Genomic DNA, 51,587 nt, shown 5'->3' with positions numbered 1-51,587 from the left:
GATGGAGCGCCTTGCCAGCGAGCTGCACATGCTGGCCTCTGACATGCGCGAGCCATCGCGTTCGCACGATCGGGTCGAGCGGATCATCGATGATGGCGAGCGGATAGCAGCGCAGGTCCGGGCGTTGGTGCGTGGGCGCTGATGGCTAGGACCCGACCGAAGTTATGCTCACGGCGTCGTGCAGCAATGATACAACAGATTATATCTTATGGCCGACTTCCAGATGAAATTCGTTCATCTCGGTATCAAGTGTCATTACAATGACAGGCTTCTTCGTATAGGCATGGTCAAATAAGAATGAGGTAAGATAGGAGGCGATCTTTACTGCATCAGGGTTCTGTTTCATGCCCGGGTTGATCGAAATCTGTAGACCAAGCTGCGGTTTCGTCCACATTGCTTGACTACAATTGTCATGGTTTGTCCAACCCGCGGCCTTGAATACCGAATTGAAATCGAGAGCTAAGCGATGAGCCTCTGGATCGTTCATGGCGCTAGTAATTCTCCCTTGCCTTGGCCCGATCTTATGTAAGAGAGCAATTAGTTCAGCCGCTTGAGCCTGGGAGAGTCTCCTCGGCTTCATTTCACGCTCTATGCGAAGGCGCTCGAGGCGTTCCCGCTCAAGTTCGAGTTGGAGCTTGGTATTGTTGGTCTTCAGCTCTTGCGTGCGTTCGGCAGCATCAGCCTTGTAACGATCAAGTGCATCATCCTTGATCTTACCTACGGTCGATTGAAGCCGAATTTGCGCCCAACCTGCACCCATGGCTAGGACGGCGCAGACGGCTGATCCTACCATCGCCCAAATGCGGATCTCATTCACCCATCGCAGGGCATCTGATGGAGATAGGCCAAACATGCAAATTACCCTTTCTCGGCTTGTTTCCACGGCCCTCTGCGCATTCGCTACCGGAGCCATCTCGATGCTAGCGCTGGTTAACATCGTCATCGAATCGAGTTGCTGATGACGGCCACGCTGCCACGATCGTGATCAAATGCCCAGCCGTCCGCCTTCCCTCAAGCAGAAGCCCCGCGCCAAGCCCAAAGCGTGGGCCAGCACACGCAAGAGTCGGCAGGAGCGTGGCTATGGCCGCGAGCATGGCCTGATGCGAGCCGTGGTTTTGAGGGAAGAGCCGCTGTGTCGACCGTGCCAGGCGCGCGGACGCATCACGCCATCGACCATTGCCGATCACATCAAGCCGCTGAGTGAAGGTGGCACCGGCGATCGAGAGAACTATCAGGGCATATGCAAGCCCTGCCATGATGCCAAGACGGCACAGGAAGCGGCGCGGGCCAGAGGTGTAAAGGCACCTCGCCATCGCCGTACAATCGGGCCGGACGGCTGGCCCAAAGACTGAAGGATTTCGACCCGATCGCAGCGTTGGCGCGCGCGACCGGGTCTCACCCCAGACGATCATGGAAGGATCGCTATGGCTTCATCCGCTATAGCCGATGCCACTTGCGTATGCGAGTGCTGCGGCCAATCGTTCAAGCCTCGCCGCGCCGGCAACAAGGATAGCAATCGGTGCTGCTCCCGTGCCTGCGGTTTCGACGTGCTGCGCAGGGATCGGAAGGCGGCTAGCGACAAGCGGGCTGCTTTGCTCCAGGCCCAGCGCCACGCCGCACGGCAACATGTGTGCTTGAACTGCAGCGTGGCATTCGAGGCTCAGCCTTCGGCGAAGTATTGCAGCCCGTCCTGTGCAAGCCAGCACCACAACAAGATGAAGGTGGGACGAAAGGTTGAGAGGGCGTGCGGCGAGTGCCAGCGTTGCTTCGTGCCCACCTATGGAGACAAGCGACGGGCCTTCTGTTCTGATACCTGTGCGGCTCGCAACAATCACAGGATCAGCAAAGGCAAGGCGCGAGCCGCTCGGTTCGGTGCTGAATCTGAGGCGATCAACCCGATGAAGATCATGGAGCGGGATGGCTGGCGTTGTCATATCTGCGGCGGCCACGCACCGAGGGAGCTACGTGGCACGTTCGCGGCAGACGCGCCGGAGGTCGACCACATCATCCCACTGGCGCGCGGCGGTCATCACATCGAGAGCAACGTGGCCTGCGCTCACAGGCGTTGCAACATCGAAAAGGGCGACGGATTGGCCCGCGACGATGATGAGCCTGCCCGACGTTGGGTCCATGGGTAGGGGGTATCCCAAAGTTGGGGCGTTTCAGCCCAAGGACCGATGCCCCCCAAAACTTCACGCAAAACCACATTGATTGTCTGAGAGGGCCAATATGGCGACCCGAGGGGCGAAGCCCAAACCGGTGAAGCTACGGCTTGTTGATGGCACTCATCGCGGCACGCGGCACGGCGACAACGAGAAAGCGAAGGAGGCTGTTGAAGCAGCCGCCGCGACTTTCGGCAAGCTGAAAAAGCCGACCAGCCTGAAGGGCGAGGCGGCGGCGGCCTGGAAAAAATATATCGATCCGGCCGGCTGGCTCGACGCATCGCGCGAGCCTGCGGCCATCGCCTTCTGCGAACTGTGGAAGGAATTTATGTTCAACCCGACCGGATTCCCGGCGTCGAAGCACGGCCAGTTGCGCGCCTACATGAGCGAGCTTGGCTTGACCGACGAGCGCAATCGCGGGGACGTCGATGACGGCAAGGACAAGGACGAGTTCTTCGGGGACTGACCGGGCCACCGCATACGCCAAGTCCGTCGTCGCCGGCAAAGTCGTTGCTGGCCCGCACGTCCGCAATGCCTGCCGCCGCCATCTGGACGATCTCAAAAAGGGCAAGCAGCGCGGCATCTATTATGATCCGGCAGACGCGGCCAAGGCGATCCGGTTCTTCGAAGAGCGACTGAAGCTCAGCGACGGCCAATTTGAAGGCACACCGTTCAAGCTGCATCCCAGCCAGGCGTTCAAGACGGGCAGCATCTTCGGCTGGAAGCGCGCAGACGGCACGCGCAGATTCCGCCGCGCCTATATCGAGGAAGGCAAGGGAAACGGCAAATCGCCCTGGGTGGCTGGTGTCGGCCTCTACGGGCTGACCGCCGACAAAGAGCCGGGCGCGGAAATCTACGCAGCGGCATCGAAGAAGGATCAGGCGCAAGTCCTGTTCCGCGATGCCATTAAGATGTTCAAGAGCTCGCCCACGCTCAAGGCCCGGCTGACGGCCAGCGGCGGCGACGGCAAGGAGCATAATCTAGCTTATCTGGCGAAGTCTCCTTCTTCCGGCCGATCAGCCGGGAGGCAGGCCGCACCGGGTCCGGCCCTCGCCCGCACTTCGCGCTGGGCGACGAGATCCACGAAATGACCGAGCGGTCCACCGTGGAGATGCTGGAGCGCGGTTTCAAATTCCGGCGCCAGCCGCTGCTGGTGATGATCACGAATAGCGGCAGCGATCGGAACAGCTTCTGCTGGGAGCAGCACGAACACGCCATCCGCGTCGCGGCCGGCAACCCTGAAGCGAAGGATGAAGACCCGCATTACCTGGGCGAAGCGCTGGACGATAACACGTTCAGCTTCGTCTGCTCGCTCGATCATGGCGATGATCCTCTCAATGATCCGTCATGCTGGCCCAAGGCCAATCCGCTGCTGGGCGTCACCATCACCGAGGAATATCTCGCTGATGTGGTGAAGCAGGCGAAGCAGATGCCCGGCGCTATGAACGGCATCCTGCGCCTGCACTTCTGCGTCTGGACCGATGCTGAAACGGCATGGATGACGCGGGCCGTGCTGGAGCCTTGCCTTGCCGACTTTGATCCGGCGGAGCATCACGGCAAGCGCGCGTTTGGCGGCATCGACCTGTCGCAGAATAAAGACATCACGGCCAAGGCTATGGTCGTCCAGAGCGGCGTTGTCCAAGACGGCGAACATGCCGGCAAGCCGACATATGACGGCTGGATAGATGCATGGACGCCCGGCGATACGGTGCAGGCCCGCGAGCTGCGCGACAAGCTGCCCTACGCCCGCTGGATCAGGGAAGGTCATTTGCAGGCGCCCAAGGGCGCGAGCATCAGCTTCCGCCATGTTGCCCAGGCGCTGGCGGAAGATGCTCATGACTTCGATCTGGCCTGCGTCGCCTATGACCGATACGCCTTCAAGCGCGGCCTTGAACCCGAGTGCAACGAGCTTGGCCTCGACATTGATTTTGTCGAGCATCCCCAGGGCGGGACAAAAAAGGGCAAGCCTTCAGCATCGATGATCGAGGCGGCAGAGGCCGTCGATCGTGAGCCTGAAGGACTATGGATGCCCGCCAGCGTCCGGCAGTTCGAAGAGTTGCTGCTGGAACGGCGCATCCGCCTCAAGATCAACCCTGTCCTCATTTCCGCCATGATGAGCGCCGTCACCGATGAAGATCGCTGGGGCAACTATTGGCTGGCCAAGGAGCGCGCCGTGAACAAGATCGACGCCGCTGTAGCGATCTGCATGGCCGTAGGTGCCGCCCTCGCCTGTGAGGATATCGCGCCCTTCGCCTCGGTATATGAGGAGCGCGGGCTGCTCGAAATTGATCTGGACGAAATCTGATGGGGCGATTCCGCAACGCCGCCTTGGCGCTATTCGCGCCATCCGCCGGCGACATGGAAAGCCGCTATGGCGAAGGGGGCAGTGTCGGCTCCAGCGACGGCTGGTTCATCCGCATGTTCGGCGGCGGAAAGACCAGCGCCGGCACCGCGGTCAATGAATATTCGGCGCTCTATCTTCCTGTTGTCTATGCCTGCCTCAACCGGATCGGCAACCCGCTCGCCAACTTCCCGCTGGAGATCAGGCAGCGCGATGGCCTGGGCGGGTCGACCAAGGTCACCGAGCATCCGATGTCACAACGCATCGGGCTTCGTCCGAATGATTATATGTCGTCGCGGTCGCTCCGTAAAACCACCCAGGGCCACGCCCTGCTGTGGGGCAACGGCTATCAGGAGATCGAGCGTAATCAGCGCGGCGAGGCAGTAGGCCTCTGGCCTCTCCTGCCCGACCGCACCCGTCCGCACCGGGTTGACGGCGTGCTGGAATATCGCACCAACATCGACGGCCGGACCTTTCGCCTCGACCATGGTGATGTTGCTCACGTCATGGACCTAAGCCATGATGGCTATATCGGCTATTCGCAGGTGGCCATCGCGCGCGAAGCCATGGGCATGGCCAAGGCGCTGGAAGAGTTCGGCGGCAAATTCTTCGCCAACGACATGAAGTCGGGCGGCTTCCTCATGCATCCGGGGCGATTGAGCGGCAACGCGCGGTCCAACATCAAAGGCCCGGACAACAAGGCCAATCCCGAACGTCCAGAAGCCGCGCTGGAAAAGCAGGGCGGCCTGGATAATGCCCACCGCGTCAAAGTCCTCGAAGAGGGGATGAAGTTTATCCAGACGACGATTCCGCCGGAGGATGCGCAGTTCCTGGGAACGCGCGAGTTCCAGATCGCGGAAATCGCCCGCATGTACGATGTCCCGCTCGTGATGCTGCAAAGCCATGAGAAGTCGACCAGTTGGGGCAGCGGCATCGAGCAGTTGATGCTGGGCTTCATTCGCCAAACGGTCCTGCCTTGGGTGGAAGCGACAGAGCAGGAATATAACTGGAAACTGTTCACGGAAGCCCAGCGCGACGCGGGGATGTTCGTCAAGTTCAACATGAATGCCCTGTTGCGCGGCGACATGGCCGCGCGCGCTGTCTTCTATAAGCAGATGTTCGAATTGGGCATGACCATCAATCAGATCCTCGCGCTGGAGGATATGAACGGCATCGGCGCTGACGGCGATGTCAACTTCGTCTCCAACAATGTCCAGACGCTGGAGCGCGCCATCAAGGGCGAGCCATCCACAACCCAGGGCGAGCCGCCGGTCGCCGTGGTGGAAGAGGAAACCCCCGCATGAAATATCCCCACATCCTTGCCGCCTTCGCGTCCGAATATTGGGCGATGGAAGAGGCCAAGCTGATGGCGATCGTCGGCCTTCTCGCTATGCAGGCGGACGGCATCAAGTTCGACGCGGAAGAGATCGAGGCGCGCATTGCCCCGCAGACGGCCGCCGCCGTCGCGCGCAAGGAAGGCGCAGTCGCGATCGTGCCGCTACGCGGCGTTATCTCGCCGCGCGCCAGTGCGGTCGCCAATAGCTCGACGGGTGGCGGCGCGACGGCCGAGGGTTTTGCCAGTTCGATCGAGCGCATGGCGGAAGACGATGGCGTGAAAGCGATCATTGTCGACGCAGACACGCCCGGCGGCAACGTCGTCGGGATCGATGAAGCAGCCGCCGCTGTCTATGCGGTGCGCGGCGTGAAGCCCATTGTGGTGCAGGTCAGTGGAACGCTTGCCAGTGCAGGCTACTGGATCGGCGCGAGTGCAGACGAGATCGTCGCCACGCCGAGTTCCAGCCTTGGCGCGATCGGCGTCCGCACCGCCTATGATGATATTACCGCCGCGCTGGAAAAGCAGGGCATCACCCGCGAGATCATCAGCGCCGGCAAGTTCAAGGGCGAAGGTCTCCTTGGCCCCCTTTCGGACGAAACGCGCGGCTACATGCAGGGGCGGGTTGAAGAATTTTACGGCATGTTCGTTGAGCGTGTCGCGCAAGGGCGTGGCGTGACCGCGGCGACTGTCCGCGATGGCTTTGGCCAGGGTCGGATGCTCAGCGCTGCTGGCGCGGTACGCGAAGGCATGGCCGATCGCGTCGCCACCATGAAAGAAACCCTCGCCCGCTTTGGCGCCGGTCCTGCGCAGCCGCAGGGCCGCAAGCTGGCGCCGGGCCGCGAGCGCCGCGCTTTGGCGCTGATCTAACACCCCTCCCTTTTGGGGCCTCTTCCCGTTCGCGTGCCGGCGCGGACGTCGATCTGCCATATCCGGCTTCATCAGGAGAAATCAGCCATGACGCTGAAGGAACTGCGCGACAAGCGCATCAAGCTGGTCGCGGAGCTTCGCGGCATCATCGACGCGGCCGAAACCGAAGACCGGGATCTGACCGCCGAAGAGCAGACGTCCTATGACGCCCAGAAGGCGGAACTGGACGCGCTCGACAAGCGCATCGAGCGTATGTCGGGCGTGGAAGCGGCGGAAACCGCCGGTGGCCAGGTGGTCCGCGCTGCTGCGCGCGGCGGCAATGTGTCGGTACCGGAAGGCCCTCACGGTCGCACCGAGTTCGAATCGATGGGCGAGTTTCTGAGCGCCGTTCGGTTCAACCCCAACGACCAGCGCCTCAACTTCGTGGAGAATGTCGCGGCCGGTGCAGACGGCCAGATGGATGCCTCGCTGCGCATGGACAATGATACCCAGGGCGGTTTCATGGTTCCTCCGCAGTTGCGCCAGACCATCCTGAGCGTTGAGCCGCAGGATGCGCTGGTGCGTCCGCGCGCCAACGTCATCCCCGCCGGATCACCGCCCGACGCGGCAATCACCATGCCCGCACTCGATCAGAGCGGCGCGAACCCGAAGAATATGTTCGGCGGGGTCGAGTTCAAGTGGATCGCGGAAGGCGAGGAAAAGCCGGAAACGGACGCGAAGCTCAAAAGCATCACCCTGTCGCCGCATGAAATCGCGGGCTTCGTCACCATCACCGACAAGCTGCTGCGCAACTGGCAGGCAAGCGGTGCCTTCATCGAAAACCTTTTCCGCGGCGCCTACTCAGCGGCGGAAGATTATGCCTTCATCCGTGGTACCGGCATCGGCCAGCCGCTGGGCGCGATCAACTCCGGGGCGATGAAGTTCATCAACCGCACGACGGCCAACCATGTCGTCTATGCTGACCTGCTCAACATGGTGTCGCGCTTCCTGATGCGCGGCGGCCAGTCGCCGGTATGGTCCATGCCGCAGTCGTCGCTGGTGGACATCGCCACCATGACCGATCCGGAAGGCCATTACATCTGGAAGCCGGGCGCGGTCGATGGTTTCGCCGGCACCCTGTTGGGCTATCCCGTCCGCTGGAACAACCGCGCGCCGGGCCTGGGCGTCAAGGGCGACATCACCCTTGTCGACTGGTCACAGTATCTGATCAAGGACGGCAGCGGCCCGTTCGTGGCGACGTCGGAGCATGTGAAGTTCACCTCCAACCAGACCGTGATCAAGTTCTTCTCGAACGTCGATGGTGCGCCCTGGCTCACCGCGCCGATCGTGGAAGAGAACGGCTGGGAAGTATCGCCCTTCGTCGGCCTCGACGTCCCCGCCTGATCGTGACCGGCCCGGCGTTCGGCCGGGCTGGCACCCTCCTGAACGAAAGGAACCACGCAGATGCGTGATCTTGCAAATCATTTGGAGGTCCGCCGCGCGATCAGCCCGGCCGCCGCCACCACCGACAACACCGCCTATGTCTCGCAGATCATCGACCTGGCAGGCTTCTCACAGCTCGTGTTCGCAATCCTGCTTGGTTCGTTGGCCGACGCCGATGCAACCTTCGCCGTGCTGGTCGAGCATGGCGATGCCTCCAATCTCAGCGACGCGGTCGCTGTGCCGGACGCCAGCCTGACCGGCAGCGAGGCATCTGCCGGGTTCGATTTCAGCGCCGACAATAAGGTTCGCAAGATCGGCTATGTCGGGTCGAAGCGCTACGTCCGACTGACGGTCACCCCGGCGAATAACACCGGTAACGTCTTCCTGTCGGCCATCGCGATCCTGTCTGGCGGGCGTTACGGCCCGACCTCCGCGCAGTCGGCATAACTCTCCACCTGGGCGGGTTAAGGCCCGCCCAATTTTGAGGAGGATGTCATGTCCTACAAGGTTAAAGCCGAATGCATCGACGTGCGCGACGGCAAGCGCTACTTCGCCGGCGAAGATTTCCCCGATCCGACCGACGATCAGATCAAGAGGCTGACCGGCGCTGGATGCATTGAAGAGGAAAAGGCTAAGGCCGCCGCTCCCCAAGCCAAGCCATCTGCTCCATCGAAGCCTGCCAAGGACGCCTGATGCGCGTCACTGTCATCACTCCTCCCGAACCGGTGGTGACGCCGCAAGAGGCGGCAGTCCATCTGCGCCTCGGCGACAGCTTTGATGAACGCTCCTATCTTGAGGACATCATCGCTGCCGCCACGCAGCATATCGACGGCCCGGCCGGTTGGCTGGGCCGCGCGATCGGCGTGCAGACGCTTGAAACCTATCTGCCTTCGTTCGGCGTCACCAGCATCGTCCTGCCCTATCCGCCCGCCATCGAAATCGTATCGATCGACTATGTCGACAACAGCGGCGCCGCAATCACGCTGGACCCTGCCGATTATGAACTGCGCACCCTCTTGCGCCCCGCCTGGCCGAAGTCGTGGCCCTCGGCTCAGTGGCAGGGTTGCGACGGCGAGACTGTCCGCATCCGCTACCGCGCCGGCTATGAAACGATCCCCGCGCCGATCAGGGCCGCCATCCTGCTGATGGTGGGCGACCTGTTCGAGTTCCGCGAGACGGTGCAGTCCGGCGGCTCGGTCGTGTCGATCCCGATGTCCACCACGGTCGAAAACCTGCTCTCCCCTTTCCGCGTCTGGGGCTGACCCCGCGCATCGAACCAACGGAGTTTCGCTATGTCCCTCGTCGGCCAGATCCTCGTAAACCTGAAGGCGACCCTCGCCGGCACCGTCGACATCGGCAGCGTGTCGCACGACATCGACAAGAAGTTCGTGCAGGCCATCGCTGACGGCGTTGGCGCTGGGCAGGCAAACCAGATGTGGGCGGACAATCGCACCATCGCCGCGTCCGCCTCGGAAAACCTCGATCTTGCCGGATCGCTGGCGAACGCCTTGGGGGCAACCCTGACCTTCACGTCGATCAAGGCAATCCTGATCATCGCGGCGGCGGCCAATGCGAACAACGTCGTGGTGGGCGGCGCGGCCTCGAACGCCTTCGCGCTGTTCGGCGATCCGACCGACACGATTGCCATCCGCCCCGGCGGCTGCCTGCTGATCACTGATTTCAACGCGAACGGTTATGCCGTGACGGCGGCGACCGGGGATATTCTGAAGGTCGCCAACAGCGGGTCGGGCACGACGGTTACCTACGATATCGTCATCATCGGCGAAGTCTGATGTCGGCCTCCCGTCGCAAATGGAAGCTGGCGTTCCAGAAGCGAACGGTGACCGCCAACGATTATAACGAAGAGGTCGAGGTCTGGAAGACGGTGTTCCATGAATATGGGGCGATCTACTATGGCAGCGGCAACGAACAGCGCATCGCGGCGCAGACGCAAGGCGATCAGGCCGCATCGTTCGAGGTTCCGCGCAACAGCTGCACCAGCGCCATAACCGTCGCCGACTTCCGCATCCTCTATGGCGGCGGGGTCTGGGATATTCGTTCCTTCACCGACGTCGATTTCAACAAGGATGTGCGCATCAACGCGGTGCGGGCGGTGGCCTGATGGATGTCGACGTCGCCATGCTGGCGCGGTTCACCGCCAGCTCGCCTCTTCAGGCTCTCATCGCAGGGCGGGCCTATTGGGGCGAGCGCCCGCAAAATGTGCAGGGTGATTGCCTGACCATGCAGCAGATCGACAATGGGCGCCTCTACACCCACGACGGCGCATCCGATCTCAATATCGCGCCGTTCCAGATCAATTGCTGGGGATCGAACTATCAGGCGGCCAGGGCCCTGTCCCGGCTCGTGATAGCCGCGATCGAGCCGCCTGCCACGGTCGGGAATGTCCGCTTCGATCAGTCATTCCTGACGAACGACATCCCGGCGCCTGTCGAAGACCTGCCCGGCGGCGGGAAGGTTCACCGCCGCATCCTTGAATTTTCGATCTACTGGAAGGAGTAAACCATGGCCAAGGGCAATTTTGGCGTCCAGTTCTGGCTCTGGAACGGGACGGCGCTGACGAAGCTTGCCGGGGTGACGTCGGTCAAGCCGGCGGAACCGGAGCGCGGCACCTATCGCACCACGACGCACGACACCACGGGCGGCGCGCATACCTATCAGGGCGAGGCGCTGGTGGAGCCTGGCGCGCTGACGGTCGTGATGGACTATGAGTCTGGATCGCCCACCGACCTGCTGCTGCTCGCAGCGCTGGCGGACCCCGATCCCCGCGCCTACCGGATCATCTATCCGGGCGGCGTGCGCAAGGTCGACGGCTTCACCATCCTGACCCGCTATGGCAGCCCGGAGATGGGGCTTGAGGGCAAGCAGGAATCGACGCTGACCTTCCAGGCGTCGGGCGCCGGGACGCAGGCGGCGAACCCGTAATGGCGGCGAACCCTTTCTTGGGCGAAACCGTCATGGTCGACGGCGAGGCGGAATATACCCTCGTCTTCGACGTGCCCGCCGCCATCTTCGCCGAAGGTGTCTGTCGCAAGACGACCGACGAGATGATCGGCGATATCGAGGCGGGGTGGAGCTTCACGTCCATGCGCGCCGTTCTCTATGGCGCGTTGCAGGCGAAGCACCAGACGCCGCTTCCACAGGTCGACGGCATTATCCAGCGGCAGGGTCCGGCAGCGATCAAGGCCGTGCTGATCCCGCTGCTCGCCAACTGCTTCGGACTGGAGCCGGCAGGCAAGGATGACGACGCGGACCCTCCGAAGGGAGAGGACGGCGATGGGACTGGCTCCGCCTCTTCTCCCTCTGGTGCGAAGCCGGGTTCGAGCCGCAAAGCTTCTGGTCACAAACCCCGCGGCTAGTGCGCGCGGCGCTCGACGGATATGGCGAGCGGATCAAGCGGGACTATGAATATCGGGTAGAGCAGGCCCACCACACTGCGCGCTGGGCATCCTTCACCAAGACGCTGGAACCGCTCGCCAAGGTGCTGGCGCCGATCCCACCGTCAGAAGAGCAGGCGGCCGATAGGGACTGGCACGCCATGAAGGTGTGGGCCATTGCAGCGGGGGCTACGGTGTCCGAGGGTTAGGGCTGACCTTCATCATTGCGCGGTGAGAACGATCCTCTTCGTCTCCCCACCCTCAACCCGAACCCTCTGGATCAGCAGCCCGCCCTCGACCCTCGTAAAATATCGGGTAGGGACGCCCCAGGTAACTTGCGATTGCACGTAATATTCGCCGTCGGCCAGATCGTTAAATTCAAAATCTCCTTGAGCGTCGCACGTCACGCTTTTGGCGATAGCTGAATATTCCGGCCGGGCGGGCGCAACACTTCTGTCGGTTCGTGATGGATGAAATCCGCCAAGTTCCGTTCCGTAAATAATACGGACCCGATCGGCGCCGTAGCGCGTGACGGGAATAAGATTAGCGGTGAAGCCCGCGCAAGTCCGAACATCCCCGCCGACGGTCCTGAGCAACGCATTGCCTGCGATTTTATTGGCGCCAGGGATTGAAGCCCAAGACGCTTCGGCAGGATCGAATGCGACTTGAGAATCGGGCTCCATTGCTGGCTTTTTTGCCACAGCGCCGGTCGCCATCAAGGCAACGGCCAAGGCGGCACAGAAATATTTCATGTTCCCTCCTATCAGTCCGAGGCACCTTCTATGCCAAATGTCACCCGTCGCCAACTGGAGGGCATGGCCGACCTAAAGGCGACACTGGAGGGGCTTGGCACCGAAGTTGCGACAAAGGTTGGCGTCAAAGCCAACCGTGATGCAGCCAAAGAGTTTCAGGATCATCTTGCGCAGACCGCCCCGCACGATGCCATCGAAAGCAAAGGCAATCGCCGTTACGGGACGCTCCGCGAGAACATCAAGCTGCGTCGCCAGAAAGCCCAGAAGCAAGGGCATATCATCCATATCGTCAGCATCGGCCGGGCGTTCTGGGGCTTTTTCCAAGAGTTTGGCACCGTGAACATGGCGGCGCGCCCGTGGATGCGTCCGGCCATAGAAGCGTGGAATGACGCTCTTGTCGACGTGCAACTCAAGCGGTTGCGCGAAGGCATCGAGGCCACGGTGAAGCGTCTGGCCCGTAACCGCAGGAAGGGATAAGCATGGCAAAAGCCGGTAGCCTCTACACCTCGCTGACGCTGGAAAGCAGCCAGTTTGTCGTCGGCCTGAAGAAGTCGGTCGATCAGGCTGCCAAGTCGGGCGCGGCAATTGAGCAGCATTTGAACCGCGCGCGCAGTGCTGCGACTGCCATGGTCGGCTTCTGGACCGGCTCTGAGATTGTCGCGGCGGCAAAGCGGGCACTGGACTACGCTTCGTCCTTGGGTGAGGTGTCGCAGCAGCTTGGCGTCACCGCTACGGAACTGCAAGAATATCGGTATGTTGCGACGCAGGTTGGCATCTCTCAGGAAGAGATGGACAAGAGCCTTGCCAAGCTGACCCGCACGATCGGCGACGCGAAATCTGGCGCAAAGGCTCAGGTTTCTTCCTTTCGTGAACTCGGCGTCGCTATCGAGGATTCGAATGGTCGAGTCTACACGGCCGGTGAGTTAATTCCCAAGATCGCGGACGCCCTCGAAAAGGTCAAAGACCCTGCTACTCGCGCTCGCATAGAAGTGGACCTGTTCGGAAAATCTGGCCAGCGGCTGGATACCATGCTCGCTGGAGGGAGCAACGCCGTCAACGAACTGAGGGATGCAGCCCATAAGCTCGGCGTAGTGCTGTCGGAAGAGCAAATCCAAAAAGCGGATGAGACTGCGGACAAGCTCGCCGAACTGAAGATGGTTCTGGAAAGTCGGGTGGCAGGTGTTGTTACCGACAATGCCAGTGCGATCATCGCCTTGGCGAATGCCGTTGGATATTTAACCGGCAAGCTCGGGGCTGCCGTCCAGGCTTATGTTAGGTTCAAGGCTGAACAGGGCATCCAGCTAGAGCAGGGCAAGCTGGAGGGCATCGCTGGATATTTCACCGATGACAAGGAAAAGGCGGTCGCACGGGGCCGGATCAAGCAGTATCGTGATCTGCTGATCGCCAATGGCGGTAGCGTGACCGATCCGACATATTTGAGGGAGAGGTCGCTTCGCGATGCCCGCAACCTTTTTGGATATACGCCACCCCCGAAAGCAGTCGGCGACGGTGCCCTTCCCACCTCAACCGCGAGCCCTTCCCGCAAAAAGACCGGCGGCGCGTCCGGCCCGTCTGCCGAGGAAATTCAGGAGCAGTATCGCAACCAGCTTCGATCGATCGTCGGCCAGACTCTGTCGGCCAACGCCTCTATGGCGACGACGGCCCAGGAGCGGGCGGAGATCGCGCACCGGCAGTTGAATGACGATCTGCGCGGCCAGCGCGAGGAAATCGACGCGAACAAGAATTTCAGCAAGGCGCAGAAGGATCGGCTGAAGGAAGAGCTGGGCTATCAGGAACAGGCCGAGCGCGCCCGCATCGATGCCGAGATGAATGACCAGCTTATCGATGAAGAGATCGACGCCCGGCGCGAGGCGGTGCAGCGGGAAATCCAGTCGCTCGGCATCAAGGAAGCCATCGCCACTACCGAGGCGGAGCGTCGACGCCTGCAACTCCAGATCCTCGACAAGGAACTGGAACTGGACCGCCTCAGCGCCGATGGCGTTTTGCGCAAGACGCTGACCAATGATGCCGAGAAGGCGCTGGCCCAGGCCAAGCTCGACAATCTCGCAACCGAGAAGGCCCAAGGCACGCTGGCGATCAACCAGCGCACCATGGGTCCGCTCGAAAGCTACATGAAATCGATCCCCAAGACGGCGGATGAGATCAACCAGGCCTATGAGAATATCGCCGTCAACGGCATCCAGCATATGAATGACGCGCTGGCCGAATCGTCGGCCCGCGTGCTGCGGCTCAAGGGCTTTGCCGGGCAGCTATTCAACCAGATGATTTCCGACCTGATCCGGTTCCAGTTGCAGCAGGCCACGGCTGGCAGCGGCGGCTTTTTGGGCGGGCTGATCAAACTCGGCGGCAGCGTTCTGGGGCTTGGCGGCTCATCGCTAGGCGGGGTAAGCGCAAGCTCCCTTTCCTATCTGGATGGCCAAGCCGCTGGGCTGGGCGTTCCACGCAACCTCGCCACTTTCAATCAAGGCGGTAGCTTCCGCATTAAAGGCCGCCCCGGCATCGACCAGAATGTCATGTCCATCAACGGCTCGCGCGTCGCGCGCGTCGGCGATGGTGAGATCGTGAACATTGAGCGGGCTGGGAATGACAATGGCGGTCATATTGCGATGATCGTCCCCTCTCCCCTTTTCAGCGTCGTGATGCAGCGGGAGGCTGCCGGCGTAGCAGGGCCGATGGCTTCGCAAGCGGCGGTGTCGGGTTCGACCGGCGCGCAGGTCGCTATCGCGCGGGCAGGATCGAAGCGTATCCCATGATCATCCTTCCAACCTCGCCCGGCACGATCGATGCCATCCCCCGCGTGCTGGACTTCGGCGCCGTGCTGGAGCCCGGTTCCGGCGCGCGCACCCAGCGCCTCAATCGCATGGGAAATCGATACGGCGTAGCGTTCCAGTTGCCTCCGCTCAAGAATAAGGACGAAGGTCGCGTTTGGGTAAACCGGCTTGTTCGAGGGCAGCAAGAAGGTGCGCGCATCCGCTATCCGCTGCTCGACTTCAATCCGGGAACGCCAGGGGCTTTCGTGGTCAATGGCTCTGGTCAGGCCGGGAAGCTGCTCAACGTCAGGGGTGGCACGCCGGGATACCAGTTCAAGGAGGGTCAGCCCTTCAACGTCATCGTCGGCGGAGAATATTTCCTGGACTTCATTGCGGCGGATGTGACCGCGAACGGGAGCGGCAACGCCACGATAACTCTGTCGCAGATGCTGCGCGTCGAGCCCACGGACGGCGCTGCCCTGGCTATCGCCGAGCCCATGATTGAGGGCTGGGTTATGGGCGAGGCGGTCTCATGGAGGATCGCGGTCGAGCGAACGATAGGCATCTCTTTCGAGATCCACGAAGCCGCATAATCGGGTGATCTGATAATGTTCACGAGCCGGGTCTTAACCTTGGTGGCGCTGATGGAGATCACGCTACCAAGCCGCACCGTGCGCCTGTGCGATGGCGGTTATGTCTATTGGGGCACGGATAAATATTCCTGCTTTGATGTGGATTTCGGGACGGTCAAATCCGCCGAGACATTTGAGGAAAAGACGGGAGACGAGGCGCCGGGCGGCAAGCTGACGTTCCTGCCGCCGAGTACCGCCGCCGCAACATCCCTCTCGAACCCGGCTTATCAAGGGTGCCGTATGCGCTTCTGGCTGGGTGAGGTCGACCCCATGACGGGCCACATTATCGGCACGCCGGAACTGACCGCAGACCTCGCCATAGACACGGTTTCCCTCAAGTCAGGGAAGGGTGTCCGAGAAGTCGATATCGAATTTGAGAGCAGCGCGAAGCGCCTGTTCCTCGTCATGCGCGGCCAGGCGCTGAACGACCGCTTCCATCAACAGTGTTTTCCGGGAGAGCTTGGTATGGCGAATGCTACCGGAATGCCGCGCTCGACCGCTTGGGGTGCGGCGAACCCGACATGAACGACATGCTGCGCCGGCAGGCTGCGCTGGAACAGACGGTCGCGAAATATCGCGGTCGGTCTCTGGACTTCAAGACCGCAGACTGCGTCCGCATGGCGCGGTTCCATCTGTTGAAGATGGGCCACAAGCCCCCGGCGCTACCACGCTACCAGTCCGCGGTGGGCGCCGTCCGCGCGATGAAAGCGGCGGGTGGACTGGTCGCTGTATTTGACAGCATCCTGCCGCGGATTGCGCCGGCCATGATGCTCGATGGCGACATCGCCGTGGTCGCTGGAGAAGGCGGCGACGCGGCCCTGATCCGTGCCGGATACAAATTCATGGGCTGGCATCAGGACCATGATCAAGCCGTCAACATGACGGTCGATCTGGCCAACGTCACGGCAGCTTGGCGGGCCTGACATGAAGACCCTTCGAACAATCGCCATCGTAGCAGGCGCGATAGCCTTGGTCGCGACTGGCGTGGGGTTGGCCGCGGGCGCGTTTGCCCCCGCGATGGCAGGCGCCACGACGGTCGCTGGCGTGTCCACAGCGACGATCGCCACCGTCGCATCTGTTGCGTCTGTCGTGTCGGCAGCCGCCTCTATCGGCGCTCAATTGCTCCAGAAGAAGCCGGGCGCTCTCGGCAATGTCAACTCGGTCACGATCGGTGCGAACAGCCCGGTGCCGTGCGGGCTGGGGCGCAGCTTCTCGCCTGGCACCCAGCTTCACGATGTGGGCTACGGCGGCAAGGTCGGTAAAACAAAGAACCCGTATCTCAGCAAGGTCTTCGTATATTCTGTTTCGACCGCGTTCGCGATCGAGCAAATATTGATGGACTGGAATGCCATCAACATGGCCGGCAATAGCGCGCTCGGCTACTATAATAGCTGGCTCTATATTGATCAGCAACTTGGACTGCGCCCGGAGCCCACCGCGCTGGCTGGCCCGTGGGGGTCAATGCCAGATTGGAGCCCAGCGCATAAGCTGAGCAATTATGCGGCGGCGATGTGGAGCTATCGCTTCGATCGCGACAATAAGCGGTGGGCCAACGGCGTTCCGGTTCATGGCGTCGTAGGCAAATGGTCCAAGGTCTATGACTGGCGGCAGGACGACACATTCCCCGGCGGCGCCGGGTCGCACCGCTGGGCTTCGGAAGATACGTTTGAATATGACCCAAACGTCGCCCTGAACGCGGTCACCTATGCACGGGGTCGATATAATACTGGCGTGTCGACCGGCATTCGCATGGCGGGCGGCGGCTATGGCTATGATGATATCGACTGGCCCGCCTGGACGGCGTTCGCCAATGTCTGCGACGCAAATGGCTGGGAGGTCAACGGCTTCGTCTATGACGGGCCTGGTCTCAGCATCTGGGACAATCTCAAACGCATCTGCGCTGCCGGCGCGGCCATTCCCGTTATCAGTGGCGGCCTGCTGTCGGTGCGTTTCCAGTCGCCGAAGGTGGCCCTCGACACAGTGACGCCCGATGACTTCGCCGATGGTGAGCGGGTTGCCCCAGGGATGCGGACGTGGCGTGATCGCATCAACACGATGGTCCCGAAATATCGGTCGGAGGCCAACAAGTGGGAATATGTCCAGTCTGCCGCCATATCCTTCGAGTCATATATCACTCTGGATGGTGAGCCGAAGGAAGAGGAATATCTGTGCGAGCTGGTGACTGACAAGGATCAGGCGGCGCAGCTTACGGCATATGAACTTTTCAACCGGCGCGAACTGACCGGATGGACCTATCCTCTCAAGCCACGTCTCTGGGAATACAAGCTGGGCGAGGCTCTGCATGTGATCGACCCGGACAATGGCGTGGACCATCTTTGCGTCATCGCGGCGATCGATCGGGATGTCGCCCGCGGCGTGGTGACGCTGACCTTCGAAACCGAGGCGACCGCCAAACACGCGCTGGCCCTGACAATGACCGGCACCGCGCCGCCGCCCCCGACGCTGGCGCCGCCAGGCGCTGGCGATGGTATCGCGTGGGACGGTGAGATCACTGCCGACCTGACGGGCCTGACCGTCGATCTGACAACCCGCACAGTGGACGAAACCTGATGGCTCAGCAGACGATCAATACCGGCACGATCGCCGATGACGGCACGGGCGACACCCTGCGGGCCGCCATGATGAAGGCAGACGCCAATTTCAGCGAACTCTATCCGCTGCTCGTCGCCGCTCTGACGTCGATCGCGGCACTGACCCCGGCCGCCAACAAGTTGCCCTACTTCACGGGAAGCGGCGCGGCCGGACTCGCTGATTTTACCGCTGCCGGTCGCGCGCTGCTGGACGATGCCGACGCCGCCGCCATGCGGTCGACGCTCGGGCTGGTGATCGGCACCGACGTTCAGGCTTATGACGCGGACCTCACCGCCATTGCCGCGCTCACGACCACCACATGGGGCCGCGCGCTGATGACCCTCGCCGATGCCCCGGCTCTGCGGGCGCTGCTCGGGTGTGGCTATGTCATCCACCAGTCTGGCGTTGAATCTAAGGTGACGGGCACGCTCACCGAAACGACGTTGGCGACCTTTACCATCCCTGCGAACAGCATCGGCCCCAACGGATCGGCGGATTTCCTCAATACCTGGGGATATTTAAACAGTGCGAACACGAAAAATCTGCGCATTCGGATCAACGGAACGCAAGTGCTGGCGATCACGCCCACCACGACCGCGGGCGGACAGGTGCTTTTCTCTATCGCCAACCGGGGCGCCGCCAATTCTCAGGTTGCCAACGCCACCGGATTTAACGGCATTGGCACGGGGACGGGTGCTGAGCAGACATTTGCGTTCGATACCACTGCTGACCTGACCGTCACCATAACCGGCCAGCTCACCAGCACTTCCGCAGGCGAGGAAATCCGCCTCGCCCGTCGCCGGTGCATCATCTACCCCGGCGCCTGACGCCCACCCGTCACCTCTCGCAACAGGATTGATCTTATGAACCCTGCGGGCCTTCGCCCGCCGGCGCACCTATGCGTCGGCGACTGCCTCCCTGTGTCGGGAGGTGCGGCATGACGATGTTTCGGGCGCTCGCCCCCGCTCTCACCGTATGGGCGGCCAATCCGCGCGTGCTGCGCGTCGTGCTTCTCGACGCCGAGGGCCAGCCGCAGGATTTGACCGGCAGGACGGCGACGCTTTCCATCCGACGCTCTGCGATGCTGGAGCCACGCCTGACTGTGCAGAGCATTCTGTCGGCCGATGGGCTGGCCTGGCTGTTCCTGCTGACGGCCGACCAGTGCGACCAGATCTATGCCGACAGGGCATATAGCCTCGACTATGACGTGATCGAAACCCAGGCTGGCGGATCGCTGCGCTGGACCGGGCATATCGATCCGCAGCCCGCGTCGCAGCTTCCGGGCGGCGGCGCTGAGCCGGTGGTGGTGGATTTGCCCACCGTTGATCTCGTGTCGGAGATCGACACGCTGGCGGTCAGCGAGCGTGGCGCGGCCGGGTTCGGTGTCGAGAAGCGGCTGAAGGATCTCGGCGATATCCCGGAGGCCGACCCGGCGTTGATGCGGGACAAGATCCGCGAGTGGGGCGGCGAAGGTGGTGCGCCGTTCGCGCAGGCGGCGGAGGTGTCTGCCGGGGAGGCCGATGCGGCGAAGGGGGCCGCGCTGGAATCTCAGAGCGCCGCCGATATCTCAGCCAATCGGGCGCAGCTTGCGGAAGCGGGCGCGATCGGCGGCGGCAACCTGTACGGCAGCATCACTGCCGGGCTTGCCGCGACCGCCGATGGCAAGACATTCAATGTCGCGCCGCCTGGCGCGTTCGCGGTGGCGGTCTTCCAGCGTGTCGGCGCGTCGGCCGTCCCGACGGGCAACGAAATCCCGACCAAGCGCGCGATCGACCGTGCAACTGGCCGGAGCCGCAACAGCAGTTCGACCGGCGTCGTGATCGGCGTCCGCAACGCGATCACCGGCAGGTCGACGGGCATCACGTTGGACGGAAACATCCGCTTCTTCTATGCCTATTCCTATCGCAACTATGGCCGGAACGGCACCGGCAAATATATCCCGCTCATCAATCTCGCGGGTACGAAAGCATCGCTGCTGTCATCTGATCGCCGCGGCCGGATGGTGGCAGCGGGCTACACGACATATGTCGGCAAAGACCGCAACAGATCGCGCCGCTACATTTCCGGCCTCGGCGACATGGACGGCCAGATGGCCGTTGCGTTCGATCGTGTACGCAAGCGGCTAAGACTGGCTGATATCGAAATTCCGGTGCCGGTGCGGGACCGCAACTCGGCGCGCGTCCACGACATCATCCCGATCGTGCGGGGTAAAGATAAGCGCATTCTGTTCGGCCCGCAGCCTGACGGGATGCATGTGATTTTCTCGCAGGCAACGATCGACCGCTACAATATCGGTGGCGGTGGCGGCGGATCGTCCGAATATCGTCCGACCAGCGAGTTCCTAGGGTCGCATGGTGAGGTGTTCTTTGTCCAGGGCGGCGCTGATTACCTCTATGCGCGGATGCGGACGAGCGACGGCTTTGTCGGTGATTTCAAACAGATTCCGGCATCGACTGCCGCCATCCCTCTTCTGGGCGAGCCGCTGCGCTACATCCTGGTCTGGGGTCAAAGCCAAGCTGGCTCTGGTTCCGGACCCGCTGGCACCCCACCGATCACCGGCATTATAGGCGACCCCTATATTTTCACCACCGACGCCAATGACTATGCCAGTGGCACGCCGGCGCGCACTGAATCAGCGGACCCCTATCTTGTGTCTGCGTTTGAACCTCGGATCGCCAATCAGGCCCAGGCACCGGCTGCGATGGCGGCGCTTGCGCTTGCCAAACTGGACATTCGCGCCCACCGCCGACAGCCCGGAACCGTTATATCGACGGCTTGGCAGGGCGGCCAACCCATCGGGGAATTTTTCCCAGACGCCCCCAACTGGCCGCTTTTTGCAAATGCCCGCGTGCAGGCTGCCAATGTGAAGAACGCGGCTCCGAAATATGGGCGCAGCGTCGATTACACCATCCTGTTCATTCAGGGCGAAAATGCGTCGGCCACGCCATCTTACCTCTCGCGCCTCAACGACCTGATCGACACCGTTCTGCCGCAGCTCGGTACGGCAGCGGGCGTCGCAGGCAGTCCGCATTTCCTGATGATGCAGACGCATACGAACGGCGGGCAATCGGAGCAGGGATCGGGGCTGGCGCACGTCGCCGTGGCCCGCGCCCGCCTCGGCGCTGGCGTGACGCTTGCCGGGCCGATGTACCAGCAGCCGGTATGGGATGCGACGCATAGCGATAACATTGGCCGCATCATGGGCGGCGACACGGCGGCGCTGGCCTACGAGTGGGCGAGGATCAAGGGGCAAACCTTCAAGCCGCTTTGGCCTGTGACTGGCGGTGTCACGCGCGTCGGGGCCGTCATCACGATCCCGATGGAATTGCCCCTCGGCACGACCGCACTCAGCATCGATACCGATTGGGTCGCGGCCATCGACAAATATGGCTTCAAATTTACCGATGACAGCGGATCGACGCCGGCGATCAGCTCCGTCGCGATCAGCGGCACGAGCATCATCGTCACCCTCGCCAGCACGCCCACCGGGGCGAACAAGCGCATTCGCTACGCGCTGGACGACATGACGCCCGTCACCGGCTGGGCCAGCACGCGCGGCCAGATCTACGCCGATAGCGGCGTCCCTGCCCTTGCCGCTGCCTATGGCGGCCCCGCCACCATCCGCCACTACTCCGTCCGCTTTGAGGAGATTGTCCCATGACCTTCGTGATCGATACCCCGTTCGACCTTCCCGACGCCCCCAAGGATGAGAGCTATGAGGAGGTCGTTCGCGGCCTCCCCGGCATCAAGCACTGGTTCCAGGTCGATGCCGATCTGGTGCAGTTGACCGTCGGCAACGTCGCGATCTGGCGGGACAAGCTGGCCACCAATGCCGTGTTCACGCAGGGAACCGTGGGACAGCAGGCGCCTTTCGTGCCCGGCGCGTTCGGGGATTGGCCGGGCATCGATCTCGACGGCATCGATGACGAGTATCTCCTGTCGCCCACGGACATCGACACGAACGCGCCCTTCACCTGGATCGTCATTTTCAAGGGCGCTGCCGGCCCCTCGTCGCAGCAGCTCCTGTCCAACTATGTGGCCCCGAACGACGGGACGCTTCTGTCCATCAACACGGGCGGCTTCGTGCGCGCCCAACATGGCAATGGCGGTGTGACGGACACCGAAGTCATGGTCAGCCAGACGACGATCGCCCTGTTCAGCGTGTCGAGCAGCCTGATCAAGCTCCGGGTGAACGGCAAGCCGACCCTGACCGCCGCGACCGACAACAACGGATCGACGTCAACCCTGCGCCTGGGACGCCTGAACAGCGGCGGGTCGCAGCCGGCAGGCAGCGTTTATGCCGAGGTCATCCTGTGTCAGGCCGACCTCTTTACCGATCTCGACCTCATCAAGAATCTCGAGGCATTCGCATCGCTTGGCTACGGCGTCGCGCTGCCCTGAGGCCAGCCACCACGACGCAATGGCAATCAAGCAGTGCAGGCGGGAGCGCACCTCATGAACCATGACGACCTGATGGTGCGGTATGTCTACATTCCGCTTGCCGCACTGGCCGGGGCCGTTTCGTCGCTTGGCGCCCGCCGCTGGCGAACGATGACCAAGGCCAAGATGGCGATGACCGTCCTGATGGGCGCGACCTTCGCCATCTTCGTCACGCCCTGGGCGGCGCATGAATTTATCGGCGTCAGGGAGGACGATGCACGCGGCACGGTCGCCCTGACCTATCTGTTCGCCATCGGGGCGCACGTCCTGCTCCCTTGGCTCATCCAGAAGCTGGAGCGGCTTATCGGCGCAGGAGACACGCAATGATCGCCTGGGACATCCTCAACTCGCTGGCGAGGGTGGCGATCACGCTGATCCTCGTCTGGAAGCTGGTCCGCTTTCAGGGCCTGTTCAACGCCTGGGAGCGGACGGGCATGGGCATTGCGGCCGGATGCTCGCTGCTGACCGTGACCGTCATCTGGCAGGGACAGCGCAGCCCGTTCGACGGCTGGGCGACGACACTCTTCTCGATCGGCGTGCTGCTCTACTTCATCGGCCGCATGACCCGCCACTGGCGGCACGAGCGCGCCAACCAGTTGCAACTGAAACAAGGGAGGCTGCGGTGACCGAAAAGATCACCCGTCGCACGGCGCTGGAACTGATCGGCCATGAAGCGATCGTCTTGGAGTGGTACAAGGACAGCAAGGGCATCGGCACATGGGGCATTGGTGTCACGTCCGCGTCCGGCCATAACGTCGAACGCTACAAGGATAAGCCGCAGACGGTCGCCCGCTGCATCGAGATTTTCCTATGGCTCCTCGAAACCAAATATGCGCCTGATGTCCGCGCGGCTTTCAGGACGGAACTGACCGAGGCGCAGTTCGCGGCGGCCCTGTCGTTCCACTATAACACCGGCGCTATCAAGACGGCGTCGTGGGTGCGGCTATTCAACGAGGGCAAGGTGACCGCCGCGCGCTCCAACTTCATGTCGTGGCGGTATCCGGCCGAAATCCTGTCCCGCCGGGAGAAGGAATGTCGCCTTTTCTTCGACGGCAAATGGTCGAACGACGGCAAGGTCATCATCTATCCGGTGCTGAAGCCGTCCTATCAGCCTGCCTTCCGCAAGGCGTCGCGGGTCGATATCACTCATGATCTAGGCGATTTGCCATGACGCTCTGGGAATATCTCGATCGCGTCGGCGAGCGCCGCGCGCGGCTCGCGCTGGGCCGCCCCATCAATTTGCGGATGCTGGCCAATGTGATCGGGGTGGCGCTGATCAGCGGCTTCCTGGGCGCGTTGTTCGCCCTGTTCATCATTCCGATCCCCAAGGGCAATGAGCAGATCGTGACCTATATGATCGGCCAGCTTTCCGGCTTTGCCGGTGGCATCGTCGCCTATCACTATACGCAGAAGGCGGGTGATGCCGAGCTGGACGCGAAGCGGACTGCGACGACGAGCAAGCTTGCGGATGCCGTGATTGCGGTGTCCGGGGCAAACTCGCCCGGCGCTGCTGGCGTCGCGGCCGATCAGGTCGCGGATGCAGCCGTCACCGCGGCCGATGCCATCAAGGGCAAAAGCTGATGGGAATCGGCAAGATCGCGCGCGGGCTGGGCAAGGTCGGGATGCTGGTCGAGGGAGTCGGCTATCTCGTCGCCACCGGGCGCGCGCTGGTGAAGGCAATCAAGGGTGACCCCGACAAACCGAATGGGTCACGCTCTGATTCGCCGGGATCGGGCGACCAATAAATTACCAATTTACGCCGTTCAAGATGGTGACCCTGACATGACATCCAACAGCGTGGGGGCGGCAGGGGGCCATGCCAGAGTCGACAGGATGAGTAACTGACAATCGCGCCGGCAGCAAATGCGGTGCCGACCTTGCGGCGGCCCGCAAAGAAAGTGACCCCGACGCCGTGGGGGGTGCGCCGGGGTCGATCGAAGTTGTCCCAAGCCTCGGGGGGAAGCGGAGACATCCGACAGGAAGCACGCCAAGATATTAAGAATGGATTAAAAAGCCCCGCCTTCTAAACAAGAAGGCGGGGAGCAGGGTTGCTGCCGTCAGGAACGGTGACGGTGCCACCTGCTTTACGCCGATTGCGATCTTTAGTTCCAACACGACGCAGGCTCGACCGATATCCGCCATTTTCGGTTACCGCGGCGCGGGCAGCAATGGCATTGTCCTGCCAGTGGACTACTCCAGCCGCACATAACGCCACGGCCCATATAAAGATTGTAGCCCGGACCGTCATTGTCGCCTCCAGATGGTGGCCTACGCATAAGGGATACAGAGGTGCGGCGCCATCATGACGTCCGTCCCGATTTGGGATTTGGTATTCCAGTTACCTCGGGCTGAATTTGCCGCGGTGGCCGACGATGCCCCCTCGCACGGTCGCGTCCCCTAGCTCAATTTCTTCGGCGAACCGCATTCCTGCGAGGCCGTTTTCGGTCCAAGCGACCGTCGCGACAATCTCCTCAAGCCGACCGATATCGAGCATTAATGTTTGGCCAACCCGCAGATGTTCTGCGCCATCAACGCAAACTCCCCCGGAAGAGATGTTTCGCACTCGGTGGCGAGAGGGTTCACCGTGCTCAAAGCCGGATGCACTTGCGAGTAAGAATACGCTGACACGCGGCCTGACCCTACGATTTACATGCGACGACATCACTCGATCTAAATACATTAAGTTTACTAAAAGATGTAGATGGCCGTAACCAGCAGCAGGGTTGCAGGTCAGCGCCGATCTTTGCGGCTTACGACGGCCATCCTGCCGCGCGCTGCCGCGGCGCGTCGAGTTGCATTAAACTCCGTCTCCTCATCCATTGGCGACAAGTCCTGATCAGCCCAGAGCGATCAATTCTCAAACTCACGAGCAAACATCACAATCACGATTCGATCTGGCTTTGGGCGGCGGTTTATCTGATCGTCGCAACATCGCCTCATCACCGTGACGAACCGCGCGACTGGCCGCCTGCGACCCACAAATGGTCACAAAGCTTGAGAAGGAAAGCAAAATTGGGAGCAGTCGTCCTGCGTCGGCATGTCGTCGGCGAGGAGATTATCGATGATTGGAACAGAGCAGCAGCGCCTGAGCCTATACGAAGATGGCCTAAACGACGGGCAGATCGCGACGAGAATTGGTGTCGGTCGTTCCGCAATCGCCAACTGGCGTCGCTGCCGGGGCTTAGAAGCGAACGTCAAACGCATAGCAGGGACAAGCTTGTCACCCGTTCGGCGTTTGCTCCTCGACATGGGATGGGGGGCGAGAAGCATCGCCCGCCAAGAGGGGGTCAATCTAAAGACGGTACGAGATTGGCGTAAGCGTCACGGATATACGGCTACCGGCGTGGGCAATAGCATCAGCAAGCAACGTGGGGCAGAGCAGCTCCGCAACCTCCAGCGCCGAGTAGTCCGAGCGGTGGGAACGAAGCTGCCGTTCGACATTGCCGCCGATGCCGCGGCGGCCTTAATGCTCGCAGTAATTGAGGGCGAGGTGCCCCTTGATCAGATCGAGAGCCAGGGACGGGTATACGGCAATCGCGCCTTGGGCGAATATGCCAATGCGTTTAAGCAGCAGTCGCTGGACGAGGAAATCCCTGGCACCGACGGATTGCGCGGCGTGGACCTTTTGGTGGACGACTCCTCCTCAGCCTGGCTGGAGGAAATGGGCGCCACCTGCCATTGAGATATCGACCGGCGGACGCACTAGCTTGTGTGTTCCGCCGGCTTTCAATCGATGGCGCGATCAATAAGGAATTGGATCAACAGTAAAGGCATTTGCCATCTGACCGGGCAGCATCTGAGCTGAACGGCCACTTACAAGTATCGATCCCAGCAAAGCCGCCGCAGTGTTGCCTTTGCCCTCCTGACGGTGAACGCCTCGCAGTGCATAGGCGCGACCGCGAATGGTAACACTTTCGAACTTCACTTCGAACTTGCCCGACTTGCCCCCGATCGCCTTGCCGGTCTTCCACGTAATGGAACCAACGACCTGCGATCCGCGTGGAATGGCAGTCACGCCGTTTTCGACAACGTCGTTCACTGTCGAAAAAGAAACTTTATCTCCTACCTCAACCTTCTTGGAAGTGATTTCTTCATTTGGTGTGACCGTGATCATGGTCGAAGCTGGCAGCTCTTTTGCCTGAACCTGGGCAACTGCCTCGGATTGCGCATAGCTTGCTGATGCGACGACCAAAGCAGCCGCGCAGATCAATACTCGAATCATGTACCCCCCCAATCGAAAACTCGTAAGGCGCGACCCTTGCGCGCATTATGCAGCGGGCCAGCTAGTTCGTCCACATGGAAACCTCAACACGATGAACGAGCCGATAGGCGCCGTCATCCGGGCGACCTTCGACGGCAGCACGCCTGTCCTGCCGGAGAAGCCGACACCCGCGCCGCCACCGCACAGCCACGATGACGGATTTGACGACGACTGGCCGCCTCGCCCGCCCAAGGATGATTTCAGCGATATATAATCGTCACTGCTTACTGAGCGGCCTGCCTGTTCGATAGTCCATAAGCTGATCGACCTTGGCGGCGATCTGTTGCCACGCTTGCACGCCGTCCATGTCTCCGGCTGCTGCCAATTCGCCTAAGCGGCTGGCGACATGCCGCGGAGCCTTAGCGCCATGCTGCTCGATAGTCTTTTGGGCGTAGGCCCAGATTTCCCAATCTGACAACTTATCGACCTATGCGCTTCTGGACGATGTCGCTGGCCGCAGACAGCTTGACCTCTTCCTCATAGGCCCGACGACCTTCGTCTTCGGAGGCGTAGGCAGGACTTTCAGGAGTACGGAGCGATTTTAGCACGAACGCGCTATTGAGCACCTCACCGTCTTGGACAAGGTCGGTTCGCCACAGTTCAACCCCTTCGCTCATGGCCAGCAATGTCTTTTGGGTCGCCATAATATATCCCCTCCTATTCGCTCAGCCAAGCGTTTTCGGCCTCATCCAGCCCTTCGAAATACTCAGGCCCAACGCCCGCCTCCTGCAGCCGCACACGCAATTCTTCTGGCGTGCCACTGCTCCGCAGTCCGGGGGTGGATCTAACTAAGGCAGCAAGCACGCCGACCCAATCGTCTCGGCTGACCTGCCGCTGAAGCCATAGCATGAAGCTGTCGTTCGGCTCATCTGTCTGCATCCGCGAATCCCTGATGGTTCAGATTTGAGCTATTCTACCATTATCGACGCGGGCCTTCGATGATTTCTATCGCCCCTTTCATTCGTGCGGGGAGCATCAATTCAGTTCCTTGGGGTCGCTCGGCTTGCCCAGCAGCAACTGCTGGACGCGATCAGCGATGGCCAGCCAGGTCATCACACCTTCGTGGTCACCGGCTTCGGTTAAGGCCTGGACGCGATCCACCAGAAACTCGCCGACATCATCACCCTCGGCGTCCATGACCTTCGCGGCCACAGCCCATAGCTCCCAGTCGGTCAATGCCGGCATTTCCTACTCGCTCAGCCATTCGATCTCGGCATCGTCCAGCGCCTCGAAGTGATCGCCCTCGGCACCAGCCTCCTGCAACCGCTTGCGCAGTTCCTCCGGCGTCGATACTGCCCGGAACCGCGAATCGGCCTTCGCCTGGACAGCCAGCGTGCCGATCCAGTCCTCCCGTTTGATCTGTTTCAGCAGCCACGCCCCGAAGGCGTCACCCTGTTCGTTCGCCTTCATCGTGCCCCCCCCCATCAGAAAGGCAGGGGCGATTTGCCTGCCTGCGGTGCAAAATCTGCGGCCTCTCTGAAAGTTTCGAGATAGGGAAGCGGCATAGCGCTGGCAACGAACGCGAGCCCGCGCGCGCCTTGCGTCCATGCAACTAATGGCATCGACACCGGGAAAGCCGGCAGGAGAGATAGGTAGGGGCCAGAGGCAATGTCGCCATCGTATCCCAACGTCCCCTCGGCGAGCTTCCGTCCGTTGTAGAGCAATCTGTCAACCTCCGCTCGAAAGGATGGTCCGTGGTGATGACGCTCGACATCCCATCCGCTTTCATGCCTAGGAAAAATGTCGTCTGGCTGCACTTTTGAAAGATCGTACCAGCCAAACCAGTGTTCCGCGGGGGGCATTATGTAGACAAAAAGGCCCTGCTGGACCTCATCGGCATTTTCAGTCTGATCGTCCGTCATTTTCGAGGCCCCGTTTCACGCGCTGAGATTCGCGCCAGTCTAATACCTCGCATTCACTCCACCGACTTGCAAAGCCTCCAGGCTTAAATTGCTGTGGAAAAGACCCCCGATTGATAAGGCGATAGATCATCGCCTTACTTAGACCAGTCAGATCCTGAACCTCAGCCATCTTTATGAGACGATCTACAGCGCTCATCGGCGCGGCCCATCCAACAGTGCCCCAGCGTTCGCCATTCCTTCCATCAGCAGATTCGCCCACTCCTGCGCCAGCTCGCGACGGCGCGTCATGTGCTGCGCGCGATTATATGCCGCCTCAACCTTGTTGCCGGGGACATGGGCCAGCATCAGGTCGATGATCGCACGATCCGGCCGATGCCGCTCATTCATGATCGTGCTGAACGCCGCGCGCCAGCCGTGGGGTACATGCCGTCCATGATACCCCACGCGATTATAGAGGTAGCCGATCGCGTTCTCACTCAATGGGCGGTGCGCATGGCGCTGGCCGGGAAACACCAGCGAGCCGCGCCCGGTCAGGCGGCGAACCTCCCGCAACACGTCGACGGCCTGCCAGGACAGCGGGACGATATGTTCGAAGCTTTCCTCGTCCTTACGATCGAGGACGAGCTTCATGCGGGCGGCCGGCACGCGCCACACCGGCATGCCGGGCCCGATCGCGTCACCTCCCCAGTCGATACCCTCAAACTCATCCCACGATACCCCGCGCACGACGGCCGGGCGGACCGCAGTGAGCGCCAGAAGGCGCGAAGCCATCTTCGTCACCGGGGATGCACCGGACGCCTCGGCGGCGATCAGGACGCTCCGCAGGCTTTCGATATCGACCAGCGCCGGCTGTTTGCCCTTCTTGGGTAGCGGCTTGAGCGCCTTGGTGACGATCGCCGCCGGATCATTCGATGCGAACCCTTCCGATATGGCATATGCGAAAACCGCCGATATGCGCTGGCGAAGGCGGCGGGCTGTCTCGATCGACCCCCGCGCTTCTACCTTGCGCAGCGTGGCCAGCACTGCCGGCGCGTCGATCTCGTCAAGCGCCCGATCGCCCAGGTCCGGGAACACGTCGCGGGACAGGCTGGTGATGACATCATCTGCATGAACCGGCGCCCAGCGCGGGGACTGCAACCCGTGCCATGTCCTCGCAAGCTGCTCGAATGAAAGCTTGCGGGCGCGCTCCAGCCGCTCGGCATCCTTTGTGGCCTTGGACTTGGCTCGTGCGCCAGACGGATCTTCATTGTCGCGCAACTGGCGGCGCGCGTCGTCGCGTCTCTGCCTTGCCTCCGACAACGGAACCTCCGGGTAGGGTCCAAATGTCAGCAGCTTCTCTTTATTCTGGAACCGGAACTTCATGCGCCAGGAGCGCAGACCGGTGGGGGCGACGTAAAGATATAGCCCTCCGGAATCCGAGAGCTTATATGGCTTGTCTCTGGGCGCCGCCTTTCGCGCCTGTGCGTCGGTGAGCATTCGATACCCCTACCCTGCGAGCAATACCCCACATCATGCCCCCTGATACCCCGCGATTAGGCGGAGACAGATGAGAGAACATGAGGGAGAACATAGCATGAAGGCGCACGGAAATCAGCCCCTTTGAGAGGGGATGAAATTGCTTGCATGGGGGTTATTGGCGGAGAGGGTGGGATTCGAACCCACGGTACCCTCTCGGGCACGCCGCATTTCGAGTGCGGTGCATTCGACCACTCTGCCACCTCTCCGCAGAAGGTCCGGCCTGCGCCGTCCCGGTCGAGGGGCGGCCATTAGCGAATGAAATCGCGCTTGCCAAGCGGCCTTTCCGGTATTTTTCTTGTGTCCGCCGGGCAGCATCCTAAATTGGGGGAATGAAAGACACGATTCAGATTTTCGCCGCCGGCGTCACCGCCCCGCCGATCGTCCATGCCCGCTTCAATATCGGCGATGTGGTCAAGCATCGCATGTTCGGCTTTCGCGGCGTCGTGTTCGATATCGATCCGGTCTTCGCCAATAGCGAGGAATGGTATGAAGCGATTCCTGAAACCGCGCGGCCAGACAAGGACCAGCCCTTCTATCACCTGCTCGCCGAAAATGGCGAATCCAGCTATGTTGCCTATGTCAGCCAGCAGAATCTGGTCACCGACGACAGCGACGAGCCGGTCGATCATCCCGCCATCACTGGCATGTTCGGCCCCTATGCGGACGGCAAATATCACCTGCGCCCGCTCCACCGCCACTAAGGTGCTGGACATCGGCCCGGGCATCGGATTGCCGGCCGCGGGCCTGCGCCGCACGGCGGTGACGCTGTTGCTCGCCTGCGCGCTGGCGGCTCCTGCCGCGGCCGTGCCGCCGCCAGCCCCCGCCCGCGCCGCCCCCGGCCCTGGCCCCAATGCCGACCCGACCTTCCCCTTCTCCAATGAGGTGGAGGCCTTCGCCAAAGCCAACAGCGCCGGTCCCCCGATGCGCGACGCCACGCTCTTCCTGGGCAGCTCCAGCATCCGACTGTGGGACATAGCGGGCAGCTTCACCGACATCGGCACCGTCAATCGCGGATTCGGCGGCGCGACCACGGCCCATGTCCTCCATTATTACAAGCGGCTGCTCCCGCCCGTCCCGCCGCGCTCGGTAGTCGTCTATGTGGGCGAGAATGATCTGGCCGCCGGCACGACGCCTGACGCCGTATCGCGCGACATCCTGACCCTGCTCAAGCGGCTGCGCGCCGATTATCCCCGCGCCGCCATCGTCTGGCTCTCGCTCAAGCCCAGCCCGATCCGCTGGACGCTCTGGCCCAAGATGGCGCAGGTCAACGCCGCCATCGCAGCACGCGCCAGAGCGGAGAAATTTGACTATCTCGACGTCGGCACCGCCTTGCTGGCGCGCGACGGCCTGCCCGACGCCTCGCTCTTCCGCCCCGACGGACTGCACATGAATGCGCGCGGCTATCAGCGCTGGACGGGACTGGTGGACGCCTATCTCGACCATGCCCGGCCGGTCGGCACGAGTGGCGGCAAAACTTCCTGAACAGCGCCGCCTTTTTGCTCTGTCCTCATGCCCATCGCGGGTCCATAGTCGGTTGCATATCACTTTCCGATTGATCCACAGCCAAGCAACATTATTACCAGCCGGATCAAGGACGCCAGAAAAAGCCAAGGGGACATGCGGGTGACGACGGATAGCAAGGCAACGCCGATGGCGGAGCTGACGATCAGGGGCGTGATCCTCGGCGCGCTCATCACCCTCATCTTCACCGCGGCGAACGTCTATCTGGGCCTCAAGATCGGCCTGACCTTCGCCACCTCCATCCCCGCGGCGGTCATCTCCATGGCGGTGCTGCGGCTGTTTGCGACCGGCACGATCCTGGAAAACAATATCGTCCAGACCATCGCGTCCGCCGCCGGCACGCTCTCGGCGATCATCTTCGTGCTGCCTGGCCTGGTCATCATCGGCTGGTGGCAGGGCTTCCCCTATTGGCTGTCGGCCTGCACCATCGCGCTGGGCGGCATATTGGGCGTCATGTATTCGGTGCCGCTGCGCCGCGCGCTCGTCACCGGCTCCGACCTGCCCTATCCCGAAGGCGTCGCCGCCGCCGAAGTGCTGAAGGTCGGCGCGGGTTCGCGCGAGGGGCTGGAGGAAAACCGCCGCGGCCTGGCTGCGATCGTCGCCAGCGCGATCGCCGCCGCCAGCTTCTCGATCATCGCCAAGACGAAGATCCTGGCCGAAGAAGCCGCCACCTTCTTCAAATTCGGCGCGGGCGCGACGTCGGTCTCCACCAGCTTTTCGATGGCGCTGATCGGCGTCGGCCATCTCGTCGGCCTGTCGGTCGGCGTCGCCATGTTCATCGGCCTGCTCATCAGCTGGGTCGGCATCGTGCCCTATCTGACCACGCCTGTTCCCGCCGGCGCGGACCTGGCCGACCTCGTCGGCACCACCTTCCGCATGAAGGCGCGCTTCATCGGCGCGGGCACGATCGGCGTCGCGGCGATCTGGACCCTGCTCAAGATCCTCGGCCCCATCGTCAGCGGCATCCGCTCCGCACTGGTCGCCAACGCCACGCGCAAGGCAGGCAACGCCGCCGACCTCGACATTACCGAGCGCGACCTGCCTATCTCCATCGTCGGCGGCACCATCCTGGCTGCGCTGGTGCCGATCGGCTTCCTGCTCTGGGTCTTCGCGCAGGGCGGCCCGATCGCCGCCAACCCCGTGCCCGTCATCGGCCTGACCCTGGCCTATGTGCTGGTCGCGGGCATCGTGATCGCGTCGGTCTGCGGCTATATGGCGGGCCTGATCGGCGCGTCGAACAGCCCGATTTCGGGCGTCGGCATCCTCGCCGTGCTGGGCGCGTCGCTGATGCTGGCCGCCATCTACGGATCGGGCGGCGGCGATCCCAAGCAGACGCAGGCGCTGATCGCCTATGCCCTGTTCACGACGGCGATCGTGTTCGGCATCGCGACCATCTCCAACGACAATCTGCAAGACCTCAAGACCGGCCAGCTGGTCGGCGCGACGCCGTGGAAGCAGCAGATCGCGCTGATCCTGGGCGTGCTGTTCGGCGCGCTGGTGATCCCGCCGGTGCTGGACCTGCTCAACAGCGCCTTCGGCTTTGCCGGCGCGCCCGGCGCCGGGCCGAATGCCCTGCCCGCGCCGCAGGCGGCGCTCATCTCCGCGCTGGCCAAGGGCGTGCTGGGCGGCGATCTCGACTGGGGGCTGATCGGCATCGGCGCAGGGATCGGCGCTGTCGTGGTGCTGGTCGACGAACTGCTCGGCCGCGCCGGCAAGCTGCGCCTGCCCCCGCTCGCGGTCGGCATGGGCATCTACCTGCCGATGGCGCTGACCCTGCTGATCCCGGTCGGCGCAGTGATCGGCCATTTCTACAACCGCTGGTCGCTGCGCCAGTCGAACCCGGAATTTGCCGAACGCATGGGCGTGCTGATGGCGACCGGCTTCATCGTCGGCGAAAGCCTGTTCGGCGTCGCTTTCGCGGGCATCGTCGCCAGCACCGACAGTGATGCGCCGCTGGCGCTGGTGGCGGAAAATCCCTGGGCCGTGCCGCTCGCGATCCTGATCTTCGCCGGGGTTATCGCAGCGCTCTACGCCAAGCTCAAAAACTGGGCCAGCAGCCCGCTCAGCTAAGCCTTTCCCGCTCACCTGTCCCAAAGGGAAGCGGAAAAGCGCCGCCATTTATGCGTTTGTACCTGTCCGATGGGACAGGAGGACGCATCATGAAACCGGATCGGGATGTCGATCGCGTCACGCTGGATGATGAAGCGGCGCTGCTTTACTGGACCTGCCGCTTCGACGTGTCGCCCGATGAACTGGAGGAGGCCGTCGACATCGTCGGCGACAGCGTCGATGCGGTCGCGGCCTATCTCAACGTGGGTAAGGGCCGGGAACGGGAATAGCCTCCGACCTTCGGACGCCCGCCCGATCCGGGCCGCGCGCTTTTTCCCCGTCTAATATCTGCGATATTCACGGATCTGTCACGGCTCTGGAATGAAGTCGTAACATCAATCTCCCACTGCGCGCCTCAACGACTGGCAGGCGGAACGACGCCGCATTGCCGCGCCAACAGGGAGAATATCGATGAACCACCTACTTCGCGGCGCGAGCCGCGCAGCCATCATGCTCGCGCTCGCGACCCCCGCAGCGGCTTTTGCCGGCACCATCGCCGGCACCGTGTCCGACGGCACCGGCACGCGCGCGCTACAATCGACGCAACTGCGCATCGTGGAAACCGGCCGCATCGCCGAAGCGGGCCGTGACGGCAGCTATCGCTTTCCCGATGTCGCGCCCGGCACCTACACGATCGAGGCCCGCTATGTCGGCGCCGATCCGGTCCGCACCACCGTCATCGTGCCCGCCAGCGGCGATGTCGATGCCGACATCCGGATCGGATCGAATATCGACGCGTCGATCATCGTCGTCGGCCAGGTCGCCAACCAGGCCTCGACGCTGTCCCGTCAGCGCGCCGCCGACGGTGTCGAAAGCGTCCTGACCCGCGACGCCATCGGCCAGTTTCCCGACCAGAATGTCGCCGAATCGATCCGCCGCCTGCCCGGCGTCAACATCCTGAACGACCAGGGTGAGGGCCGCTTCGTTTCGGTCCGCGGCCTCGATCCCGAACTCAACGCCGCCTCGATCAACGGCACGCGCATCCCCGCACCGGAAAGCGACGTCCGCTCGGTCGCGCTCGACGTCATCCCGTCGGAACTGATCGAATCGATCGAAATCAAGAAGTCGCTGACGCCGGACATGGACGCCGACACCATCGGCGCGTCGATCGAGATCAACACCACCAGCGCCTTTGACCGCAAGAAGGATCTTTACACAGTCAAGCTGGAAGGCAGCTATAACGACTATGCCGATGCGCTGACGCCCAAGGGCAGCTTCGACTTTTCGACCCGCATCACCGACCGGTTCGGCATCGCCGGTGGCGTCAGCTACTATAAGCGCAAGTTCCAGACCGACAATATCGAGGCGGCCGACTGGAACCAGACCGACGACGGCACCGCCTATGCCGAAGAAGTCCAGTATCGCGACTATGACGTGCAGCGCAAGCGCCTCGGTGGTTCGCTCAGCCTCGACTGGCTCGCGACGGACACGACCAAACTTTATGCGCGCGGCATCTACAGCCAGTTCGACGACCAGGAATATCGCGGCGACGTGACCCTGATCATGAGCGAGCCTCCCGCATCGGCTTCGGGCGATACCGTCCAGTTCAGCGACGAGGACGGCCGCATCGAAGTACGCCGCCGCATGAAGGATCGGTTCGAGCGCCAGCGGATCAAGTCGCTGACCCTGGGCGGCGTCACCGAAACCGGCCCGTGGAAGGCCACCTATGCCGGCAGCTGGTCCGAATCGAGCGAGCGCGAGAATGGCTCGATTGATCCCACCCGTTTCCGCGCCCGTTTCGACGGGGACGGCGTCGACGTGAATTTCGACTATTCCAACCCGATGAAGCCGACCTTCACGGTCAGCGGCAACACCGCCGATTTCTACGACCCCGAAAGCTATGGTTTCAACGAACTGGAGCGCACCACGCTGTCCAATTCGAAGGACCGCGAATATATGATCAAGGGTGACATTTCGCGCGCCTTTGCAAGCGATGGCGGCACCTTCACGGTGCAGACGGGCATGAAGGCGCGCTGGCGCAAGAAGAGCTACGACCTTCAGGCCGACGTCTATGACGACTATGACGGCGACTACACGCTCGCCGACGTGCTGGGCGGCCAGACCTACCGCATCCAGGACATCCTGCCCCTGCCCAGCCACACCGGCCCGACCGACTTCTTCTACGACAACATCGCCAATTTCGAACGCAACGAGCTGGACTCCACCCTCAATTCGGCGACGTCGGATTATTCGGTGAAGGAAGACATCCTCGCGACCTACCTGCTGGGCCGCTGGGACAGCGAGACGCTGCGCGTCATCGGTGGCGTCCGCATGGAGCAGACCCGCAACGACATCCGCGCCTTCCTGACCGAAACGGACTCGGACGAGAATGTCACGATCACGCCCAACCGCTTCATCCGCAACTACACCAACTGGCTGCCCAGCCTGACGGTCCGCTACGAACCCGTCCGCAACCTCGTCTTCCGCGCGGGCGGCTACAAGAGCCTCGTGCGTCCCAAGCTGTCCAACCTCGCGCCGCGCTTCGACATCAACGAGGATCGCGAGGCGACCTTCGGCAACCCGAACCTCAAACCCTATCAGGCGTGGAACGCCGACCTGTCGGCCGAATGGTATTTCGGCACCAATGCAGCGTTGACCGCCGGCTTCTTCTGGAAGTCGGTCAAGGACTTCGTGGTCGAACAGCGGATCACCGATCCGGGCACGATCATGGGCGTCGATTATGAGGAACTGACCACCTACATCAATGGCGACAAGGCGAAGATCAAGGGACTGGAACTGTCCTACAGCCAGGTGTTCAGCTTCCTGCCCGCGCCGTTCGACGGCCTGCTGCTCAACGCCAACTATACCTATACCGACGCCAAGGGCACGGTGCCGACCGACGGCGACATCAGCGATCCGCGCAAAATCCCGCTGATGTCCTCGTCCAAGAACACCTTCAACCTGGTGCTGGGCTACGAAAAGGGTCCGGTCTCGCTGCGCGCGGCCGGCACCTATCGCGACAAATATCTGGACGAACTGGGCAGCGAAGCCGATCAGGACCGCTATGTCGACAATCACTTCCAGCTCGACCTGAGCGCCAAATACCGGGTCGCGCCGGGCGTGCGCGTGTTCGCCGAGTGGATCAACGCCACCAACGAACCCTATTTCGCCTATCAGAACTACGCCGGGTCGAAGCGCATCCTGCAATATGAAGAATATAACTGGACCGCGAAGTTCGGCGTCACCGCCAGCTTCTGATCCGCCCCTTGTTCCCCTCTGCCGGCCGGGTTCCCTTACCCGGCCGGCTTTTTGCTTTTACCGGAGTCCAGGCCATGATCCGCCTCGCCCTCATCGCTCTGCTGGCCGGCACGGCGCCCGCCGATGCCCAGACACCGACGCCACCCGTCCCGCGCTCGACCGGCACGCCCTATGCCGCGCGCAGCCTGCCCGACCGCATCATCCTGACGCCCGCCGCCGATCCGGCCCGCGGCATGGCGGTGGCCTATCGCACCGACGCCGCCCAGTCGCCCAGCGAAGCGCAGATCGCCATCGCGGTCGACGGCCCGACGCTGGAGGAAAAGGCGCAGACCGTTACCGGCCGCGCCGGGACGGCAAAGGAGAGCGCCAACGGCCCGGCCCTCTATCATCAGATTCGCTTCGACAATCTGACTCCCGACACCGTCTATGCCTATCGGTTGAAGGGCAGCGCGGGCTGGAGCGAATGGCTGCAATTCCGCACCGCTTCGGCAGAGGCGAAGCCCTTCCGTTTCCTCTATCTGGGCGATATTCAGAACGGCATATTGACCTATGCCAGCCGCGTCATTCGTCAGGCCTTCCACGCCAATGGCGGGATCGAACTGGTCGCCCATGCCGGCGATCTCGCAGCGCAGCGCGACGATCTCGACCATGACGACGAATGGGGCGAATGGAACCAGGCGGGCGGCTATAACTGGTCGATCGTCCCGCAACTGCCCGCTACCGGCAATCATGAATATGTCGACGTGGCGCTGCCGGACGGCACGGAAAGCCGCCGGCTCGGCCCCTATTTCCCGCTCCAGTTCGCCCTACCCGACAATGGCGTGCCGGGCCTGAAGACGACCTATTTCGTGGACTATCAGGGCGTACGCTTCATCATCCTCGACGGCACCTCGGCGATCGATCTCGGCACCATGGCGCAGCAGACCCAATGGCTCGACGCCACGCTGGCATCCAGCAAGGCGACATGGAATATCGTGCTGTTCCACCAGCCCGTCTTCACCTGCGCCCGGCCGCAGGACACGGCGGAGATCAAGGCCGCGTGGAAGCCGGTGTTCGACAAGCGCAAGGTCGATCTGGTGCTGCAAGGCCATGACCATTGCTACAGCCGCCTGACCTCCGAAGCGGGACGCGAAGCCTCCGCCACGGCGCGCAGAAATGGCGCGATCCAGGGGCCGGTTTATCTCGTCTCGGTCACCGGCGCCAAAATGTACGGCCTCAACGACCGCGCCCGCACCCAGCCCGACAGGACTGCCGAAGCGACCGAACTCTATCAGGTCGTGGATGTGGCCAATGACGGCGGTATCGACCGGCTCACATTTCGCACCTTCACCGCATCGGGCAAGCTCTATGACGGCTTCGACCTGGAAAAGCGGGCGGACGGCAATCACCTGACCGACACGACCGAGCCGACTATCGCCCAGCGTACTTGCACCGGCCTGATCGGCCCGGACGGCGGCAAATGCGTCGCCCGCGGCAAATAAGAGGAACCCGCATGATCCGTTTGACCCTTGGCCTCACCAGCCTTCTCGCCCTCGCCGCCTGCGCCACGACGGAAACCGAAGTCCCCGTCGCGACCCGCATCGCCAACACCACGCCGGCGGTGAACGTCACCGCGCGCGGCGAAACCACCCCGGTCGGCACGGCCAATGCCGACGCGGCCGACGATCCGGCGATCTGGCGCAATGCCGCCGACCCGGCGCAGAGCCTGATCGTGGGGACCGACAAGAAGGCCGGGCTGTACGTCTATGGCCTCGACGGCAAGACCCGCGATTTCCTGAACGCGGGCCGGGTCAACAATGTCGATCTGCGCGACGGCGTGACGATCGGCGGCCAGCCCGGCATCCTCGTCGTCGCGTCCGACCGCAGCGATGTCGCCCACGCGAAGCTCGCGCTCTTCCGCCTCGACCCCGCCACGGCCAAGCTCACGGCGCTGGGCAAGGTCGATGCCGGGACCGGCGAGGCCTATGGCGTCTGCCTGTCGCGTGAAGGCGCGGCGACCTACGGCTTCATCGTGCTGAAGGACGGCACCATCCATCAGGTCGCGCTCGACGCATCGGGCGCGATGCCGACCGGCACGATCGTCCGCACCATGAAGCTCGGCACCCAGTCGGAAGGCTGCGCCGTCGATGATCGCACCGGCACCCTCTATGTGGCGGAGGAGGATGTCGGCCTGTGGCGCTTCGACGCGCGCGCCGCCGGATCGCCCACGCCGACGAAGATCGCCGCGGCCGACGGGAAGAATCTGGTCATGGATGCCGAAGGCGTCGCCATCGCGCCGATCGGCGCGAAGGACGGCTATGTCCTCGTGTCCAGCCAGGGCGACAATGCCTATGTCGTCTACCGGATCAGCGACGACTCCTATGTCGGTCGCTTCCGCGTGGTGGACGGCGCCATCGGCGGATCGGAGGAAACCGACGGCATCGACCTGATGCTCGGCGATTTCGGCCCGGCCTATCCCGGCGGGCTGTTCGTGGCGCAGGACGGCCACAATGCGACCGCCGCCCAGAATTTCAAACTGGTCGCCTGGGACGACATCGGCAAGGCGCTGGGGCTGCCACGCTGACTTCCCACTAAAGGTGGATTGCCCTCTCCGCGGCGCCGGGCGACAAGGCCCCAAAGCGCCGGGGAGAGGGCATGACCATCAAGGAACTATATGACGCGAAGCGGATGTCGGCGCAGCAGGCCGTCGCGCTGATCCCGGATGGCGCGCAGATCGCTGCCGGCCTCGCCGTCAGTTTCCCGCCCGCGCTGGCGGCGGCGCTGGCCGATCGGGTGCGCGCCGGCGCGCTGCGCGACGCCACCCTCTACGCCATGCTCGCGCCCGCAGCGTCCGCCGCCGCGATCCTCGCACCGGACCTCGCCGACCGCATCCGCCGGATCAGCCTGTTCCATGGCGGCGTGGAGCGCGCCAACGACGCGCTGTTGGCGACCGAATCCGACCCCAGCTCCGGTCCCCTGGCTGAATTGCTGCCGGTCCCGTTCCACCAGATACCCCGCGCCCTGACCGAGCATATCGGCGTGGACAGCTTCATCACCACCGTCTCGCCGATGGATGCGAATGGCTATTTCAGCCTCGGCACCGACACCGACTATGCGCTGGCGGTCGCGCGCAGCGGCACGCGGCTGGTCGTGGAGGTCAACCCCGCCATGCCCTATGTCCATGGCGACTGCCTGATCCATGTGTCGGACGTCGCTGCGCTGGTCGAACATCATGTCCCGCTCTGCCAGACCCCGTCCCTCCCCCGCAACGCCACGGACGACGCGATCGGCGCGATCATCGCCGCCATGGTGGAGGATGGCGCCTGCCTGCAAATGGGCATCGGCGCGGTGCCCGACGCGGTCTGCGCCGCGCTGATGAGCCATCGGCGCCTGGGCATCCACACCGAACTCCTCTCGCCCGGCCTCGTCAGCCTGATCCAGGCAGGCGTGGTCGACAACAGCGCCAAGAGCCTGCACCCCGGCAAATCGGTCTTCACCTTCGCCATGGGCGACCAGCCGCTCTACGATTTCCTGCACGACAATCCGACGCTCGACGCCCGGCCTGTCGAATATGTGAACGCGCCGCATGTCATCGCGCAGAATGACGCCATGCTTTCGGTCAACGCCACGCTGCAACTGGACCTGTCGGGCGCCTGCAATTCGGAATTCGTGAACGGCCGCCAATATAGCGGGACCGGCGGCCAGCTCGATTTCGTGCGCGGCGCCTATGCGTCGAAGGGCGGCCGGTCGATCATCGCCTGCCATGCGACCGCCGCGAAAGGCACGATATCGCGCATCGTCCCCTGGCTCGACGGCCCGGTCACGACGCCGCGCACCGATACCCATATCATCGTCACCGAATTCGGCTCCGCCGACATGAAGGGCAAGAGCCTGGCCGATCGCGCCCGCGCGCTCATCGCCATCGCCCACCCCGCCTTCCGCGACGATCTGGAACGCGCCGCGCGCGAACGGCGAATCCTCTGAATCAAAAAGGGCGGTGGATCGCGCCACCGCCCTTCCTGCTTATTTCCTGCCCGCGAACCAGGCGGTGAGCGGCGCCTGCAACCGGCCCCGCGTCTCGATCCGCGTCTTGATCGCGGAAATGGCGCGATCCACCACCTTGCGCGATTCGGGCGTCAGATATTGGGTGGCATAGGCGTCCAGCTTGGTCGCCATCGCCGGGTCGGCCGACCCGCCACCGAGGCGCGCCAGCGCCTGGCTGCGCGCCGAGACGTCGATCAGCGCCTCATATTGCGCGCGATGCGCCAGCACATAATCGACCGCCATCATCGGATGCTCGTAACCGACCGCGCTGATGATCGCCGCGCTCGTCGTCTTGCCCGGCTCGTCGGTCAAAGCGAGGTCCAGCGCCTGCGCCGCCAGCTTCTCGTCCTTCGCGCCGCCCAGCAGCGCATAGGTGCTGCTCTTCTCCAGGTCGGTCGTCGCGCCCTTGGCCATGGCGCGCAGCTTGTCCCAGGTCGCCTGATCGGCATTTTTGGCGATGATCGACAGCCAGGTGTTGCGCAGCGGCCCGTCGAGCAAGGCAGGCTGGGCAAAGCGGCGATTGGCCTCCGCCACCACCGTCTTGTCGCCCATATCGCCCAGCGTCGCCACCAGCGCCTGACGCAGCACCGGCGCCTGTGCCGCTTCGCCCGGCTTCACGTCATAGCCGATATCCGCCAGCACCGGCCCCAGCTTGGCCGAGCCATAGGCCGCCACCTTCGCCTGCGCCGCCTTGTCGCTTTCCAGCATGTCATAAGCGCTGCTGATATATTCCGGGACTTCCGCCAGCACGGCGGGGCTGGCGGTCGCGGGCACCGCGTCCACCAGGTCCATCGCCAGCCCGATCGGCTGATACCCGCCCAAACCAAGCTGGAAGTTGTCCGCAAGCAAGCCGGTCTGGTCGATGCTGGCCAGCCTGGTGAAATCCTTCGCCAGCGCCTTCACATTGGCCGCCGGATAGAGCGAGCGATAATAGCCCGTCTGCCCCGCATTGACGACATAGGCGCCGCAGCCCGGCAGCGTCACCGTGCCCTTGCCCTGCAAAATCAGACGCTGCGCTTCGCCGCCGATGGTCTGCGCCTTGACCGGCACGTTCCAGCGCAGCGGCGTCTTGCTCTTCTGATCGCGGCTGAACTCGCCCTGGCTCAGCGTCAGGACGGTCGATCCGCCCTTGCAGACCGCGCTGTCGACGGTGACCAGCGGAATGCCCGGCTGCGACGTAAAGTCATGCGCGATCGAAACCAGCCCCGTGGCGCCCGCGCCCTCGACCGATTTCCACAGGTCGTCGGTCACGGTGTTTCCGTAGGCGTGCGCCTTCATATAGGCTTGGATGCCCGCTTTCCATGCATCCTCGCCGGCATAGCCTTCCAGCATGGTGATGACCGCCTCACCCTTCTGATAGGTGATGGCGTCGAACGCCTGGTTCACCTGATCGACGGTGGTGATCTTCTGCACCACGGCATGGGTGGTGGCGAGCGAATCGAGGCTCATCGCCGCCTCGCGCCCGTCCACGCGGGTCAGCAGCATTTCCCAGTCGGGTTGCAGCTTGTCGGTCACCTTGGTCGCCATCCAGCTGGCGAACCCCTCGTTCAGCCACAGATCGTCCCACCAGGCCATGGTGACGAGGTCGCCGAACCACTGGTGCGCCATTTCATGCGCGACGGTTTCATAGATGCGGCGCTTGGTCGCTTCCGACGTGAAGCGCGGATCGACCAGCAAGGCGCGCTCGAAGGTGAAGATCGCGCCCCAATTCTCCATCGCGCTGAAGAACTGGCTCTGGCCTGGTCCCGCGACATTATCCAGCTTGGGCAGCGGATAGGGGACGCCGAAATAATCGTTATAATAGGGCAGGATGCTGGCCGACGCGTCGAGCGCCAGTTGCGCCTTGCCCGTATTGCCCTTGCCGGTGATGACGCCGACTTCGGTATTGCCCGCCATCTTGGTGGCGCGGTCGAGTTCGCCCAGGCCGAAGAACAGCAGATAGGAGGACATTTTGGGGCTGGTGCCGAACGTCACCAGCTTCTTGCCGCCGCCCAGATCCTTGCTCGTCTTGAGCGGCATGTTGCCGACCGCCAGTTGATCGGCGGGAACGACCGCGGACAGGTCGAACGTCGCCTTGTAGCTCGGCTCGTCCCAGCTCGGCACGAAGCGGCGCGCATCGGGCGCTTCGAACTGGGTGAAGAGCGCGCGCTTCGCCGCGCCCGCATTGTCGGTATAGTCGAGCGCGAACAGGCCGTTCGCCTGCTGGTTGATCACGCCGGCATAGACGATGTCGAGCTTGTAGCTGCCCGGCTGGACCGGCTTGCCGAAATCCAGGCTGACGGTCTGCGCGTCCGCGTCGACCTTGGCAGTGCCCTTGATCGCCTTGCCCTTTGCCGGCGTCAGCATGACGGACGAAACGGTCAGGTCGGCGGCGTTCAGCACCAGCGCTGGCAGCGCGGTCGCGACGCTGACATCGATCGTCACCTTGCCGCTGAACTTCAGGTTCGCCGCATCGGGCGTCACTTGAATCGCATAATGGCTGGGCGCGGCGCCGCGCGGCAATTGCGTGGTGATCCCGGCGGCCGGGCCGGTGGGCATGGAACCGGGCGTTGGCGCGCTTTGCGCCAGGGCGGGGGCCGCAATGGCGACAGGCGCAGCCGCGATCAGCAGCGGCAGGATGGTCTTGAGGGGCATAGGATGAAGACTCCGACACGTCTTGGGAGCGCATGAAATCATGTCTCACGCGCAATAAACGCGGGATCGGCCGTTTCGCTGCATCGGTCAAGCGATGGCGTACGGCCGGCATGTCGTTGGTCGAACCCTGTTGCCCGTTTGTCAAACAGGGCCGACCCGCCCCATCTCCGTTCGGGATTTACCCCCGCCCGCGATAGCCCGGCACATCCTGCGCCGGCAGCCACAGGCCCGCCGGCGGCTCGCCCGATTGCCAGAAGACGTCGATCGGGATGCCGCCGCGCGGATACCAGTATCCGCCGATGCGCAGCCAGATCGGGTCCATCTCGGCGAACAACCGCTCGCCGATGCCCACGGTGCAATCCTCGTGAAAGGCGGCGTGGTTGCGGAACGCGCCCAGGAACAGCTTGAGCGATTTCGATTCGACGATCGTCGCGCCCGGCGCATAATCGATCACCAGATGGGCGAAATCGGGCTGGCCGGTCACCGGGCAGAGCGAGGTGAATTCGGGCGCGGTGAAGCGTACCAGATAGGGTTTGCCGGGGCGTGGATTGGGCACATAATCCAGCACGGCCGCTTCCGGGCTGGCGGGAAGGGCGCTGCTCTGCCCCAGATGCAGGGGCGCGGTGGGAAGGTCGGTCATGCCCGGCCATCTACGCGATTGCACGCCTGATGTCATCGGCCTGCATTGTTCACTTGCGGTTCAGCCATTCTTGTGCCTTGGCAGGGCCATGGGGTCTCATATTCGTCCGTTGCCGTTCGCGGCGCCGCTGCTGGCAATTACCACACTTTCCGCCGCGCCCGTCCATGCCCAGCAGGCGGCGGACACCGCCCCCGGCTTCCAGCTACCGCCCGCCAATACGACGCCCGCGCCCAATCCCAACCGGCAAGGCCCGGAACTGAACGTCTATCGCGATCCCGTCACGCCCAGCGTTACGCCCCCGGTCGTAGCACCCACGGTGACGCCGCCGCCCGTCACGGTGCAGCCGACGCCGCAGCCCAGCCGACCGCGCCCTGCCCCACCCGCAACGCCGTCGGAAACGCCCCGCGCGCCGCGTCCCACCGATCGCGCGACGCCGCCGCCCGCGCAGCCGAAGCGCCAGCCCGAAGCCGCACCCGCCGCCGCCACGCCGGCGCAGCCCGCGCCCGACGACGCCCCGGCCAACGCCAGCGCCGCGGGCGCGCCAACGCTCCAGCCGCCGCCCACGCCCGCGACCAATGCCACGGACAGTCCGGAACCGGCCGCCGCGCCCGCTTCGGCGGCGGAAGACGCCAGCCCCCTGTCCCTGCCCTGGATCATCGGCGGCGTACTCGCCCTGGCCGTGCTGGCCGCCGCCTTTCTGCTACGCCGCCGCCGTCCGACCGCGGAACCGCTGGCCGAACCGGCTGCGGAACCCTTAGCCGATCCAGTCGCCCCGCCCGCCGCGCCACCACCGCCTGCCGACACCGTGCGACTCACCCCCGCCGCCCCCGCCACCGCGCGCGCACCCGCGTCCGCCCCGGCCGAGCGTCCCTGGCTCGACATGGACATGACCGTGTCGCAGGCGCGCTATTCGCTGATGGGCGTCACGATCAGCTACAGCCTGATCCTGCACAATCGCGGCGACCGCCCGGCGCAGGACGTGCTTGTGCGCGGCATATTGGGCAATGGCGGCGCGCAGCAGCAGGCCCTGCTCAACGGCTTCTTCACCGGCGACGACGGCCTGCCGCTGCATAGCGCCGTATCGATCGCATCGGACGAAACGCTCCAGCTTGCGGGCGAGCTGCGCCTGTCGCCCGACCAGATCGTGCCGGTGACGATGGGCCAGCGCAGCCTGCTGATCCCGCTGGCCGCCTTCGACGCCGCCTATCGCTGGGGGCCGCAGGATGGCGATCCGGTCGAACAGGGCCGCACCGCCCGCGCCTTCATCGTCGGGCAGGAGCAGGAGCCGCCGGCCGAGCGCCTCGCCCCGCTCCGCCTGGACCAGGGGCCGCGCCAATATCGCCGCCCCGCCGCCCGCGCCGCGGCGGAACTTACGCCGGCCTGATACGCGCAACGCCCTTTAATCCCTTGCCGTCCCGCTCTAAGACAGGCGCGAACAAGGGCCGAAGGACGCCGCATGACCATTTTCCTGTCCACCGCAGACCTCGCCGCCCAGCTTGGCCAGCCCGACCTCGTCATCCTCGACGCCAGCCTGTTCCTGCCCGGCACCCCCCGCGACCCGCGCGCCGAATATGAAGCCGCCCATATCCCCGGCGCGGTCTTTCTCGACCTGCCGACCCTCAACGATCCGGCCGACCCGACCCCCGGCATGTTGCCGCCCGACAATCTCATGACGCAGCGTGTCCAGGCGCTGGGAATCCGTCCCGACAGCCGCATCATCGTCTATGACAACAGCCCCACCCACAGCGCCGCGCGCGGCTGGTGGATGATGCGCCTTTACGGTCTGGGCCAATCCGCAATGATCCTCGACGGCGGCCTGCCCAAATGGCTGGCGGAGGGACGCCCGACGCAGAGCGGCGCGGCAACGCCCGCTCCCGGCACCGCTATCGCCCGTCGCGCAGCCGGTCAGGTCCGCACCAAGGCGGAGCTGATCGCCAATGTCGCGAGCGGCGCGGAACAGGTGCTGGACGCGCGCGGCGCAGGCCGCTTCACCGGGCAAGAGGCCGAACCGCGCCCCGGCATGGCGTCGGGCCATATCCCCGGATCGCGCAATCTCCCCTCCTCCGCCCTGTTCAACCCGGACAACAGCATGAAGGCGGGCGAAGACCTGCGCGCGCTGTTCGAGGGCGCAGGCATCGACCCGGCCGCTCCTGTCATCACCACCTGCGGCAGCGGCGTCACCGCCGCGATCCTGCTCGCGGGCCTCGAAACGCTCGGCAACGACGCCGTCACCCTCTATGACGGGAGCTGGTCGGAATGGGGCTTCGACCCGGTCACGCCCAAGGCGACGGGCGCAGCATGAGCGAAGACGCATCCGGCAAGGATGGGCGCAGGCCCCTCACCAAACTCGCGCAGGCCGGCCGCAAGCCCGAATGGACCGGGATGCCCGGCCAGCCCGGCGCAATTGTCAGCCCACCTGTCTGGCGCGCCTCGACCATCCTCTATGACGATGTCGCCCATCTGCGCAAAGCCGCGGGCAGCAGCACCCACGAACGCCTCTTCTACGGGCGCAAGGGCACGCCGACCGCCTGGTCCCTTGCCGACGCGCTCACCGAGATGGAGCCGGGCGCGGAAGGCACGATGCTCTACCCATCAGGCGTCGCGGCGATCGCCTGCGCGCTGATGGCCGTCCTCAAGCCCGGCGACCGACTGCTGATGGTGGACAGCGCCTATGACCCGACCCGCAATTTCTGCACCCAATTGCTCGATAATTACGGTATCGAAACGATCTATTATGATCCCGCAACCGTCTCGCTCGATGTCTATCTTGCAGGCGGCCCGATCCGCGCCCTGTTCCTCGAAAGCCCCGGCAGCCTGACCTTCGAGGTGCAGGACGTGCCCATGCTGACCGCCTGGGCGAAGGCGAACGGCATCGTCACCCTGCTCGACAATACCTGGGCGACGCCGCTCTATTTCCCCGCGCTCAGCCATGGGGTCGATATCTCGATCCTCGCCTGCACCAAATATATCGTCGGCCATAGCGACGTGATGATGGGCAGCGTGACCGCGACCGCCGACTGGTTCGCCAGGATTCGCCAGACCGCCTATCTCTTCGGCCAGATGGTCAGCCCCGACGACGCCTGGCTCGCCAGTCGCGGCCTGCGCACGCTGGGCGTCCGGCTGCAACAGCATCAGGACAGCGCGCTCGCCATCGCCCATTGGCTGAAAGACCAGCCCGATGTCGCCCGCGTCCTCCATCCTGCGCTCCCCGACTGCCCCGGCCACGCCCTGTGGCAGCGGGATTTCAGCGGTTCGACCGGCCTCTTCACCTTCATCCTCGATGGCGGCGACGAGGCCGCCCGCGCCGCCCTGATCGACGGCCTCGCCCATTTCGGCATCGGCTATAGCTGGGGCGGCTTCGAAAGCCTGGCCCTGCCCGTCGATCCCGCCCGCTATCGCAGCGCGACGATATGGAACGCCGAAGGCCCGGCGGTCCGCCTCCATATCGGCTTGGAAGACCCGGCCGACCTGATCGCGGACCTCGACGCCGGCCTCGCCCGCTTCCGGGCGATACGGGATGCCGGCTAGAAAATGACCCCGCCGATGACCCCTGGCGCCACCCATTTGCTGGCGCTCTTGCCCGGCGACCCGGACATCGTCCACCCGATGGTCGCGCTGCTACTCGCCATTTTGCTCTATGCCGCCGCCTGGGCCATCGGCCGCGCCCTCGCCCCGCGCCTGCGTCATCGCCTGCCGCCGCTGGGCGACGCGCTGGCCGGCCATGTCCGCGCTATCCTGCGCCATGGCGTCGCCGCATTGCTGCTGGCGCTGACGCTCGTTCTCTGGCCGACCGGATCGCTCGCCCATCTCGTCGTCGGCACGGCGCTGGGCGGGGCGGTGGCGCTGCTCGCCACCCACATCCTGCGCGGCCTCGCCATACCCTGCTGGGCGGTCGCGCCGCTCGCGCTCATCCTCTTCATCCTGATCGTGTCCGGCAGCAGCGGCGGCATCGTCCCGGTGGGCGAGATGCTCGATCGCATCGGCTTCACCCTGGGCAAGCGCCGCATCACCCTGCTCGGTCTGCTCTCGATCGCCGCCACCTGCGTCGCGCTCTTCGCCGCCGTGCGCCTGACCAATCGCCTCATCGGTCGATCGATCCAGAAGACCGACGGTTTCGATCCGACGCAGAAGCTGCTGGCGCAAAAGCTCGCGGCCATCGCGGTGATCGTCGCCGCCTTCTTCATCGGCGTCGATCTGCTGTCGATCGACCTGACCGCCTTTGCCGTTTTCTCCGGCGCGCTGGGCCTCGCCATCGGTTTCGGCCTGCAAAAGACCTTCGGCAATCTGATCGCCGGCATCATCCTGCTGATGGACCGCTCGATCAAGCCGGGCGACGTCATCGTCGTGGGCGACAGTTTCGGCTGGGTGAACAAGATCGGCGTGCGCGCCGTCTCCGTCATCACCCGCGACGGCAAGGAACATCTGATTCCCAACGAGAATCTGATGACGCAGGAGGTCGAGAACTGGTCCTATTCCGACCGCAACGTCCGCGTCCGCATCCCTGTCGGCATCGCCTTCGACTCGGACCTCAAGCTCGCCCAGCAATTGATGCTCCAGGCCGCGCAGGACAGCCCGCGCGTGCTGCGCAATCCCAAGCCCAATGTCTGGCTCACCAGTTTCGGGGAAAGCCGCGTCGAACATGACATATTGGTGTGGATCAGCGACCCCGAAGGCGGCGTGGGCAATGTGAAGTCGGACGTGCTGGGCCGCGTCTGGCAGCTGTTCCGCGACAATGGCATCGCCATTCCCTACCCGCAGCGCGTCATCCACCACGCGCCCGACACAGGGCGACCATAAGCGGCTACCCCCAGCAATTGCGCGCTTCTGACCTGCTCGGCGGGCTTGATCGCGCGTGGCCCTAACGGAATTTTGTTGCAGTCCAGCAACATTAGGGCAGCAAAAGACATTGGCGAGCAATAAAATCTTGTGCAGCGCAATGAGGACAGGCATTTCCACACATGTTGAGGCAGCCGGCCCATCCCGAGCGGGGGAAGCATAGAGGCGGGCGCCTGGACGCAGGCGGGACGATCGCAGAACCATCAAGGGGATTAATATGCGTAAGTCCATTCTCGGCCTCTCGGCCCCCGTCTTTTTCGGCGCTCTTGTCGGCGCGCTCGCCGCCGTTTCGGCGCCTGCCATGGCCCAGGACGAGCCCACGCCCGAGATCACCGTCACCGGCAACGCGGCCGTCGTCACCGACTATCGCTTCCGCGGCATTTCGCAGACCAACAAGAAGTTCGCGCTGCAGGGCGGCATCACCGTCAGCCACGCTTCGGGCTTCTACGCGTCGGTCTGGGGCAGCTCGATCGACGATTATGTCGCGGCCGGCTCCGACCAGGAACTCGACCTGATCGGCGGCTATACGACCACGGTCGGCGCCGCCACGATCGACGTCGGCGTGCTCTATTATTACTATCCGGGCAATGCCGGTCTCAACACCGACTTCGTCGAGCCCTATGCCTCGGTCAAGGGCACCTTCGGCCCCGCCACAGCCAAGCTGACCGTCAACTACGCCCCCAAGGCGAAGGCGCTGTCCGTCGGCAACGGCAAGGAAGACAATCTCTACGTCGCGGGCGACCTGTCGGCCTCGATCCCCAACACCCCGCTGGGCGTGTCGGCGCATCTGGCGCATAGCTTCGGCCCCAGCTACCTGACCATCGGCAAGGGCTATACCGATTGGAATATCGGCGCGACCTACACCTGGCAGCATCTGACCTTTGGCGTCTCCTATGTCGACACCGACAAGTCGCTCTACTCGCCGGCGGGCCACAATATCAGCAAGGCCGGCGTCGTCGGCACGCTGACCGCGGCCTTCTGATCCGACACGCCTTTCGGGGGTGAACCGGGCCGCGACCGCGCCAGCGATCGCGGCCCTTTTCGCGTGCGCGACACAGGCTGCGAATCCGTCCGGGCCGAACGGGGCGACATGGTGTCGCTCGAACGAACGGATGAAGGACGGCGCTCATGGATCATTACGGGGTCGCCACCGCCCCCCGCCGCCCCTATATTGCCCTGATGTCGCCCCTCACCCTCCTGCTCCTCGTCCTCGCCACGATCGCCGCGATGGAGGGGTTCGCCTATGTCATGCACCGCTGGGTGATGCACGGCCCCGGCTGGTTCCTCCACGCCAGCCATCACAGCGCGCGTACCGGCTTTTGGGAAGCGAACGACCTCTATTTCGTGATCTTCGCCCTGCCCTCCATCCTGCTGCTGCTCGGTGGCGTGCAATGGGGCTGGGGCAGTTGGGCGACCGCGGTCGGCGCGGGCATCGCCGCCTATGGCGCCATCTATCTGGGCTTTCACGACATCATCGTGCATCAGCGGGTGAAGCACCGCTATGTCGCGCGCTCGCGCTACATGAAGCGCATCGTCCAGGCCCACCGCCTGCACCATGCGGTTGAAACGAAACATGGCACGGTCAGCTTCGGCTTCCTGATCGCTCCGCATCCGACCGCGCTGAAACAAGCATTGGCACAGCGCGGCCGCCAGGGCGTGCGCGCGGCGAAGGGGCTGGAGGATGCGGGCGCGGTGGACTGATTTGGGTGGTTAGGGACTGTCGGGTTCTGAAGTGGCAACCCGCTATTGCGGACGTTGCATATCGAAGGCGTTTTCGGATAGCTCGAACTATGAAGCCTCCCAAGAACGTCCGCCGCCGTGAAGGCGATCTCCTTGCAATTGATCTCGACGATGGCCGACGTTCATATGCTCAGGTCGCGGCTGAACCACTGATCGTGTTTTTCAAAGGCTGCTTTGCGAATAATCTGACACCTGAGGAGATTGTGGTTCTGCCCATCCTGTTCCGCCTGTGGGTAGCAAACCATGCGATCACGCGGGGGCGTTGGTCGGTGGTCGAGAAAGCAGCGCTTGCGCCAGAGAACCAAGAAGAGCCGTTCTTCTATAAGCAGGACGCGATCACGGGCCGTCTGGCGCTCTATCACTCTTCCTTCGCGCGAACGAACTGGGAGCGAGCCGCGCCCCTCGCGGAATGCGAAGGCTTAGAATGCGCGGCCGTTTGGGAGCCGGAACACGTTGAAGATCGGCTGCGGGACCATTGTGAGGGAAGGCCCAACAGGTGGACCAAGAGTCTTCAAATCAACGTAGCGGCGATCCC

At 63.5% G+C, this 51,587-nt stretch carries 62 protein-coding genes and 1 tRNA gene; 48 read left to right on the top strand and 15 right to left on the bottom strand.

The window, feature by feature from the left end:
* Nucleotides 1–199 precede the first annotated feature (199 nt).
* Nucleotides 200–853 (bottom strand): hypothetical protein, encoded by a 654-nt coding sequence (locus K9B33_RS20985; RefSeq protein ID WP_224551058.1) that lies wholly within the window; start codon nt 851–853, stop codon nt 200–202.
* Between the two features lie 136 nt (nt 854–989).
* Here K9B33_RS20985 and K9B33_RS20980 point away from each other — a divergent pair, with 136 nt between their 5' ends.
* The 17 genes from K9B33_RS20980 to K9B33_RS20905 all read left to right on the top strand — a co-directional run bounded on the left by K9B33_RS20980 (nt 990) and on the right by K9B33_RS20905 (nt 11,732).
* Nucleotides 990–1,352 carry an HNH endonuclease gene (locus K9B33_RS20980; RefSeq protein ID WP_318011160.1) on the top strand — a complete coding sequence of 121 codons (363 nt, stop codon included), beginning with the start codon at nt 990–992 and terminating at the stop codon, nt 1,350–1,352.
* A 546-nt stretch (nt 1,353–1,898) separates the two neighbouring features.
* Entirely contained in the window at nt 1,899–2,138 is a 240-nt protein-coding gene (locus K9B33_RS20975; protein WP_224551057.1) for an HNH endonuclease, read from the top strand.
* Nucleotides 2,139–2,229: 91 nt separating this feature from the next.
* Nucleotides 2,230–2,628 carry a hypothetical protein gene (locus tag K9B33_RS20970; protein WP_224551056.1) on the top strand — a complete coding sequence of 133 codons (399 nt, stop codon included), beginning with the start codon at nt 2,230–2,232 and terminating at the stop codon, nt 2,626–2,628.
* On the top strand, nt 2,591–3,253 hold the full coding sequence (locus tag K9B33_RS23115; RefSeq protein WP_263499674.1) for a terminase large subunit domain-containing protein: 663 nt from the start codon (nt 2,591–2,593) through the stop codon (nt 3,251–3,253). Before K9B33_RS20970 ends, K9B33_RS23115 begins: the two co-directional genes overlap by 38 nt.
* Nucleotides 3,178–4,467 carry a terminase TerL endonuclease subunit gene (locus tag K9B33_RS20965; RefSeq protein WP_318011161.1) on the top strand — a complete coding sequence of 430 codons (1,290 nt, stop codon included), beginning with the start codon at nt 3,178–3,180 and terminating at the stop codon, nt 4,465–4,467. Before K9B33_RS23115 ends, K9B33_RS20965 begins: the two co-directional genes overlap by 76 nt.
* Nucleotides 4,467–5,807 carry a phage portal protein gene (locus K9B33_RS20960; RefSeq protein WP_224551055.1) on the top strand — a complete coding sequence of 447 codons (1,341 nt, stop codon included), beginning with the start codon at nt 4,467–4,469 and terminating at the stop codon, nt 5,805–5,807. Before K9B33_RS20965 ends, K9B33_RS20960 begins: the two co-directional genes overlap by 1 nt.
* On the top strand, nt 5,804–6,706 hold the full coding sequence (locus K9B33_RS20955) for a S49 family peptidase (RefSeq protein ID WP_224551054.1): 903 nt from the start codon (nt 5,804–5,806) through the stop codon (nt 6,704–6,706). Before K9B33_RS20960 ends, K9B33_RS20955 begins: the two co-directional genes overlap by 4 nt.
* A gap of 87 nt (nt 6,707–6,793) precedes the next feature.
* Nucleotides 6,794–8,089: a phage major capsid protein gene (locus K9B33_RS20950; protein ID WP_224551053.1), complete on the top strand. Its 1,296-nt coding sequence runs from the start codon at nt 6,794–6,796 to the stop codon at nt 8,087–8,089.
* 60 nt (nt 8,090–8,149) lie between these two features.
* On the top strand, nt 8,150–8,575 hold the full coding sequence (locus K9B33_RS20945; protein WP_224551052.1) for a hypothetical protein: 426 nt from the start codon (nt 8,150–8,152) through the stop codon (nt 8,573–8,575).
* A 48-nt stretch (nt 8,576–8,623) separates the two neighbouring features.
* Nucleotides 8,624–8,821 (top strand): hypothetical protein, encoded by a 198-nt coding sequence (locus K9B33_RS20940; protein ID WP_224551051.1) that lies wholly within the window; start codon nt 8,624–8,626, stop codon nt 8,819–8,821.
* Nucleotides 8,821–9,390, top strand: a complete 570-nt coding sequence (locus tag K9B33_RS20935; RefSeq protein WP_224551050.1) for a hypothetical protein — start codon at nt 8,821–8,823, stop codon at nt 9,388–9,390. Before K9B33_RS20940 ends, K9B33_RS20935 begins: the two co-directional genes overlap by 1 nt.
* Nucleotides 9,391–9,420: 30 nt before the next feature.
* Complete coding sequence (locus K9B33_RS20930; RefSeq protein ID WP_224551049.1) at nt 9,421–9,921, top strand: hypothetical protein; 501 nt, start codon at nt 9,421–9,423, stop codon at nt 9,919–9,921.
* Nucleotides 9,921–10,250, top strand: coding sequence for a head-tail adaptor protein (locus K9B33_RS20925; protein ID WP_224551048.1), 330 nt, complete (start codon nt 9,921–9,923; stop codon nt 10,248–10,250). Before K9B33_RS20930 ends, K9B33_RS20925 begins: the two co-directional genes overlap by 1 nt.
* A complete protein-coding gene (locus tag K9B33_RS20920) occupies nt 10,250–10,648 on the top strand; it encodes a DUF3168 domain-containing protein (protein ID WP_224551047.1) in 399 nt (132 codons plus the stop codon). The genes K9B33_RS20925 and K9B33_RS20920 overlap by 1 nt, the downstream gene beginning before the upstream one ends.
* 3 nt (nt 10,649–10,651) lie before the next feature.
* A complete protein-coding gene (locus K9B33_RS20915) occupies nt 10,652–11,071 on the top strand; it encodes a phage tail tube protein (protein ID WP_224551046.1) in 420 nt (139 codons plus the stop codon).
* Nucleotides 11,072–11,088: 17 nt separating this feature from the next.
* Nucleotides 11,089–11,505 (top strand): hypothetical protein, encoded by a 417-nt coding sequence (locus K9B33_RS20910; protein WP_224551045.1) that lies wholly within the window; start codon nt 11,089–11,091, stop codon nt 11,503–11,505.
* The gene (locus K9B33_RS20905; protein ID WP_224551044.1) at nt 11,505–11,732 is read left to right on the top strand and encodes a hypothetical protein; all 228 of its coding nucleotides are present in this window, start codon (nt 11,505–11,507) and stop codon (nt 11,730–11,732) included. The genes K9B33_RS20910 and K9B33_RS20905 overlap by 1 nt, the downstream gene beginning before the upstream one ends.
* A 12-nt stretch (nt 11,733–11,744) precedes the next feature.
* Here the strand turns inward: K9B33_RS20905 and K9B33_RS20900 are convergent, their stop codons facing one another.
* Nucleotides 11,745–12,275, bottom strand: a complete 531-nt coding sequence (locus K9B33_RS20900) for a hypothetical protein (RefSeq protein ID WP_224551043.1) — start codon at nt 12,273–12,275, stop codon at nt 11,745–11,747.
* 63 nt (nt 12,276–12,338) lie between these two features.
* Here K9B33_RS20900 and K9B33_RS20895 point away from each other — a divergent pair, with 63 nt between their 5' ends.
* The 14 genes from K9B33_RS20895 (at nt 12,339) to K9B33_RS20830 (ending at nt 24,455) form a co-directional block, all read left to right on the top strand.
* The gene (locus K9B33_RS20895) at nt 12,339–12,752 is read left to right on the top strand and encodes an HK97-gp10 family putative phage morphogenesis protein (RefSeq protein WP_263499673.1); all 414 of its coding nucleotides are present in this window, start codon (nt 12,339–12,341) and stop codon (nt 12,750–12,752) included.
* Nucleotides 12,753–12,754: 2 nt separating this feature from the next.
* Nucleotides 12,755–15,049, top strand: coding sequence for a hypothetical protein (locus K9B33_RS20890; RefSeq protein WP_224551041.1), 2,295 nt, complete (start codon nt 12,755–12,757; stop codon nt 15,047–15,049).
* A complete protein-coding gene (locus K9B33_RS20885; RefSeq protein ID WP_224551040.1) occupies nt 15,046–15,639 on the top strand; it encodes a hypothetical protein in 594 nt (197 codons plus the stop codon). The genes K9B33_RS20890 and K9B33_RS20885 overlap by 4 nt, the downstream gene beginning before the upstream one ends.
* Before the next feature lie 15 nt (nt 15,640–15,654).
* Nucleotides 15,655–16,203: a hypothetical protein gene (locus K9B33_RS20880; RefSeq protein WP_224551039.1), complete on the top strand. Its 549-nt coding sequence runs from the start codon at nt 15,655–15,657 to the stop codon at nt 16,201–16,203.
* The gene (locus tag K9B33_RS20875) at nt 16,200–16,601 is read left to right on the top strand and encodes a DUF6950 family protein (RefSeq protein WP_224551038.1); all 402 of its coding nucleotides are present in this window, start codon (nt 16,200–16,202) and stop codon (nt 16,599–16,601) included. The genes K9B33_RS20880 and K9B33_RS20875 overlap by 4 nt, the downstream gene beginning before the upstream one ends.
* 1 nt (nt 16,602) lies before the next feature.
* Nucleotides 16,603–18,249, top strand: coding sequence for a phage tail protein (locus K9B33_RS20870; RefSeq protein ID WP_224551037.1), 1,647 nt, complete (start codon nt 16,603–16,605; stop codon nt 18,247–18,249).
* Nucleotides 18,249–19,097 (top strand): hypothetical protein, encoded by an 849-nt coding sequence (locus K9B33_RS20865; protein ID WP_224551036.1) that lies wholly within the window; start codon nt 18,249–18,251, stop codon nt 19,095–19,097. Before K9B33_RS20870 ends, K9B33_RS20865 begins: the two co-directional genes overlap by 1 nt.
* A 110-nt stretch (nt 19,098–19,207) precedes the next feature.
* Nucleotides 19,208–21,931, top strand: a complete 2,724-nt coding sequence (locus K9B33_RS20860; protein ID WP_224551035.1) for a hypothetical protein — start codon at nt 19,208–19,210, stop codon at nt 21,929–21,931.
* Nucleotides 21,928–22,671, top strand: coding sequence for a hypothetical protein (locus K9B33_RS20855; protein WP_224551034.1), 744 nt, complete (start codon nt 21,928–21,930; stop codon nt 22,669–22,671). The genes K9B33_RS20860 and K9B33_RS20855 overlap by 4 nt, the downstream gene beginning before the upstream one ends.
* A gap of 54 nt (nt 22,672–22,725) precedes the next feature.
* Nucleotides 22,726–23,037 carry a hypothetical protein gene (locus K9B33_RS20850; protein ID WP_224551033.1) on the top strand — a complete coding sequence of 104 codons (312 nt, stop codon included), beginning with the start codon at nt 22,726–22,728 and terminating at the stop codon, nt 23,035–23,037.
* Nucleotides 23,034–23,336 carry a hypothetical protein gene (locus tag K9B33_RS20845; protein ID WP_224551032.1) on the top strand — a complete coding sequence of 101 codons (303 nt, stop codon included), beginning with the start codon at nt 23,034–23,036 and terminating at the stop codon, nt 23,334–23,336. Before K9B33_RS20850 ends, K9B33_RS20845 begins: the two co-directional genes overlap by 4 nt.
* Nucleotides 23,333–23,881: a lysozyme gene (locus K9B33_RS20840; RefSeq protein ID WP_224551031.1), complete on the top strand. Its 549-nt coding sequence runs from the start codon at nt 23,333–23,335 to the stop codon at nt 23,879–23,881. The genes K9B33_RS20845 and K9B33_RS20840 overlap by 4 nt, the downstream gene beginning before the upstream one ends.
* Nucleotides 23,878–24,291 (top strand): hypothetical protein, encoded by a 414-nt coding sequence (locus K9B33_RS20835; RefSeq protein WP_224551030.1) that lies wholly within the window; start codon nt 23,878–23,880, stop codon nt 24,289–24,291. The genes K9B33_RS20840 and K9B33_RS20835 overlap by 4 nt, the downstream gene beginning before the upstream one ends.
* Nucleotides 24,291–24,455: a hypothetical protein gene (locus K9B33_RS20830; RefSeq protein ID WP_224551029.1), complete on the top strand. Its 165-nt coding sequence runs from the start codon at nt 24,291–24,293 to the stop codon at nt 24,453–24,455. Before K9B33_RS20835 ends, K9B33_RS20830 begins: the two co-directional genes overlap by 1 nt.
* Before the next feature lie 593 nt (nt 24,456–25,048).
* Here the strand turns inward: K9B33_RS20830 and K9B33_RS23300 are convergent.
* A complete protein-coding gene (locus K9B33_RS23300; protein ID WP_224551028.1) occupies nt 25,049–25,372 on the bottom strand; it encodes a PilZ domain-containing protein in 324 nt (107 codons plus the stop codon).
* 399 nt (nt 25,373–25,771) lie between these two features.
* Between K9B33_RS23300 and K9B33_RS20820 the strand changes: the two genes are divergently transcribed.
* Nucleotides 25,772–26,392 carry a hypothetical protein gene (locus tag K9B33_RS20820; protein ID WP_224551027.1) on the top strand — a complete coding sequence of 207 codons (621 nt, stop codon included), beginning with the start codon at nt 25,772–25,774 and terminating at the stop codon, nt 26,390–26,392.
* A gap of 60 nt (nt 26,393–26,452) precedes the next feature.
* Here the strand turns inward: K9B33_RS20820 and K9B33_RS20815 are convergent, their stop codons facing one another.
* Nucleotides 26,453–26,932 carry a hypothetical protein gene (locus tag K9B33_RS20815; RefSeq protein ID WP_224551026.1) on the bottom strand — a complete coding sequence of 160 codons (480 nt, stop codon included), beginning with the start codon at nt 26,930–26,932 and terminating at the stop codon, nt 26,453–26,455.
* A 91-nt stretch (nt 26,933–27,023) separates the two neighbouring features.
* Here K9B33_RS20815 and K9B33_RS20810 point away from each other — a divergent pair, with 91 nt between their 5' ends.
* Nucleotides 27,024–27,185, top strand: a complete 162-nt coding sequence (locus K9B33_RS20810) for a hypothetical protein (protein ID WP_224551025.1) — start codon at nt 27,024–27,026, stop codon at nt 27,183–27,185.
* Between the two features lie 3 nt (nt 27,186–27,188).
* Here the strand turns inward: K9B33_RS20810 and K9B33_RS23295 are convergent, their stop codons facing one another.
* The 9 genes from K9B33_RS23295 to K9B33_RS20770 form a co-directional block, all read right to left on the bottom strand.
* Entirely contained in the window at nt 27,189–27,389 is a 201-nt protein-coding gene (locus K9B33_RS23295) for a DUF6961 family protein (RefSeq protein WP_411974046.1), read from the bottom strand.
* 1 nt (nt 27,390) lies between these two features.
* Nucleotides 27,391–27,615, bottom strand: coding sequence for a hypothetical protein (locus K9B33_RS20805; protein ID WP_224551024.1), 225 nt, complete (start codon nt 27,613–27,615; stop codon nt 27,391–27,393).
* A gap of 13 nt (nt 27,616–27,628) precedes the next feature.
* Nucleotides 27,629–27,850 carry a hypothetical protein gene (locus K9B33_RS20800; RefSeq protein ID WP_224551023.1) on the bottom strand — a complete coding sequence of 74 codons (222 nt, stop codon included), beginning with the start codon at nt 27,848–27,850 and terminating at the stop codon, nt 27,629–27,631.
* A 96-nt stretch (nt 27,851–27,946) separates the two neighbouring features.
* On the bottom strand, nt 27,947–28,147 hold the full coding sequence (locus K9B33_RS20795; RefSeq protein ID WP_224551022.1) for a DUF6961 family protein: 201 nt from the start codon (nt 28,145–28,147) through the stop codon (nt 27,947–27,949).
* A gap of 12 nt (nt 28,148–28,159) precedes the next feature.
* Nucleotides 28,160–28,381, bottom strand: coding sequence for a hypothetical protein (locus K9B33_RS20790; protein ID WP_224551021.1), 222 nt, complete (start codon nt 28,379–28,381; stop codon nt 28,160–28,162).
* Nucleotides 28,382–28,395: 14 nt separating this feature from the next.
* A complete protein-coding gene (locus K9B33_RS20785) occupies nt 28,396–28,833 on the bottom strand; it encodes a hypothetical protein (protein ID WP_224551020.1) in 438 nt (145 codons plus the stop codon).
* Entirely contained in the window at nt 28,814–29,029 is a 216-nt protein-coding gene (locus K9B33_RS20780; protein WP_263499672.1) for a helix-turn-helix transcriptional regulator, read from the bottom strand. Before K9B33_RS20780 ends, K9B33_RS20785 begins: the two co-directional genes overlap by 20 nt.
* A complete protein-coding gene (locus K9B33_RS20775) occupies nt 29,026–30,309 on the bottom strand; it encodes a tyrosine-type recombinase/integrase (RefSeq protein WP_224551019.1) in 1,284 nt (427 codons plus the stop codon). Before K9B33_RS20775 ends, K9B33_RS20780 begins: the two co-directional genes overlap by 4 nt.
* Nucleotides 30,310–30,467: 158 nt before the next feature.
* Nucleotides 30,468–30,557: transfer RNA gene (locus tag K9B33_RS20770), tRNA-Ser, on the bottom strand.
* Nucleotides 30,558–30,680: 123 nt separating this feature from the next.
* On the opposite strand from K9B33_RS20770, the gene hspQ reads away from it, so the two are divergent.
* The 8 genes from hspQ to K9B33_RS20730 all read left to right on the top strand — a co-directional run bounded on the left by hspQ (nt 30,681) and on the right by K9B33_RS20730 (nt 41,142).
* Nucleotides 30,681–31,052, top strand: coding sequence for a heat shock protein HspQ (gene hspQ / locus K9B33_RS20765; protein WP_224551018.1), 372 nt, complete (start codon nt 30,681–30,683; stop codon nt 31,050–31,052).
* Nucleotides 31,009–31,833 carry a GDSL-type esterase/lipase family protein gene (locus tag K9B33_RS20760; RefSeq protein WP_224551017.1) on the top strand — a complete coding sequence of 275 codons (825 nt, stop codon included), beginning with the start codon at nt 31,009–31,011 and terminating at the stop codon, nt 31,831–31,833. The genes hspQ and K9B33_RS20760 overlap by 44 nt, the downstream gene beginning before the upstream one ends.
* A gap of 141 nt (nt 31,834–31,974) precedes the next feature.
* Nucleotides 31,975–33,942 carry an OPT family oligopeptide transporter gene (locus tag K9B33_RS20755; RefSeq protein WP_224551016.1) on the top strand — a complete coding sequence of 656 codons (1,968 nt, stop codon included), beginning with the start codon at nt 31,975–31,977 and terminating at the stop codon, nt 33,940–33,942.
* 89 nt (nt 33,943–34,031) lie between these two features.
* The gene (locus K9B33_RS20750; protein WP_224551015.1) at nt 34,032–34,211 is read left to right on the top strand and encodes a DUF3606 domain-containing protein; all 180 of its coding nucleotides are present in this window, start codon (nt 34,032–34,034) and stop codon (nt 34,209–34,211) included.
* A 181-nt stretch (nt 34,212–34,392) separates the two neighbouring features.
* Nucleotides 34,393–37,179, top strand: coding sequence for a TonB-dependent receptor (locus K9B33_RS20745; RefSeq protein ID WP_224551014.1), 2,787 nt, complete (start codon nt 34,393–34,395; stop codon nt 37,177–37,179).
* Nucleotides 37,180–37,253: 74 nt separating this feature from the next.
* Complete coding sequence (locus tag K9B33_RS20740) at nt 37,254–38,660, top strand: purple acid phosphatase family protein (RefSeq protein ID WP_224551013.1); 1,407 nt, start codon at nt 37,254–37,256, stop codon at nt 38,658–38,660.
* 11 nt (nt 38,661–38,671) lie between these two features.
* Nucleotides 38,672–39,742 carry a phytase gene (locus tag K9B33_RS20735; protein WP_224551012.1) on the top strand — a complete coding sequence of 357 codons (1,071 nt, stop codon included), beginning with the start codon at nt 38,672–38,674 and terminating at the stop codon, nt 39,740–39,742.
* A 71-nt stretch (nt 39,743–39,813) separates the two neighbouring features.
* On the top strand, nt 39,814–41,142 hold the full coding sequence (locus tag K9B33_RS20730; protein ID WP_224551011.1) for an acetyl-CoA hydrolase/transferase family protein: 1,329 nt from the start codon (nt 39,814–39,816) through the stop codon (nt 41,140–41,142).
* A gap of 39 nt (nt 41,143–41,181) precedes the next feature.
* Here the strand turns inward: K9B33_RS20730 and K9B33_RS20725 are convergent, their stop codons facing one another.
* Together K9B33_RS20725 and queF are read right to left on the bottom strand one after the other, a co-directional pair.
* The gene (locus tag K9B33_RS20725) at nt 41,182–43,836 is read right to left on the bottom strand and encodes a M1 family metallopeptidase (RefSeq protein WP_224551010.1); all 2,655 of its coding nucleotides are present in this window, start codon (nt 43,834–43,836) and stop codon (nt 41,182–41,184) included.
* 178 nt (nt 43,837–44,014) lie between these two features.
* Nucleotides 44,015–44,476, bottom strand: a complete 462-nt coding sequence (queF, locus tag K9B33_RS20720; protein ID WP_224551009.1) for a preQ(1) synthase — start codon at nt 44,474–44,476, stop codon at nt 44,015–44,017.
* 88 nt (nt 44,477–44,564) lie between these two features.
* Between queF and K9B33_RS20715 the strand changes: the two genes are divergently transcribed.
* The 7 genes from K9B33_RS20715 to K9B33_RS20685 form a co-directional block, all read left to right on the top strand.
* Nucleotides 44,565–45,860, top strand: a complete 1,296-nt coding sequence (locus K9B33_RS20715) for a hypothetical protein (RefSeq protein ID WP_224551008.1) — start codon at nt 44,565–44,567, stop codon at nt 45,858–45,860.
* Between the two features lie 72 nt (nt 45,861–45,932).
* Nucleotides 45,933–46,778, top strand: a complete 846-nt coding sequence (locus tag K9B33_RS20710; RefSeq protein WP_224551007.1) for a sulfurtransferase — start codon at nt 45,933–45,935, stop codon at nt 46,776–46,778.
* Nucleotides 46,775–48,004, top strand: a complete 1,230-nt coding sequence (gene metC / locus K9B33_RS20705; protein ID WP_224551006.1) for a cystathionine beta-lyase — start codon at nt 46,775–46,777, stop codon at nt 48,002–48,004. Before K9B33_RS20710 ends, metC begins: the two co-directional genes overlap by 4 nt.
* Nucleotides 48,005–48,019: 15 nt before the next feature.
* The gene (locus K9B33_RS20700; RefSeq protein ID WP_224551005.1) at nt 48,020–49,273 is read left to right on the top strand and encodes a mechanosensitive ion channel family protein; all 1,254 of its coding nucleotides are present in this window, start codon (nt 48,020–48,022) and stop codon (nt 49,271–49,273) included.
* A 256-nt stretch (nt 49,274–49,529) separates the two neighbouring features.
* Complete coding sequence (locus K9B33_RS20695) at nt 49,530–50,294, top strand: TorF family putative porin (RefSeq protein ID WP_224551004.1); 765 nt, start codon at nt 49,530–49,532, stop codon at nt 50,292–50,294.
* Between the two features lie 197 nt (nt 50,295–50,491).
* Nucleotides 50,492–51,013: a sterol desaturase family protein gene (locus K9B33_RS20690; RefSeq protein WP_224551059.1), complete on the top strand. Its 522-nt coding sequence runs from the start codon at nt 50,492–50,494 to the stop codon at nt 51,011–51,013.
* A gap of 89 nt (nt 51,014–51,102) precedes the next feature.
* On the top strand, nt 51,103–51,587 hold a 485-nt coding region (locus tag K9B33_RS20685; RefSeq protein WP_224551003.1), incomplete at its 3' end, for an immunity 26/phosphotriesterase HocA family protein.

Origin of the sequence: Sphingobium sp. 3R8 (genome assembly GCF_020166615.1) — a bacterium.
In the GTDB taxonomy this organism is placed as follows: Bacteria; Pseudomonadota; Alphaproteobacteria; order Sphingomonadales; family Sphingomonadaceae; genus Sphingobium; species Sphingobium bisphenolicum.
The sequence above is the reverse complement of the archived record's forward strand: the minus strand, read 5'-3'. Positions and strand labels throughout refer to the sequence as shown.

Bases quoted from the DNA above. Each gene is read 5' to 3' on its own strand.
- K9B33_RS20830 (WP_224551029.1), top strand. From the start codon at position 24,291: ATGGGAATCGGCAAGATCGCGCGCGGGCTGGGCAAGGTCGGGATGCTG.
- K9B33_RS20980 (WP_318011160.1), top strand. From the start codon at position 990: ATGCCCAGCCGTCCGCCTTCCCTCAAGCAGAAGCCCCGCGCCAAGCCC.
- K9B33_RS20975 (WP_224551057.1), top strand. From the start codon at position 1,899: ATGAAGATCATGGAGCGGGATGGCTGGCGTTGTCATATCTGCGGCGGC.
- K9B33_RS20745 (WP_224551014.1), top strand. From the start codon at position 34,393: ATGAACCACCTACTTCGCGGCGCGAGCCGCGCAGCCATCATGCTCGCG.
- K9B33_RS20775 (WP_224551019.1), bottom strand. From the start codon at position 30,309: ATGCTCACCGACGCACAGGCGCGAAAGGCGGCGCCCAGAGACAAGCCA.
- K9B33_RS20805 (WP_224551024.1), bottom strand. From the start codon at position 27,615: ATGGCGACCCAAAAGACATTGCTGGCCATGAGCGAAGGGGTTGAACTG.
- K9B33_RS20935 (WP_224551050.1), top strand. From the start codon at position 8,821: ATGCGCGTCACTGTCATCACTCCTCCCGAACCGGTGGTGACGCCGCAA.
- queF (WP_224551009.1), bottom strand. From the start codon at position 44,476: ATGACCGACCTTCCCACCGCGCCCCTGCATCTGGGGCAGAGCAGCGCC.
- K9B33_RS20690 (WP_224551059.1), top strand. From the start codon at position 50,492: ATGTCGCCCCTCACCCTCCTGCTCCTCGTCCTCGCCACGATCGCCGCG.
- K9B33_RS20930 (WP_224551049.1), top strand. From the start codon at position 9,421: ATGTCCCTCGTCGGCCAGATCCTCGTAAACCTGAAGGCGACCCTCGCC.
- K9B33_RS20785 (WP_224551020.1), bottom strand. From the start codon at position 28,833: ATGACGGACGATCAGACTGAAAATGCCGATGAGGTCCAGCAGGGCCTT.
- K9B33_RS20890 (WP_224551041.1), top strand. From the start codon at position 12,755: ATGGCAAAAGCCGGTAGCCTCTACACCTCGCTGACGCTGGAAAGCAGC.
- K9B33_RS20870 (WP_224551037.1), top strand. From the start codon at position 16,603: ATGAAGACCCTTCGAACAATCGCCATCGTAGCAGGCGCGATAGCCTTG.
- K9B33_RS20725 (WP_224551010.1), bottom strand. From the start codon at position 43,836: ATGCCCCTCAAGACCATCCTGCCGCTGCTGATCGCGGCTGCGCCTGTC.
- K9B33_RS20925 (WP_224551048.1), top strand. From the start codon at position 9,921: ATGTCGGCCTCCCGTCGCAAATGGAAGCTGGCGTTCCAGAAGCGAACG.
- K9B33_RS20820 (WP_224551027.1), top strand. From the start codon at position 25,772: ATGATTGGAACAGAGCAGCAGCGCCTGAGCCTATACGAAGATGGCCTA.
- K9B33_RS20895 (WP_263499673.1), top strand. From the start codon at position 12,339: ATGGCCGACCTAAAGGCGACACTGGAGGGGCTTGGCACCGAAGTTGCG.
- K9B33_RS20715 (WP_224551008.1), top strand. From the start codon at position 44,565: ATGGGGTCTCATATTCGTCCGTTGCCGTTCGCGGCGCCGCTGCTGGCA.
- K9B33_RS20845 (WP_224551032.1), top strand. From the start codon at position 23,034: ATGATCGCCTGGGACATCCTCAACTCGCTGGCGAGGGTGGCGATCACG.
- K9B33_RS20960 (WP_224551055.1), top strand. From the start codon at position 4,467: ATGGGGCGATTCCGCAACGCCGCCTTGGCGCTATTCGCGCCATCCGCC.
- K9B33_RS20865 (WP_224551036.1), top strand. From the start codon at position 18,249: ATGGCTCAGCAGACGATCAATACCGGCACGATCGCCGATGACGGCACG.
- hspQ (WP_224551018.1), top strand. From the start codon at position 30,681: ATGAAAGACACGATTCAGATTTTCGCCGCCGGCGTCACCGCCCCGCCG.
- K9B33_RS20950 (WP_224551053.1), top strand. From the start codon at position 6,794: ATGACGCTGAAGGAACTGCGCGACAAGCGCATCAAGCTGGTCGCGGAG.
- K9B33_RS20885 (WP_224551040.1), top strand. From the start codon at position 15,046: ATGATCATCCTTCCAACCTCGCCCGGCACGATCGATGCCATCCCCCGC.
- K9B33_RS20855 (WP_224551034.1), top strand. From the start codon at position 21,928: ATGACCTTCGTGATCGATACCCCGTTCGACCTTCCCGACGCCCCCAAG.
- K9B33_RS20880 (WP_224551039.1), top strand. From the start codon at position 15,655: ATGTTCACGAGCCGGGTCTTAACCTTGGTGGCGCTGATGGAGATCACG.
- K9B33_RS20735 (WP_224551012.1), top strand. From the start codon at position 38,672: ATGATCCGTTTGACCCTTGGCCTCACCAGCCTTCTCGCCCTCGCCGCC.
- K9B33_RS20860 (WP_224551035.1), top strand. From the start codon at position 19,208: ATGACGATGTTTCGGGCGCTCGCCCCCGCTCTCACCGTATGGGCGGCC.
- K9B33_RS20945 (WP_224551052.1), top strand. From the start codon at position 8,150: ATGCGTGATCTTGCAAATCATTTGGAGGTCCGCCGCGCGATCAGCCCG.
- K9B33_RS20710 (WP_224551007.1), top strand. From the start codon at position 45,933: ATGACCATTTTCCTGTCCACCGCAGACCTCGCCGCCCAGCTTGGCCAG.
- K9B33_RS20815 (WP_224551026.1), bottom strand. From the start codon at position 26,932: ATGATTCGAGTATTGATCTGCGCGGCTGCTTTGGTCGTCGCATCAGCA.
- K9B33_RS20750 (WP_224551015.1), top strand. From the start codon at position 34,032: ATGAAACCGGATCGGGATGTCGATCGCGTCACGCTGGATGATGAAGCG.
- K9B33_RS20810 (WP_224551025.1), top strand. From the start codon at position 27,024: ATGAACGAGCCGATAGGCGCCGTCATCCGGGCGACCTTCGACGGCAGC.
- K9B33_RS20875 (WP_224551038.1), top strand. From the start codon at position 16,200: ATGAACGACATGCTGCGCCGGCAGGCTGCGCTGGAACAGACGGTCGCG.
- K9B33_RS20920 (WP_224551047.1), top strand. From the start codon at position 10,250: ATGGATGTCGACGTCGCCATGCTGGCGCGGTTCACCGCCAGCTCGCCT.
- K9B33_RS20695 (WP_224551004.1), top strand. From the start codon at position 49,530: ATGCGTAAGTCCATTCTCGGCCTCTCGGCCCCCGTCTTTTTCGGCGCT.
- K9B33_RS20850 (WP_224551033.1), top strand. From the start codon at position 22,726: ATGAACCATGACGACCTGATGGTGCGGTATGTCTACATTCCGCTTGCC.
- metC (WP_224551006.1), top strand. From the start codon at position 46,775: ATGAGCGAAGACGCATCCGGCAAGGATGGGCGCAGGCCCCTCACCAAA.
- K9B33_RS23115 (WP_263499674.1), top strand. From the start codon at position 2,591: ATGACGGCAAGGACAAGGACGAGTTCTTCGGGGACTGACCGGGCCACC.
- K9B33_RS20760 (WP_224551017.1), top strand. From the start codon at position 31,009: ATGCGGACGGCAAATATCACCTGCGCCCGCTCCACCGCCACTAAGGTG.
- K9B33_RS20835 (WP_224551030.1), top strand. From the start codon at position 23,878: ATGACGCTCTGGGAATATCTCGATCGCGTCGGCGAGCGCCGCGCGCGG.
- K9B33_RS20800 (WP_224551023.1), bottom strand. From the start codon at position 27,850: ATGCAGACAGATGAGCCGAACGACAGCTTCATGCTATGGCTTCAGCGG.
- K9B33_RS23300 (WP_224551028.1), bottom strand. From the start codon at position 25,372: ATGTCGTCGCATGTAAATCGTAGGGTCAGGCCGCGTGTCAGCGTATTC.
- K9B33_RS20970 (WP_224551056.1), top strand. From the start codon at position 2,230: ATGGCGACCCGAGGGGCGAAGCCCAAACCGGTGAAGCTACGGCTTGTT.
- K9B33_RS20730 (WP_224551011.1), top strand. From the start codon at position 39,814: ATGACCATCAAGGAACTATATGACGCGAAGCGGATGTCGGCGCAGCAG.
- K9B33_RS20780 (WP_263499672.1), bottom strand. From the start codon at position 29,029: ATGAGCGCTGTAGATCGTCTCATAAAGATGGCTGAGGTTCAGGATCTG.
- K9B33_RS20955 (WP_224551054.1), top strand. From the start codon at position 5,804: ATGAAATATCCCCACATCCTTGCCGCCTTCGCGTCCGAATATTGGGCG.
- K9B33_RS20940 (WP_224551051.1), top strand. From the start codon at position 8,624: ATGTCCTACAAGGTTAAAGCCGAATGCATCGACGTGCGCGACGGCAAG.
- K9B33_RS20985 (WP_224551058.1), bottom strand. From the start codon at position 853: ATGTTTGGCCTATCTCCATCAGATGCCCTGCGATGGGTGAATGAGATC.
- K9B33_RS20700 (WP_224551005.1), top strand. From the start codon at position 48,020: ATGACCCCTGGCGCCACCCATTTGCTGGCGCTCTTGCCCGGCGACCCG.
- K9B33_RS20900 (WP_224551043.1), bottom strand. From the start codon at position 12,275: ATGAAATATTTCTGTGCCGCCTTGGCCGTTGCCTTGATGGCGACCGGC.
- K9B33_RS20915 (WP_224551046.1), top strand. From the start codon at position 10,652: ATGGCCAAGGGCAATTTTGGCGTCCAGTTCTGGCTCTGGAACGGGACG.
- K9B33_RS20790 (WP_224551021.1), bottom strand. From the start codon at position 28,381: ATGAAGGCGAACGAACAGGGTGACGCCTTCGGGGCGTGGCTGCTGAAA.
- K9B33_RS20740 (WP_224551013.1), top strand. From the start codon at position 37,254: ATGATCCGCCTCGCCCTCATCGCTCTGCTGGCCGGCACGGCGCCCGCC.